Source organism: Tuberibacillus calidus DSM 17572 (assembly GCF_000430685.1).
Classification (GTDB): Bacteria; Bacillota; Bacilli; order Bacillales; family Sporolactobacillaceae; genus Tuberibacillus; species Tuberibacillus calidus.
The window spans coordinates 1-57,091 of the sequence record NZ_AUMM01000024.1; the positions used below are offsets into that span (position 1 = coordinate 1).

The window sequence follows — 57,091 nt, forward strand, 5'->3', positions numbered from 1 at the left end:
ATTCGCATGCCCGGTTACGCAATGTGTTGCGCGTGTCTATCAGATCTCCCAGGGTAAGCGCACATTCTTCCTCTCCATGTCCCCACTCCATTTACTCTGTATGCCCTTCGGCAGTACGGGCTTTGACTTGTATGGCAGCCTCACCCAAGCACACCTAGCCTTATATGGAGTTCGTGTTCCTTGGGGCGGAGATTTGCCGCCGACTTCCTTCAGATTCCAGGTCACCCTGGACACCCTTGTCTTAAGCTAACGACTACTACTGCCTTCGTCGTTCGGGACTTGAACCCTATAGAACGTGCGCATGCCTGGCGCACCATAAAAAAACGGATGGCGAAATTCGCCATCCGTTTTAATAAACAAAAATTAGGGTTTTATATAGCGCAAAACAGGATGTCGTGCGGCTTCCGTTTCATCAAGTCGTTTGACAGGTGTTGTATGCGGCGCTTCTTGAACGATTTCTGGGTTTTCTTCCGCTTCTTTCGCGATTTGGATCATGGCATCGGCAAAAGCGTCGAGCGTTTCCTTCGATTCCGTTTCGGTCGGTTCAATCATCAAGGCCTCGTCAACGATGAGCGGGAAGTAAACCGTTGGCGGATGATAGCCAAAATCAAGCAAGCGTTTTGCGATGTCAAGCGTGCGCACGCCAAGTTTTTTCTGGCGACGTCCGGAGAGAACAAACTCGTGCTTGCAATGGCGGTCATATGGCACGTCGAAATAAGGCGCTAAACGCCGGAATAAGTAGTTGGCATTAAGCACGGCGTCTTTCGAAACCTGCGCCAAGCCTTCCGGACCCATCGTCCGAATATACGTATAAGCGCGGACATTGATCCCGAAATTTCCATAGAAGGGTTTCACGCGGCCAATGGAGTCCGGCATGTCGTCATCGAAACGATAACCTTCCTCTGTTTTAATGATGCGCGGTTTAGGTAAAAACTTCACGAGATCTTTTTTCACGCCGACAGGACCTGAACCCGGTCCACCGCCGCCGTGCGGGCCCGTAAACGTTTTATGCAAGTTCAAATGGACGACGTCAAAGCCCATGTCGCCCGGGCGCGTGACGCCCATGATGGCATTCATGTTCGCCCCATCATAATAGAGTTTCCCGCCAGCATCGTGAACGATTTTTGCGAGTTCCACAATCTCTTCTTCAAAAAGGCCGAGCGTGTTCGGGTTTGTCAGCATGAGCGCAGCAGTATCTTCACCGACCACCCGTTTCAGGTCCTCCAAATCCACAAGCCCTTTTTCATTCGATTTAACCGTGATCGCTTCAAAGCCAGCTACCGTGGCTGAGGCCGGGTTGGTGCCGTGGGCTGAATCAGGGACGATCACTTTTGTCCGTTGAAAATCGCCATTCGCTTCGTGATAAGCGCGGATGATCATGAGGCCCGTCCATTCCCCATGGGCACCGGCTGCCGGTTGCAGCGTGACTTCATCCATACCAGTGATGGCCGCGAGATTCTGTTGCAGGCGATACATCAGTTCCAGAGCGCCTTGCACGGTTTCTTCATCTTGATAGGGATGAATATGGCTGAATCCGTTTAAACGCGCGATATCTTCATTAATTTTTGGGTTGTATTTCATCGTACACGACCCGAGTGGATAGAAACCGGAATCGACCCCGTGATTGCGTTTGGATAAGGCCGTGTAATGACGGACGAGGTCGAGTTCCGACACTTCCGGTAATTCCGCTGGCTGACTCCGGAGATAGTCCGCGGGAACGGCTTCAGTCAGATCGGTCTCCGGAACATCGAGCTCTGGCAAACTATAGGCGACCCGCCCCGGTTTTGTGATCTCAAATATCAACGGTTGATCGTGCTTAGTCATGGACGACACCTCCCAACGCATCGGCAAAGTCATCGATTTCTTGTTTCGTCCGCTGTTCGGTTACGGCAATCAGCATATGGTGCTTGTATGCTGGATTGACCATTTCCAGATCAAACCCACCGATAAACCCTTTCTCCAACAATTTCTTATTCACTTCACGCACCGGTTGGTTCACGTTCACGACAAATTCATTAAAGAAAGGTCCGGCAAATACAACGGACAGCCCTTTTTCCTTCAACTTATTCGCTGCATAATGCGCCTTTTGCATGTTTTGGTGAGCGATTTCTTGCAAGCCCTTTTTACCCAAAGCGCTCATCGCGATCGAGGAAGCTAGCGCGTTTAATGCTTGGTTGGAGCAAATATTCGATGTCGCTTTTTCTCGGCGAATATGTTGTTCGCGGGCTTGTAGCGTTAGAACAAAACCGCGGCGGCCCTCTTCATCAACGGTTTGGCCGACGAGCCGGCCCGGCACTTTTCGCATATACTTTTTGGTTGTTGCAAAATACCCGCAATGCGGTCCGCCAAATTGCGCCGGGATGCCGAGCGGTTGGCAATCACCAACGACGATATCGGCACCGAATGCTCCCGGCGGTGTCAAAAGGCCAAGCGAAAGCGGGTTGGCCGCTACGATGAACAACGCCTTTTTGCTAAGACGCACTGCAGCTTCCACATCTTTCAAAGGTTCGATTTGACCGAAAAAGTTCGGGTATTGGACGATGACGCAAGCGGACTCATCATCGACAACAGCTTTTAACTGTTCAAGATCCGTCAGCCCATTAACGGCAGGAACTTCGACGACTTCAAGATGTTGGCCTTTCGCATAAGTTCTCAATACGTCGCGGCCTTCGGGATGAACCGCTTCGGAAACAATGATTTTTTTGTTTCTGGTTGTCCCACAAGCAAGGAGTGCCGCTTCAGCGAGTGCCGTCAAACCATCGTACATAGATGAGTTGGCCACATCCATTCCCGTAAGCTCGCAAATCATGGATTGAAATTCAAAAATAGCCTGCAATTCCCCTTGTGAAATCTCAGGTTGGTATGGGGTGTAGGCGGTATAAAACTCAGAACGAAGAAGCATGTGGTTGACGACCGAAGGAATGTAATGGTCGTAGACGCCAGCCCCAAGGAAGGAAGGCGTTTCTTTCGTATTGACGTTTTTCGCCGCAAGGCTAGACATAAAACGGTACAATTCTTGTTCGGATAACGCTTTTTCAACGTCCAAAGTGCCTTTAAAGCGGACATCTTCCGGAACATCCTTGAAAAGGTCCTCGATGGACTCGACACCGATGGTCGAAAGCATCGCTTGACGATCTTCTTCTGTTACGGGTAAATACCTGAATTTGGACACGTCAGGCCCTCCTAACCTCTTTTATAAAATGGGGTTTTTACGACAACGGCTTTTTTTCGTTTGCCGCGAATCTCAACGTCCACTTCGGTTCCGATTTCGGTAAACGGTTTTTCCAAGAGTGCCAAGCCTAAATTTTTTCCAAGCGTTGGTGAAGGGGCACCCGTTGTCACTTCCCCGATTTTTCGGTCACCACTGTAAACAGGGTAATGCGCCCGGGGAATGCCTTTGTCCACCATTTCTATACCCACGATTTTGCGGGTTAATCCGTTTTCTTTTTGGGCTTTTAAGGCCGCTTTCCCGATAAAATCAGCCTCTTTATCAACTTTGACCGCAAAACCGATGCCAGCTTCAAGCGGTGAAATATCAGCCGTAAGTTCTTGCCCGTATAAAGGGAGTTTGGCTTCAAAGCGGAGCGTATCGCGTGCACCGAGTCCGCATGGCAAAAGCCCGTATTCACTTCCCGCTTCAATAATGGCCTCCCATACTTTTGGCGCCGCTTCCCATGGCATATACAGTTCAAACCCATCTTCTCCGGTATATCCGGTGCGTGATACAAGGGTAGGCACACCGGCGATGGAGACATCTTCTTTAAATTTAAAGAAGCCAATGGTACTTAAATCGGTATCCGTTAATTTCTGTAAAACCGCCTCGGCTTTCGGGCCTTGAACTGCTAGTTGAGCCACTTCGCCAGAAATATTTTTGACCGTAACGTTCTCGGGCGCGTGTGAGGTGATCCATTCAAAATCTTTATCCGTATTCGCGGCATTGACGACAAGAAGATAATCATGATCCCCCTTCTTGTAAATGATCAGGTCATCCACAGTGCCGCCGTTCTCATAGCACATCGCCGTATACTGTGCGCCGCCAGCTTCTAGTTTTCCGACATCATTGGTCACAAGCGACTGCAGGAAGCTTTCGGCCGCTTCTCCCTTGACTTCAATTTCCCCCATGTGGGAGACGTCAAACAAGCCTGCCCGCTCCCTGACGGCGGCATGTTCTTCCTTAATGCTCGTAAATTGGACGGGCAACTCCCAGCCGCCAAAATCAATCGTTTTGGCACCGTATTTCTTATAGGTTTCATAAAGCGGTGTGTGCTTTAATTCTGTCAAAAAGACCCCTCCTCTCGATTCTGAACACAAAAAAAGACAGAATGACACAATGGAATGTGCCTCTGTCCTTTGACCGGAAAGTTTAAACCGATCGACCTTTCCTCGCAAAATTCCGAAGTTTTACTCAAGGAAAGATGATGCGGGCCTCGTCGGTGGCTCCATTGAGCGCTCTCCAGAGGTGCGTCCGACAAGAGTCTTTTTGCCTGAGAGATTCACAAAAAGCGTTTTTTGCTTGCTCCTTCGGCGCCCAGCCGCGGGATGCGCGGCCCGTCGGGTCTCTCCCCTTGTCGTCATACGCGTCATTTTCGGTTTTCATAAAAACGTTCATGGATTGGCATACTAAGTGAGGTCAATGTTCGTAAATAACACAAACCTGACTACTCTTATCCTATCATTTATTCGGGTTTTTAGGCAAGAATACTTTTAAAAGTTCGCTTTACGAAAAATTTATGCGTTTTTTATCAAAAACTCACTTGGCATTCCGCTGAATCAGGAGGACTTCACGATGATGCGACCGAAAATTAGTTTTGATGACACATGGTATCCGGATTTTGCGGAACGGATGGAAAATGACGGTCCTTGGGGGGATTTTCAACTCTATAAATTGGCTTATCGGGCTGAAAAAGAGCTCCTCCTGCCCGACTTTTCCGATTTAGCGGCGCCGCGACACTTGCCGCATTTGGAGCTGTTTCCCCATCAAATTGAAACAGCTAAAACCGTCATAGAGAAAATGCATGGAAAAGCCATTCTCGCCGATGAAGTCGGTCTTGGCAAAACGATCGAAGCGGGCCTCATCATGAAAGAATACATGATCCGAGGTCTGGCGAAAAAAATTTTAATTCTCGTTCCCGCCTCCCTCGTCTTGCAATGGGCAAAAGAATTAAATGAAAAATTTTATATACCAGCGGTTCCGCAGCGGAAGGCGTACGTCTGGGAGCAATGCGATGTCGTCATCTCCTCCATCGATACAGCTAAGCGCAGCCCACATGCCGAGATTGTCCTGAAACAGGATTATGACTTGGTCATTATCGATGAAGCCCATAAGCTTAAAAACCATAAAACGAAGAATTATCAATTCGCCCGGCAAATCAAGAAAAAGTTTTGCTTGTTGCTCACGGCGACACCGATACAAAATCGATTGGATGAACTTTACTATCTCGTGACTTTGCTTAAACCCGGATATTTAGGTGATCCGGAATCGTTTTTCAGAGATTATCGTTCAGGGAAAAATAAGGTTAAAAATGAGGAAAGCTTGCGCCGGCTAGTGAACAAAGTGATGGTCCGCAATCGCCGCGTCGATACGGGTCTTAAGTGGCCGAAGCGCATCGTGGAATTTTTCGAAATTCCTTTGTCTAAAGAAGAACGCACGCTTTATGATTCCCTAAATACTTTAAGAAAAACTGAATTTGTGCAAGGCTTCTCCCTACTTACCCTCCAGCGCGAAGCGTGCTCAAGCCGGGAAGCCTTATATATGACGATCAAAAAAATGCTCGATGAACAAGCGAGTGAAAGAACGCGCCTCCATGAAATCATGGCGCCAATCCTCGCAAACATCCAAAACGCCACCCGCCATTCCAAAGCAGAGAAAGCGTTGGAAATTATTCAGGCGCTGAACGGCGAGAAAGTGATTATTTTTACCGAATATCGCGCCACCCAACTTTACTTGCAATGGTTTTTAAAACAGCATGGCATATCGTCAGTCCCCTTTCGCGGGGGATTTAAACGCAGTAAAAAGGATTGGATGCGCACGCTCTTTGAAAAAAATGCGCAAGTGTTCATCGCGACCGAAGCCGGCGGGGAAGGGATTAACTTGCAGTTTTGTCATCATGTCATCAACTACGATCTGCCTTGGAACCCGATGCGATTGGAACAGCGCATCGGCCGCATTCATCGACTGGGGCAAAAAGAAGATGTCCACATTTATAATTTCGCAACAAAGGGAACGGTTGAAGAACATATTTTAAAACTGCTGTATGAAAAAATCGATCTGTTTGAAAACGTCATCGGCGAGCTGGATGACATTCTCACACGGCTTGAGATCGTTTCCCTTGACAAGGAAATTGAGGATATTTTTGCGTCGTCAGAATCCGAAGGGGAAATGCGCATTAAGATGGATAACTTAACGAGTGTCATTAACGCCGAACTCGCCGCGCGTAAGGAGGGTGAAGCCGATGGAACAACTTGCGATTCATCAGTATTTGGTTGATTATTTTACCGCCGGGGGTTGTCAGATTCTGGAATGCCGCCCCGGTTTTCTCAAAGTGAAGCTGACGGTTGCGCTTGATAAACTATTGATGAATCGACCGTTCTATTGGCACTACATTGAAAAAATCGGCCGCGAGCCAGAAACACAAGTGCTCGCTTTAAAAACCGTTCAAACCGAGGAAGAAGGCGACTTTATTCATTTCGGCTCGCCACGGCTCCATCAAATCTTTGCCTCAACGAAAAACTTAGCCCGGTATGTCCGCTTATATGAAGAACGGCCGGCCAATGGCAAAACGCAAACCCCGCTTTATCCATGGCTTGGGATGAACGTTAAGGTGAGTTTCCAATGTGATTTAAAGAAGGATTTTCTCTTTTCTCTTGGATTAAATTTGTTTAATGGAACGATTTTGAATCATTTCCAAGAAAAACTTGAGTCGTTGCCATTAACCCCAAAAATTCCGGACTATTGTTATACCTTAACGCCGATGATTAAGCCACAAAGCGGCTTGAGGCGGCTTGAAGCCGTCATCGAACAAGTCATTGCACAAGAAGATTTTCACTGGGCGGAAGAAGCCCGCGAGCGGTTGCAAAACGACCTTGACCTACTCGAGCGTTTTTACGAAGATTTAGACCCCGAAACTTACGGCGCCGCTTATGAAAAGGAAAAGCAATCCTTAATCGATCTCTATGAACCGAAAATACAGACGCATATTATCAATGGCGGCTTGTTTTATCTGACGGAGCACGCTATGCACAATTTTTGAGATCATAAAAAAAGGAGCACTTGCCGTTTTCCAATTGGACGGCAGCGCTCCCATTTACTATCCGCCGATATAAGACATCTCGATTTTGTGCCGCGGGCCCTTTCTCCCCCGCTCTTCGGAATAGCGGTCAGCCCGATTTCCCCAAATGCTCTCGATTAAAGCTAGCAGTTCTTCATCCGTCGCCCCATTTCGCATAGGGTTTCTGAGACTATGCCCCTTTGAAGCAAAAAGGCAAGTATAAACGGAACCATCTGCCGACAACCGAGCACGCGTGCAACTCCCGCAGAAAGGATCCGTGACACTAGCGATGATGCCAAATTCATCTTTTGACCCTTTTATGCGGAAACGATTGGCGACTTCTCCATAATAGTTCGCTTCGACGGGTTCAATCTCATAGCGAGTTCTGATGGTCGTTAAAATATCTTGTTTCGTGACGACATCATCCATTCTCCAACCGTTCGCATTACCGACATCCATATATTCTATAAAACGCAAAATATGGCCTGTGCCTCTAAAGTGTTCCAGCATGGGAAGGATGTCTTCCTCATTCACACCTTTTCGAACCATCATATTGATTTTGATTTTAAAGCCCGCCTCTTCGGCGGCTTGAATGCCATCTAAAACGGTATCCGCCGTAACCCCTTGGCCGTTGATTTGGCCGAATCGTTCATTATCGAGTGAATCGAGGCTGACGGTCACCCTTTTTAAGCCAGCCTTTTTTAATTTCACGGCCATTTTTCTTAGCAACGAGCCATTGGTCGTCATTGCAATGTCTTCAATGCCATCCAATTCCGCAAGCATCCCGACAAGCCGGTCAATATCTTTACGCATGAGCGGCTCCCCGCCGGTTAAGCGGATTTTCCGAACACCGCATTGGGCAAATAAACGGGCGATGCGCGTGATTTCCTCAAAACTTAACAATTCAGCACGCTTCAAAAACATGTAATCCGGTCCGAACACTTCCTTTGGCATACAATAAGTGCAGCGGAAATTACAACGATCCGTCACCGAAATCCTTAAATCCCTAAGCGGCCTCCTCAGGCGGTCCAACATGGCTTCCACTTCCTCAGATTGTCATCACATTTTTATACTTATTTCATATTATAATAGATCAGCCGAGATATGCCCTTTAAAATTATGAAGATTTACCTACGTTTTTGGGAAACACTCATTTCCCGGGGAAGCGCATCATTTGACAAAATTCGATGAACATTTCTTTCCATGTTACGTGAGAAAGGTTTTGGCTGGGCAGTGGGTCGACTTTTTGAACACCGGCTTTTCTCTGACATATGATAATGTGAAGGGCTCTGAGAAGGGAAGAGGAACGGTGAGTAATAAAAAATATTTGGATTTTCTCGCTAAATTTGGTATATCGAGTGCCCATCCGGGCGGGCTCCCACTGACCAAAGCGCTTTTAGAACGCTTTCCGATTGATACCAACGATGAAGTGCTTGATGTCGGCTGCGGGACGGGCGAAACATCTGTCCTCATCGCTCAAACCTTTGGGGCAAAAGTGACAGCGATCGATATCCACCCAATGATGATCCAGCACGCAGAAAAGCGTATTGCCGAAAGCGGAGTGGATGTAACCTTGATGGAGGCAAATGCGGAATGTCTGCCGTTTTCGGATGAACGTTTTGATAAGATTATTGCTGAGTCCGTTACGGTCTTTACCGATATGGAAAAATCCATTGCGGAATATCGCAGGGTGCTCAAACCAGGTGGATTATTAATGGATATTGAGATGACGGCTGAACGTCCGCTTTCAGAAGCCGAGCAAAAGGAAGTCACCCAAGTTTACGAAATTAAACGGGTACCAACTAACTACGATTGGATCGATGCTTTCCATCGAGCAGGTTTTACAGACATCACAAGTTATGACGGGTTTGATTTAATCAAAGATTTATCGGATTTACCCAACGCATCCGCCTTCGCGTTTACCGATGCGATTGATATGGAAGCATTTGTAACTTGGTTCAGCCATATTACGACGATGGAAAAGTATCGCCATATCTTACGTTTTCGCATTTTTACTGCTAAAGCATGAAAAATGCCACAGTTCCTTTCACCGTGGCAGCTACAAAATGATCTTTGCTTAAAAAACTCGCGTGAAGCGGGTTTTTATTTTTCAGGTTAGAAAGTCTTTCATTTTTCGGGCAAATACGAACAATGAAGGCTTGCCTTTCCCAAGTCAGGTGTGTTTTAAGGTAAAACGAAGCCAATCGATGAAACCCTTTTTTAACCCATTCCCGTATGTGACAGGTTGCAAGTATCACGGGATAGGGACGCCTCTACGTTTATCAGGACAATTCATAGAGAGGCGCACCCTGATCATGCCTTACTGCGCGGCACCCGGAGTCATCATAAAAGCGGAATAGTATGTAAAACCGACAAAGAACAGCGTTAAGTACGCCCCGAAAATATAAATATACATGCGTTCCGACAAATTTAAAAAACTCACTGCTAAGAAAAAAGCTGTATTACCGAAGAATAAAAGCGCCATTGGTACAAGCCCACCGGCTAGCGCCATGATGGCAAAAGAGAAAGTAAAGAAGGCCAAAACCCGAAACATTCTAGGCATGTTAATCCCCCCTTGCATGGATACGTTTCATCAGTAATTATAATCAATGGTTGTTTTAATGTAAACATACAAAAAATTTCGTTTTGGCACATAAATGCCGATTGATGTCGAATTTTTTTGTTTCACATGTTTATAACCATTCCCATATTGGAAACAATCATATATAGAAGTTGACTTGAGGAGGGATGACGGATGGGTCGGCTCATCTTTTATACCTATCCAAGCTGTACCTCGTGTCGAAAAACAAAGGCTTGGTTAAAGCAACACCACATTGATTACGAGGAGCGTCATATTTTTAAAGAAACGCCGGAGATGGACGAATTGATGAACATCATTAAGTTAACCAAAGAAGGCGTTAAAGAAATTTTAGCAACCCGCAGTGAAACTTTTAAAAAATTAAATGTCAATATTGAGGATTTACGCGTCAGCGAAGTCTTGGAATTGTTACATAAGGAACCCCGCTTGCTCCGCCGCCCAATCCTAACGGACGGCGAAAAATTGATCGTTGGATATAATCGGACCGGCCTGCAAAAATTAAGCGAAGCGCATGCTAAAGTATCCGATAAACATGTTTCTTAATTTCGCAAAATGAGGTTGACACTAGTTGGGTCTCGCCCCTTTACAGCCTGTCCATCAGAACCACACATTTTCTGGTTTTAGTGGCTGCCCCGAACTTTTAGTCAACCTCATTAAATGATTAAACGGGCATACGAAAAGCGACTTCGATCGACCATCAAAGCCGCTTAGTGTGATGATGACGGAGGCTTACGCCATAGCCCCAACCATTTCTTGCTTCGCCATTTTTGTGTATAAAAAGATAAGGCATTCGGAATCAACCCAAACATTTCATTTTTGATCGGATAGCGTTGGCTCTTCCGCATTTGCCGTCGATCTTTCCGAACGGCTTTTGGTTGATTCATATAGAGCACAAATTGTTCCGTTAACCACCTGACATAGTCATCTGATTTCATAGTACATCACCTGTTTCCATTATGCCCAAAAACGCCGCTGCCTAAACAAAAATCCCGCAATCTCATCGACAATCGATTCAACAGATTTGCCTGTTGTATTGACGGCAAAATCCGCATCTAAGTAGTAAGGCATGCGCTCTTCCATCAAGGTGACGATGCGATTGGCTTTATCCTCCCGTAATAACGGCCGGCTATTATCCCGGGCCAAGCGGCGGAGCACTTCATTAGGGTCTGTATGTAAATAAATTACAATGCCGTTTTCGCGCATGAAACGGCGGTTTTCTTCATCGAGAACCACACCGCCGCCAGTCGTGACAATGACCCCTTTCCAGGCAATGGACCACAACACTTTTTTTTCATATTGCCGAAACGCTTCTTCCCCTTCTTCATCAAAAATGGCTCCGACCGATTTTTTACACAACTGTTCAATCATCTCATCGGTATCGAGAACCGCAACCGATAAACGCTTGCCCAATGCTTTACCGACGGTTGTTTTCCCCGCAGCCATAAAACCGGTTATAAATAACGTCTTCACGTTCAATCCACCCACTTTGTGATTGCTTTCGTATTTTCATTATATATAAAAAGGAAATCATCTTGGTGATTTTTGTAATGGAGGGTTGCAGACACTTGATGCACCCCTTCGCTCAACCGTGAAATGCGGTAGACGACTCTCCATTCGGCATCATGTAGTTCGCCGGTCGATTTCGGAGTGCCTTGGTTGATGAGTTGTATTAAATCAGCCGCCGCGCATTTCTTTTTCCAGTCCAACTGAACAGAAGCTTTTCGTTCTTGGAAAAAGTCGCGTTCGCTGTTTATCCGCTCAATCGCATTCAATGTGTAAAAAGTGAAAAGCATTGCCAGCATCATTGTTAAAGGAAGGATAAAACCGTCTTGGCGCCTCAGTCGGTTGATGAAGCATTGAGCATCTTTTTGATCTTCCACTTGTACACCCTCCCCCGGTCATCCCGGATGGTAATAGAAGCTATTGACGCATCACATTGAAAAATGAGGCTCGACACCTTTTGCAAAACAATTTCATACCCTTCGCCATCGACATTGCGGCGAACGGTTGAACCAATAAGTTTATAATTTATGATTTGATCATTTAATAGAAAACTCATGCCTCCTTCAAAGACCTCACAATTGGTACTCGAAGCGATTTCGCTTCCTGTTTGGGCAAAGAATAACCAAATATCCTTCCGATCGGCGGGTGTGCTTTGTGATGAGGAAAATATAGCGACAGCCATTTTACAGAGGACCGTACTGATGATGACAAAAGCGGATAAAGCCAGCATCATCGATAATAACGTGTAACCATTCGCATTCTGCATCAGCGTTTTATTTCCCCACATAGTTTCTGGGTTCTTCCGGTACGACTTTTCCATTGAACGCATAACCCCATTTTCCCAGGTTCTGCTTCCTGCCATAACAAATGATACGATGTCTGATTTTGTTCAATCACCGCAGGCCGAACCTCACGGCCTGCGGACCATTCGATTAAAGCATTATTCAACACACTCAGTGCCGTTTCGGCTTGACTTAGGGCTTCCCGCTCCATATAAACACGGGTTGCGATCGGCGCCATAACCGTCAGGCAAACCACAATGACAAATATGGCAGCCATCGTTTCTAAAAGCGTGAACCCGTCTTCTTTACGAGGCGTTTTCAACATAAAATCGCCCCTGCCCAAGCAAAAATACGAATTTTTTTGCAAAATGATGCGTTTTAACAAACAAAGTTCCAGCATTGTTTACCAACGTCCCATTAGGAGAAAACGATAGTGACAAACTATGGGTACCTTTTTCAAATTGAATTTTATTTCCGGCATCAATGCTTTTTATCAATTCCCCAGCCATCACAACATCGACGCGGTGCTCATCATTATGAAACTCGACATCAACGTATCGTTCCTCAGTGATCGCCGTCATCTGCGCATAAAAGATAATCTCGCGCAACTCAGCTACAAATCCGTCTAACTGCTGCCACTCGATGGCCCTCAGCCAGCCATTAACGGCAACAGGTATCATGATGGTCATCGCGGTCAATACAAGTACGATTTCAAGCAATGTATACCCTTTTGCATTTTTCAATTTGGAAGCACCGCCATTCTGCATGGGTTTATTATTCTTCCACGGTGACCTTGCCATTCTCTAAAACAAGCGGCCTTCCGTCCGGACATTGGAGTCTGTCGACATAAGTTTCTTGTAAAGGGTCAAGACTGGTTAATGTCACATCGTTCTCGGCTTCATACGCAGCAACTTGGCTTTGAACGAGGCGGATCGTCGCATCACAACTTTTTTGTTTGACAACCTCATTTGATTTCGTCATATTTGGCAGAGCTATCAAAAGCAACACAGAAATGATGAGTAAAACGATAGTCATCTCAATCAGAGTGAATGCGTGTTGATTTTTAAGTAAGCGGAAAAACGACACCATCATCCCCCCTTCATATTCCAGACACTATAAGCCATTAATAATTGTGAACATCGGTGACAGAATGGACAAAAAGAGACCGATGATGAGCCCGCCAAACAGCACAAAAAATATAGGTTGGATGGCTTGGAACGCTCGGGTGATTTTCTCCTCCAAATTTTTAAATAAGATTTGACTATAATCCTGAAGTGCTCGCCCCACCTGCCCTTCGGCCTCGCCGTTTAGAATCACAAGCGCCAAATCGCGAGTAAAATAAGGTCTTTCACTAATTATCTTCACTAGTGGATGACCATTCTCGAGGTATTTTTGAATGGCGTCGGCTTCTCGTTTGAAAAAATTGAGGTACGGCTGCTGTGCAATTAACTCTAAAGCGCGGCTTATTGAGAGTCCAGCTCTTAATAGGCTTCCGAGGTGAAAGGAAAAATAGTAGCTTAGGTACATTTTTAGAAATGATGAAAAATAGGGGATTTTAGAGAGAAGGGTATAGCGCTTTTGCGGCGTTGTTCTTTTTATAAAAAGAGTGATGATAAGAATCAGGCTAGCTAGGATCAGCAAAAGCAACGGAAAACTAGAACCTAAAAGTTTTGTGATATTCATAAAAAAGCGAAGACCAGCGGGCAATGGAATGGCCATCGTACGGTATAGCTGTTCAAAACTCGGAAGCAAGCGATCGATCACGATATACATCATCACAAAGAACAGCCACATGAGAAAGAGCGGATAACGCATTAAAGCGCGAAATTTCTTTTTCTGTTGTTCCTTCAGTTTAAGGTATTTGCCGCTTTCATGGAAACTTTCCACCAAGTCTCCAGTAAACAGGGCATAATAAAGAAAACTGCAACTTTCTTTCGAAAATCCCGCCCCGGCAAAAACAACCGCGATCTCCTCACCCGATTCTAGGCCTGTCAGGATATCCTGAATGCGCTGTTTGATCCACGGCTTTTGTTCATAAGCCTGAAGTTGAATCGCTTGGTAAAGCGTATATCCTTTTGCAAGGCAGTGGCTGACACGTATGAGAAATTCGGCTTGATCGAGTTTATTCCATTTACGATGGAACATGGTCCGCTCCCGGCGCGAGGCGTTGTGGATCAAGATAACCCAAAGCCGAAATCTGGCGGTAATAGTCTTCCAACCTCTTATACCTCCCAAGGCTCGGTTTCTTGTCTTGTAAAGCGTCAAGCAGAGGCAAACCGGTTAAAATCTCGAATATCGCCGTTCTGCGCCTTTTCATCTTCAACCGATTCGGGCAGTTTTCTTCACAGACATTTCCGCACCGAGGGCAATGAAGAGTGACCAAACGTTGGGCGACAACGCCGACGAGGGTTTCTTTTAAATCAAACTTCGATAGACCGAGTTCAATGAGGCGATGAATCGTAAGCACAGCATTGGTTGCATGGACCGTGCTCAGCACAAGGTGTCCGGTTAAAGCCGCGCGAACAGCAATTTTTGCTGTTTCTAAATCGCGGATTTCACCTACCATAATAATGTCGGGGTCGTGACGAAGAATCGCTTTAAATCCCGTTTGATAAGTGAGATCCGCTTTCTCATTAATCTCCATTTGGATAAAATTCTCATTGAGCTTCTCGATCGGGTCTTCGAGTGTCACAATCCGGCAATTGTAGCGGCGTTTGGCAGAATGGAGCATCGTATACATGGTCGTTGTTTTTCCCGAACCCGTCGGTCCAGAAAACAAGATCAATCCGTTTTCAAAGTTTAAAAGCTGTGATAGCTGTGCCGTCGATTCGGAAAAAATAGATAAATCGGAGAGCCGGGTATTCCAAATTTGGGGTAACAGGCGAATAACCAGACTTTCGTCGTAAGGGGTTGGTAAGGTGGAAAAACGGAGATTGATCTTATGTTCATGGATGACGATATCGTACGAGCCGGATTGCGGTCTTCTTCTTTCACCGATATCCATACCTGCGCGAAACTTATAATAGCTGATGAGCCGATCGGCAATGGGTTTAGCCATGAGGTCATATTCGTAGAGGTGGTCGTGGATGCGGAACTCAATGAGGGTATCGGATTTTCGAGGAATGAGATGAATGTCGGAAGCATCTAACTCGAAGGCGGTCCGGAGCATCTCCTCGCTTAGTTTCTCAACTTCATTCAAAGATTCACCCGCTTTCTTCTGTATTTGGTTTGCCGATTAATATATTCGACATCAACCGATAAAATCCTTCTTTTTTCTTAATTTTTTTGCTTAAAAGTTAACCTTTTTATCCGGCGGCTGTTTAAGGAAATCTTTGCTCCGCCAAGCCTTTATGGCGATGGTCGAGCCAACGCTACCTTATGTGCGCCTTCTTGCTCGTATAATAGAGACAAGCCCCGAATGCCGAAGACAAAAGCGTTGCGGGCTTAACGGGGCGCTTTTTCGTCAAACCAAAAACGGGTTCGTCCGTTTTTCGGTACCAATGGTTGTTTCCAAGCCGTGCCCTGGGAGAACGGTCGTGTCATCCGGAAGGACAAGCAACTTGGTATGGATACTTTCTAATAAAAGGTCAAGGTCTCCTCCATATAAATCCGTCCGCCCAATGCTCCCATAAAATAAAGCATCACCAGAAAAAACGACTTGGCTGTCTTTACAATAAAAAGAAATGCTCCCCGGAGAATGGCCGGGTGTCTCGATGACTTCAAAAGAAAAATTGGATATCGTTAATACACCTGGACCGTCAATCCGTTTATCGGCGGGTTCAAGGACTAATTCTTTTATCATGGGAAAATGACGCGATCCGTTTTTATCCGGGTCGGTCAACCAATCGGCTTCATTTTTATGGATATACGCTGGAATATCCCAAGCCTTTCTTACATCATCCAGCGCCCCAATATGATCAAAATGGGCATGCGTCAATAATACCGCAATCGGTTTAAGCTGCTTTTGATTGATAAAAGCTTGAATTTGACTGAATTCATCTCCCGGGTCAATAATGATCGCTTCCTGACGTTCATTTTCGAGTATGTAAGCATTCGCCTGGACTGGCCCAAGCGGCATGCGCGTCCATTTCATGTCGCAACCCCCTAGCCTGTTTTCTTTTATTTTAAATGGTTTTTTCAACTTGAACAAATGGATGAACCGGACGTCCAATTAGGACTCGACAAACAAAGTGGAAATGGTTAAAATAAATTTGAATACATAGTCAATGAACCGCTATTCTCAAAGCAAGGAGGCGCAAAACGTGGTTATTGGTGTCATCTTTCTGATTATTTCCATATTATGTCTGATTTCAATATTCCGTTCATTTAAAGCCCGTAACATCCTTGCCGCCATTTATTCTCTCATTGCTTTTCTCGTCCTCGGTTGGTTTTCGGTCATGACCATCTGGGATGTGTTATTCGGAACCGGCGGTGTCCCTGTAGGAAGCTGAACAGCTTGTAAGTCAAAATTTCTCGGCGTCCCATATGCGTCCCTGATGAGCAATGGGGCGTTTATTTTTTTATCAAAAAAAGAAAGCCGCCGCACAGGCGCCGGTTTTCATCATGTATTATTAAGGTATAGGATTTTCTTCTGCCGCTATAACACACCGTTCGGTATTTCAAAAGGAGCCACTTCGTTTAGCATTTCTTTTACTTTTTCGTATTCCCGCTTTCGGATAAAAAAAGTGAACCGTTTCATTTCAAAGGGAATGTCCTTTTCTTCAAGGAATTTTTTCATTTTCAAGGAATCCTCCCGGCCGGTAAGCACGGTCAACTTCACCATCTTCATGTCTTCCGGCAAATGCCGCCGGCACCAATCCTTAATTTTTTCCCGCAAAGCGGCTGGGTCTTCCACCTCAAACAACGGCGGCTCCTCCGGTCCATTCGTCCCAAGCCGGTACACTTGATAGCATCCGCTATGGTCGTTGACGGCCAACATCATCACATCATACCCCGTATCCGTCCGCATAAAACAATAATCCAACGCCCAACGCCCTCCCGAAAGTCTTTACGTTATTTTATCACTTTAAAGTGAATAAAGTAAGCGTTTTCAAGGATTTGTCACAAAAAAGATAGCGAATCGCTCTTTTGAACAGTTAAAGGCACAATGAGACCCCCGCGCATCAGGAAAATCCAAGTCAAAACCTTAATCACCAGCACTGGCGCGTTATGCGTTTTTCCTCAATTTCCAACAAAATTATAAGGCTTGGAGCAACACCAAGCCTTTGATCGTTAAGCCTCACTATTTATCCGGATCTTTTGTCAAAAGAATGGGCGGACGATGACTCTTTAGCGGAATCGGCACGCGGAATAAAATGTCAGCCATTTCTCTAAAGTTGAACGGGATAAACGGCCAAAGATAAGGGATTTGAAACGACCGCATGCGAGTCATAAAAATAAGCGCTAAGGTCGAGCCAATCGTATAACCCGGCACACCGAAGAAAAACGAAAATAATATCAGCATGACGCGCATCAGTCGGTTAGCCAAACTCAACTCATATAAAGGTGTCGCAAACGTGCCGATCGCAGCAACTGCCATATACAAGATCAATTCTGGCGAGTAAAGGCCCACGCTGACAGCAATTTGTCCGATCATAAGGGTGGCAACAAGCCCCAAAGCTGTTGCCAAGGCTGACGGTGTATGGATGGTTGCCATCCGCACGGCATCCATGCCGATTTCAATGCTGATGAGTTGGACAACGATCGGCACTTCTGGTGTTTTATTTAAGGTGATAAAATTATACGGTGTCGGCAGCATGTCAGGATGGGTGGTAAAAATATACCAGAGTGGCAACAGGAAGATGGATGCCCAGACGGCAAAATAACGGACGAGCCGCAAATAACTGCCGACGATCGGCTTTTGCCGGTATTCCTCAACATGCTGCAGCTGGTTCCAGAAGGTTGACGGCATGATCAACACAACCGGTGACCCATCGACAAACACGAGGACATGCCCTTCTAAAAGATGGACGGCCGCGGTGTCCGGCCGCTCGGTATACCTTACAAAAGGAAACGGGTTAAAATGGCGGCCGCCGATAAATTCTTCGAGTGTTTTTTCCGCCATCGGCAAGCCATCAACATCGATTTTGGATATGGAATCTTTTATTCTTTTGACAACATCAGGGTTGGCAATGTCTTCAATATAGGCAACGCAGACATCCGTTTTTGATCGCCTGCCAACGGACATATAAACCATGCGTAATGATGGATCGCGAACGCGCCTTCTCGTTAAGGCGGTATTAAAGACCATGGTTTCGACAAAACCGTCCCGGGCGCCCCGAATCACTCGCTCCACATCAGGCTCGGCGGGGCTGCGCGTCGGGTATTGCCGTGCATCGATGATAATGGCTTGGCTGATGCCATCAACGATTAAGACAACCGCCCCACAAGTCACCCAAAAGACGGCTTTATCCAAATTATCATCCGTACTGATATCGGCATATGTCAAATCGGTTTTCATCAATTTCGTGAGCGGATCAACATCCAAGTCTCCTGGTTTTAATTTCGCCAAAAATTTCATCAATAAATGGACTTGACGGTCATCAATCAAACCGTCAATCATAAACAGCGTCATATCCCGGCCTGCATACCTCAATTCGGTCGCCAAAACATCAAAACTTTTGCCAACGCCAAGCTCATCCTTTAGGTATTGAATGTTTTGTTTGTAATTCCGCGTGACCTTATGCCCGTTTTGGTCGACCAAAACAAACACATCCTTCCTATTGTTAAACCTCGCATAAAACGTCGATCCCCTGGCATATGTATGAAATGAAAGGCTTGTCTTGGGGGGTGGGAGAGTGATCAAAGCGAATAAATCATCACATCAGAAAAACCGTTGGCAGTTTTTTCTTTTCATCCTGACCGTTTCATTTTTAACCGCTTTGTTAATGTTTTTATACCACCGTGATGACCAAACGGAACAAAGCTTAACGTATTTTCCCGATGACCCGTTGTTGGCATTTAAAAGCCACGAAACGCATTTAACGTTTTTACCGGATTCCCCTTATACCCTTCAATGGCAAGTCCGTTCAGTACTTAATACCAAGAGTTATCTGCGGCAGGACGTGTCGTTCTTATTTAAAGATCAACAATTAATCGGCATTTTATCTAATTGGAGAGAAAATACAGATGTATTAGAACAGCAAAAAACGATGGCACAACACACATCAGGATATTATGAGGCGATCAGCGTCCATCACGCCGAAAGCCACTACCCGAACGGTGAGATCAGAGGAAAGGAAACGATGTCTTTCGATCGCTTAGCCGTGATGAAGACCTCGAGCGGCTGGGAGGATTTCAAAATACCAGAGACCGATCAACAAGAACGGTGGATAAAAGAAAAATTTCATACATTTTCACTCAAACAGCAAGCGCTCTTATCGCAAGCAGCGCACAAATATCACATTGACCTAAATCAATATATCGCTTTTCCGCTTTCGCACATACACATTTATGATCACGAACCACTTCCCGGACTCAGTCAAGAAGCAACCCATAAGACGATCAGTCGTCTTTGGGAAGGCCTTTATAAAGACTATGCGCTGGGGGTTCACATCACGAGTGATGACATTCGAACACCGATTGGTAGCACCGTTCCCATTCTGCTATTTGATAAAAACGAAAGCCATTTGCTTGTCATCATTCAGCTATCATCCGGGGAGATCGTTCTGTTAAAACAAAAGATCGAGCCGTGATGGACTTTTTCTGCGCACGATTAAACCTTCTTCCCCATGTCTCATCAGGCGGGGTCGGTTTCAACTTCCCGCTTTCGATTTGTAAAGACTTCGTGAAAATCAAAGCGAACGGACTCACACAGGCGGTTTAATACAAAGACGGCCATGATGAGTTTTATGAAATAATGGCGGTTGCGGTATAAAAAGAGTCCTAAAAGCACGCATACCGCAAGCTTCCCAAGGCTCCATTTCATAAAAAAAGCCTCCTTCACATATAGTAACGCTTTTTTCTAATATGTGAAGATAGGCATGAAATTATCCGTTGGCGTTTAGATCATTCGGTGTATTGATATTGGCAAAGGTTTTCTCCGAAAAAAGGCCATCGACTTGAGCAATTTCGATCTCCGCTTTTTCCAATATATTCGACACTTTCAGCGCGCCATCCGATAAAAGTGTTTCAAGGAGTGGCATAAGACGCCGGGAGTATATAGCAAGCAACATTTCAGGCTTGCCCGATCGGACGGGGACGACGCCGTCTTTCTCAGACGAATAACATTTCTCCCATAAAAATGAATACAATGCGCTCGTTGAAAACGGCGTGTCACAAGGTGTGATCAAATACCATGCGCCTTCAGCCTTTTTCATGGCTGTATAGATGCCTGCAAGCGGCCCAAGCCCTTGGAAAGGCTCAACGTCTTCATAAATGGGTAAATCCGTCTCCGCTTTAAACCGTTCCGTTAATGTTGGATGGCTGATGATGACCACTTCATCCGCGTGCGGCCGAACAGCTTCCAAAGCCCATTGATACATCGGTTTTCCTTGATAGTGGAAAAAGGCTTTTGGATGCCCGAAGCGGCGCGATAACCCTCCGGATAAAATCACTCCGATGCGTTTTTCTTTCACGGCATTTCCTCCCGCATCCGCATTAAGCAGTTTATCGACCGCGGCAATAGTGAACAGCTTCCGGCGTAATGATGATATCGACCGGAATGTCGTGTACCTCGTGAGGTATATCGGAAGCAATTTGAACATCCAATGCTTGAGAAAGTTTGACCGCACTGACATCCACTAAGAAGCGGTCATAATACCCACCGCCAAAGCCAATCCGATACCCCTTCCTGTCAAATAAAAGGCCGGGAACGATGATCAGATCCATGTCTTTTTTTTCGACAGGCCGGGTCTCCTCAAGTTTCGGTTCGAGCAGCCCATAATATACCGATTCTAATTGGGAAAAATCATCGATCGCCCGAAAAATCAACGTTTTTGTTTCTGGTAAACATTTTGGCACAGCAATGGTTTTCTTCTCCAGCCATCCCTGTCGGATGATTTCGTGGGTGTCGATTTCTGTACCTTGTGAAACCGTCACGGCAACGGTGCGCGCTTTGCGCCAAACATCTGTGGCAAATAATCGCTCATGGATTTTCTGCACTTTCCGTTCTTTTTCGGCTTGATCCATTTTTTTCAACGATGTTAGCACCATTTTTCTCAGAGCTTTTTTATCTTCCATGGTCTCCCCCTGTTAAAGAAAAAACAGCAGGCACCTATACCCGCTGTTATTTCGTTTCGCGATAGATTGTATGTCTCCGTAAACGCGGATTATATTTTCTTAATTCCAAGCGTTCCGGATTATTTCGCTTATTTTTCATGGTCAAATAAGTGCGATCTTTCGTTTCCGTGCATTCCAAAATAACGATTTGGCGCATGACTTTCCCTCCAATCTGTCGTGCATTAACATACTTAAACATCATATCAAAAAAACCGCCGATATTCAAGATGTCCGGAATGGCCTGCGGACATCGGTTTCCTAAAACCGTTTTCTTATCCCCCTTGTATTAATTTTTTTTCGATGAAACATTACAATTTCCTTTCTTTTTCACCAAATCTCTTTTTCACACAAAGCATCTATGTTATAAGTAAATAGTAGCCTTCTTTATGGCGCAAACCTACATAACTCAAGGATCGCATGAAGGCTGGACCAAATTAGGAGGATGGTTATGGGATATTTATTGCTCGTTTTGATTGTGATCGGTCTGGTTCTTCTCGCCGTCTCCTTCTTTAAGGAAGACAGCATTAAACAATTGGAAGACCAAATCGAAGGTACATCCGTGACCGTTATGCAAGAACTATATAAAGTGAAAAAGAAAATTCGCGTTCTCGAGGAAGAATTAATGATCAATGAACGCGATCGATGAAGGTGATTAACCCATGACGAAACACGGCATGCGCGGTTTTGCCTCGGGAATCATCGCGGCAAGTGCTGTGATCAGCCTGTTTTATTTTCAATTATCACCAAAAACCGAGGCTGAACCCGTGTCCAAATCGCAGATTACCGAAGAAGATGTTCAAAGTTATCTCAATCGTCACGGCGAAATCGCCGTCGACAAAAAGACGTTTGACGAATGGCAAAAATCAGAGCAAAGCACTTCTGCGGAAAATAACAACCCATCGAAGAGTGCCTCTAATGATTCTGGTAAAAAAGAGGTTACCGATAACAAAGCTGAAAATGCCCCGAAAGTGTATAAAGTGACGGTCACCGTCAAAGAGGGCATGACAACCTCTGACATCGCGAAGACTCTCGCTGAGAAGCATGTCATTAAAAATAAATATGACTTGATTAACTATGTCATCGACCACAAGCTTGAACCTTATCTCCAACTCGGTACCTTTACGCTTTCAAGCGATATGTCCGTCGCACAAATAGCTGATAAGCTTACGAAACATTAAAGAAAACGTGGCTCCCCTTAAGTCTTTTCGGCGAAGGCGGAGCCTTCGTTGTAGTTATCCTAGACGGAAAATTTATATACGAGCTTACCCGTTTAAACGAAACCCCCTAGGCCAAAGCCTTGGGGGTTTTTTCTGTACCAATCATTTTAATTGTCCAGGATATAATTTGTTGTAGACATCAAAAATATCTTGCGCGATATATAAGTTCGCATGGTTATCGTGAGTTTCCGGCACAATTAAGGCGACCGCCACTTTCGGATTGTCATATGGCGCATAACCAATAAAGGCCAAGTTATCTAGCCCTCTGTCCGTATTCACCTGAGCCGTACCGGTCTTCCCGGCAATTTTATAGGAACGGTTATGGGCATTGAGCGCTCCAAGCATGCGCGCCGTCCCATGTGGCCCCTGTGTGACGAGGTAAAAACCTTTATGCACCATATCGATTTGTTCCTTGGTATTGGCAATCGTATTTAAGATTTTCGGTTCATAGCGGTATTTGACCGGGCCGACTTGGGTCGGATCACCACTCGGTTCATTCACGGTTTTTAACAGATGTGGGGCGAGGCGTTTCCCGCCATTGGCGATTGTTGAAACGTATTGCGCCATTTGCAGCGGCGTATACGTATCATATTGCCCGATCGCAAATTGCATGATTATACCAGGTGAATCCAAAGGAAGTGGTCCCTCATAACCAATGGATTCAAACGGTAGATCAATACCTGTTGAAACGCCTAAACCGAATTGGCTATATCCTTCACGCAGGGCATTGAAAGCGTGGACAAACCGTGGACCATTAAAAACCTGAACACTATAATAACTCCCGTGGTCATAAAATCGAAAACCAGCCATGTTGCCAACAACACGACCCATATAGACGTTTGAAGAATATTCCAGCGCTTCAGCCGGTCCGACAGTCGGTATGGCTTCCAAGGATTTAAAAGGCTTGCCGTCTTTTGAAAATTTGATAGGTTTATCGTCAAAAAGCCCAGGTATGGCATGATTTTGGTAACCCGTCAAAATGGTTGCCCCTTTAATCGATGAACCAATCTGAAAAGCTTTTAACACCGTGCCGGAAGAGTCGTCAACAATTTTTCCTGTGCTCGGGTCGAATGCCCGGCCAACCATCGCCAAAATTTCTCCAGTATTTGGATCAATGATTACCGCATAAGCACTGTTGGCGTGTGTACTATGAAACTTCCTCAAGTTTTTCTCGATGACAGTCCCAACCGCTTTTTGAAGTCGGCTGTCAATCGTCAAAACGAGATCATCACCCCGGCGGCCTTCTTCTTTTATCGGATTGCCAACAGGTTTACCATTTTTTGTCATAAAAGTATAGGTCGTCGGCACACCGCGTAGAATGTTTTCATATTGTTGCTCGAGATTGCTCGTTCCAACAATATCATTCCGATTATAGCCTTCTGCCAAATAGTTATTAACTTCATGCCTTGGAATTTCTTTAACATTACCTAAAAAGAACATTTCCCCTTCAGGATAACTTCTTGTTGCGGCAACGGCCGTATCGATGGACCCATCAAATTCTTTTAAATGCTCACCAACTGTCGCTAATTCTTTATCCGTTAGTCCGATTTTCACATAAGTCGGTGTCAGATTGGATGCGGTCACCAATTTTCGCCAAATGGCGGCGACTTTTAGATCTGCCGTCGTCAAAGTCGCTAAATCCCGATCTGTGATGCGATCGAGCATGAGGTTGTAAGCTTTTTTGCTGTTTTGTTCCTTTGCTGACAACATCGCTTTCGCCTTATCGGGATGAAGTGCCAACCAGAAATCTTTTTTGTCGCGCTCCGTCACCTGCTCGGTGGACAGCGCTCCGTCCGGCACCTTCTTATTCGTCGAAACCGTGATATACTGGCTCAGTTTTTTGGCAATATCCAGCAAGTCTTGCGTATCCTGGTCCGGTTTTCGCGTAAATACAATGGCTTGCTCCGCCTTGTTGCCAACAAGAAGGGTACCATTTCGGTCACGAATCAGGCCTCTTACGGATTCCACCTTGGTGACCACTTTATTCGTCGCTTCAAGCTTCCTTTCATAATCTTCCCCGTGAACAATTTGGACAACACCTAAGCGTAGTATTAAAGCCGAAAATGCCAGGAAAATGATCAAAAAAAGGATATTTAACCGAAACGGAATATGGTTTTTCTTCTTTTTACGCTTTTTCTTTTCTTCCATCTCCCGTTCACTCCTTTAAACACACACTAAAAAGAGGCTGCCCATCAGGGATCGCCAAACGATTGGGTCAACCTCCTCTATTTTACTATAAAATCCCCCTCTGTGCCCGCTCGTTTTCGTTTTTTTTTTACTCATTTTAAACCGGAGAGCCGCTTTCCCCGTCTCGCAAAGGGTGACGAGCGTCATTCTTCATACTCCGCTTTTCCCTCTTCAACGGCAAACCGCTCAGACAGAAGTATATCGCCAGGTGCCCAGCGCCGATGACCAGCATTAAGTAGCGGATCCCCGTTTCATCGTTTTTAAAGAGCATGACGACGGCTAGAAATAAGAGAATAGAGACAATGCGCCCAAGATTATAATATAATTCTCTGACGACGATATATTCGATGCGCATTTCTTTAGCTTTCCATCCTTTACCAATCGTGTCAAAAGTTAAAGATGTAAAAGGGACCGTCAGCAGAGGATAAGCGATGGATGTCACAACGGCGTAGATCAAAAGGAGCGGATAATTTAATTTAAAAGTAATGAGAAAAACGGACCCATAAAGCAGAAGACCACCGATTAAAATCGCTTTTTTGCGCATATCTGTTTTGACCCATTTCGAAACGGCATAGTAGGATAAAAACATTATGGCGGATTCGATCAGGGTAAACTTCCCTAATGCCCATTCGCTTTTAGTCGTTAAAAATACCCAAATACCGATGATGAAAAAAAAGGTCCCTTCCCGTATGCCTTGTACGAAATGAGCATCTAAAATATCGTCCCAATTGGGGTTGTTTTTTTTCTCCATTAAAATTCGGCGCAAATAAAAGCGACCCTCTGCGAGGCGACTATTAATAAAAAAACTGATGAAAATGGCTAGGGCAAACAGCGCGAGTGAAAGCGCAAAAATCCATTTATATCCGAGATCATTCGGAAGCTCGGAAATCAGCCAGCCGGCAAATGCTGGACCAATCATCCCCCCGACGGAAGAAAGAATGCCTTCAAAGCCATTGAAAAAATCACGCGTGTCGGGCTCAGTAATCTCAAACGTCAAAATGTTAAAAGCGCACCAGAAAAATCCGTAACCGATTCCTAATAAAATCCCGAATAGCAGTAAAAAATCACGCGCCAAATTTCCTAAAAACAACACGCTGATGAAAAACAGGGCCAAAAAAGAAATGCCAAAACGAAGGACGATCACCCGGTCAATTTTTTTGGCCAGTCGGCCGCTTACGAGAAACGTCAGTGGTTGAAAAATGACAATCATTAAATTATATAATCCGATATCGATAAAGCTCTTCGTATGTTTCCATAGAAAGACGTTGACAAAGGTGTTGGAAAGAGCGACGCCTAAAAAGTATAAACCGCTGATCACAAGTAACAATAGCAAATCCTTCGGGATCTTTTTCTCATCCAAGACGTTTTGCAGAAACTTCATCCGTCTCGACTCCCCTGTTCGAATTCCTTCTTTATTGTGCATCAAACAGAGGGAGATATACTGGAAAATCGGTAATGGCACGACCTTTTTCGGGGCGAAATTCCTTTTTAAGAAAAATAACGAAACCATCACTCTTTAAAATATATTTGACGCTACGAAACGGTTTGTAAAGCCTTATTGGTCCTTATGCTGACCCGAAAAACGATATCCTTTTTTACGAATATAAAAAAGGTTGACACATTTTGGAGAATCCATTGTGTCAACCTTTTGAGTGTCTGACTATTTAGCCGCTTCGTAGCGTTTATTGACTTCGTCCCAATTGATCACATTAAAGAACGCTTCAATGTATTCTGGACGACGGTTTTGGTATTTCAAATAATAAGCATGTTCCCAAACATCCAGGCCGAGAATCGGTGTTTTGCCTTCCATGTAAGGCGAATCTTGGTTCGGCGTGCTTGTAACTTCGAGTTCGCCGTTATTGACGACGAGCCACGCCCAGCCGGAACCAAAGCGGTTAGCCGCAGCATCAGAAAATGCCTTCTTGAAGTTTTCAAAGCTGCCGAATTTGGCATTGATCGCTTCGGCAATAGCGCCAGTCGGTTCACCGCCACCATTCGGGCTTAAAATTTGCCAGAAGAGGCTATGGTTGGCATGTCCACCACCATTGTTGCGAACAGCTGTGCGAATGTTTTCCGGCACGCTGTTAATGTCTTTAAGGAGATCTTCGATTGACTTACTGGCCAAATCAGCATGGCCTTCCAGCGCAGCATTGACTTTGGAAACATATGTCCCGTGGTGTTTGTCGTGATGTATCCGCATCGTTTGTTCATCGATGTGCGGCTCAAGCGCGTTATAAGCATAAGGTAAATCAGGAAGCTGATAACCCATGTAAATCTCCTCCTTAATATGTAGAATGGGTTCGCAGAGTTTTTCTGCTTTTTCCACTATTTACATTATCAAATTTAAGGCGACCCTTCAATAAATATGCCCGCTCAAAAGTTTTTCTAAAACAAAAAAATGCCCTTTACGGACATTTGCGATAAAATCATTATTTGGTTGCGGGGACAGGATTTGAACCTGCGACCTTCGGGTTATGAGCCCGACGAGCTACCACTGCTCCACCCCGCGATGTTAAATAGAAAGCTTATTCACTTGCAACTAGTGTGCCACTGTCCCTTCCTCTTCTAGCTTTTTCAGAGAGGCTGATGCGTCGGGACAACTCGCAGCGGATTCAACGATGTTTATCCTCGTTGCTCCACCCCGCGACGATATATAGAAAGCATATTCACTTGCAACTAGTGTGCCACTGTCCCTTCCTCTCCCAGCCCATTCAGAGTAGCCTGATGCGTCGGGACAACTCGCAGCGGATTCAACGAAGTTTATGATCGCTCTCCCCCCGCGATGATATGTGCTTTACAAATAATAACATAACCTGGCTGCTGATGCAAGTCCCAGGTGCGATAGTGGTGGACCCTGTAGGACTCGAACCTACGACCGGACGGTTATGAGCCGTCTGCTCTAACCAGCTGAGCTAAGGGTCCATGGGGCGGTTGATGGGTTTCGAACCCACGAATGCCGGAACCACAATCCGGTGCGTTAGACCACTTCGCCACAACCGCCATGAAAGTTTCCGAAAAAAGTAAAAGAGAGGTCTAAATCGACAACCTCAATATTTGTAATATATGGTAGCGGTGGAGGGGATCGAACCCCCGACCTCACGGGTATGAACCGTACGCTCTAGCCAGCTGAGCTACACCGCCATGTTTGCTTTCAAATCGTAACGACAGGATATATAATAACATGTCTTTAAAAATGTGTCAACACATTTTTTAAACTTTTTTCGACCGAATAACTTGGCCGATGTTTAATATATCACGCGCCAAGACATATTTCAATAGCTTTTTTAGATATTTTTGTTCTAAAAATGGAAGAGACACATATATATAGATGATGAAACATGACACCTTCTTTTAGAAAAGGGTGAACGCCATGAAGAAAATGTTCATCATCGCCATTTTTGCCGTTGTCGGTTGGACAAGTTATTACGATATGACGAAAGGGACGTTAGCTTTTCTCGGTAGTAATGAAACAAAGGCCAGTGAACCCGCCATTCCCTTTCAAACCGTTCACGTCCAACCTGGTGACACTGTGCTGTCATTATACGAGAAACTTAACCCATCTTCGACGTACGACATTGATCAAGTTTTGCGCGACTTTAAAAAATTAAATCATGGCGTTGACCCAAACCATATACAAATTGGTAAAACCTATCGCATACCGTTGGACGAAAGCCATCCGTAACTTGGCCATCACATCCGTAACTTGGCCATCAAATCCGATTGGTTGCTTTCCGTCAAAATAAATGTCTTGCCCATTGTCTCCGCTTACTGGTACAATGAGGAATGGTAAACGTATCTTGCCTTGACAATCATGCATTGTCTGGTTGAGAAAAAGGAGCGAATGGGGAATGAATCAAATCACCCATCGAACAAAAACCCGCCAAGTCAAAGTTGGCGATTTAACCATTGGCGGGTCAAATAACCTGATCATACAGAGCATGACGACAACAAAAACGCACGATGTGGAAGCGACCGTGGCAGAAATCCTTCGGTTAGAAGAAGCCGGTTGCCAAATGGTGCGCGTTGCTTGCCCGGACATGCGGGCCGCAGAAGCCATTCCTGAAATTAAAAAGCGGATTCACATCCCTCTCGTTGCGGACATTCATTTTAACTATAAATTGGCACTAAAAGCCATTGAAGGCGGCATCGATAAAATTCGCATCAACCCAGGTAATATCGGTGGACGCGAAAAAGTCGAAGCCGTTGTGAAAGCCGCTAAAGAAAGAGGCGTGCCGATTCGCATCGGTGTCAATGCCGGATCATTGGAAAAACATATCCTTGAAAAATATGGCTATCCGACAGCTGACGGCATGGTCGAAAGCGCCCTCCATCATATTAAAATTTTGGAAGATCTCGACTTCCATGATATCATCGTGTCCTTAAAGGCCTCCGATGTCCATTTGGCCATCGAAGCTTATGAAAAAGCAGCAGCCGCTTTTGATTATCCGCTTCACCTTGGCATCACGGAATCGGGCACGAAATTTTCCGGTACGGTAAAAAGTGCTGCGGGACTTGGCGTTCTTTTGCATAAGGGCATCGGCAACACACTGCGAATTTCTTTATCGACAGACCCTGTTGAGGAAGTTAAAGTAGCCCGCGAACTTTTGAAGACTTTCGGGTTATTATCAGATGCCGCCACGTTAATTTCATGCCCAACATGTGGCCGCATCCAATTTAATTTATTTGGCGTCATTGATGAGATCGAAGCCTATTTACAAACCGTCAAGGCCCCGATTAAAGTGTCCGTCCTCGGGTGTGCGGTTAACGGGCCCGGTGAAGCGCGCGAAGCCGATATCGGCATCGCCGGTGGGAAAGGCGAAGGCCTTCTCTTTAAACATGGGAAAGTCATTCGTAAAGTTCCCGAAGACCAACTCGTCGCCGAACTGAAAAAAGAAGTCGATATTCTCGCGAAAGAATACGCAGAAAAGAAAGCAGCGGAAAAATTATAAAAGAACCTGGCTCCACCATTGCCTAAAAAGCTTGGCGGAGCCTTCGTTTTTGACCAATATAAAAACGCGCTCAGGATGGGGCGTGTTTTATTTTTCGGCATGCTCTACCCATTTGGCAACAGAATCAAGCGGGCGTTTTTTCGGCGGATGTTTCACGTAACCTTCTTGCGGATAACCGAGGTAAACAAACCCTAAGACGAACCCCTCTCCGGTCATGCCAAATGTTTCTTTCATAATCGGATGATAGGCGGGGTTGCCCGATCGCCACATCGCCCCCAAACCGAGCGCATGGGAAGCAAGCAGCATATTTTGGACGGCACAGGCTGCTGCTGCCACTTCCTCAACAAAAATGACATTTTTCTGGTCTGAAGGATGCACTTTAACAACAATGACGACTGGTGCCCGACGTGCCTTAGCCAATCCTTGTTCATACGCCTTCTTTTTATCCTCATTGGATGCATCTGGATCCAACGCTTCCTGGTTGATTCGTCCATAAGCTTGTCCGAGTTTATTACGTCCGTCACCGATGAGCACCTCAAAAGAATACGGTTCCGTCAAGTAATGGTTCGGTGCCCATAAAGATGCTTCCAGCACTTTATGAATCAATGCCTTATCCGGCACCTTTTCTTGCACTTTGGATACAGAACGTCGAGTATGTATGGCTTCTAATACATCCATATCCCCTTCTCCTCTCGCCATAGACCTCCATTCCATTATCCGACCGAAACGGAGGAAAATCAATGAATTAGCCAAAGACAAATGAAAGAGGCTGACGTTTATCAATGTCAACCTCCTTCAATAAACTAGAAAAAAGGGGCGGTAAATAAGCGGATGACGATTGCGAAAATCCCAATGCCAATCGCCCAACCACCGAGCGCGCGGGCTCCTTGTCTGCGAGCGATGATACCGATAATGATTCCGGCGGCTCCCATAATCACTGGTAAAAAGAATAGTCCGACAATCGATAGCACGAGTGCCAACCAACCAATGCCTGTCCCGGAGTCCACAACATCGTCATCTTCATCTCTGACATTTCCAAGAGCGCGCCGATCTAAAACAGCCTCTTCTGCAACTTCTTCATCATAATGATCTTCATCATCTAGGCTGTTGTTTCTGTATGTTTCGCGGATGCCTAAATGGCCATCAAAGGCATGGTCGTCCACTTTTTCATTTATCGCCCCGTTTTCTTTATATTGAGGATGATCCTTATCCGCCAATGGCGATCCCTCGCTTTCATTTATAGGATCGTTTATATTTTGGCGTAAGTTCTCCTCAAATATAGATGAAATTGTTGGTATTCAGTTATAGGGCAAGTGAAAACAAATCGTCGTGCCCTTACCTTTTTCACTTTGAATCGTCATCTTCCCTCCATGTTCGGAAATAATCTTTTGCGATAATGGCAAACCCACTCCCGTTCCATTTTCTTTTGTTGTAAAAAAGGGCTTGCCAATTTGTCGAAGCACCGCTTCGTCCATTCCAGAACCATTATCTTGTATCACCACTGTATATTGTGATCCGTCATCACGGCCTTCCATCGAAAAAAATTTTTCCTTCTGGTCCTCAGAAATGGCTTCAACCGCATTTCGGAACAGATTTAGCACAACTTGAATCATCATGGATTTATCAATCAATACATAACGAGCGGTTTTTGTTATTTGCAAACGAAGGTCAATATTACGAAGCAGACATTCCGATTGAATGATTTCTGCGACGGTTGTAAAAAAGCCGCCTGGCTCACACCGTTCTTTGTTTTCTTTTTTTCTTGACAATGACAAAAAATCATCTATGATGCGGTTCATTCTGTTCAACTCAGAGAGGATCGTACCGTAATATTTGTCAATATTTCCAGTCATTCTTGACAATTGAATAAAACCGCGAATAATCGATAGCGGATTCCGCAGTTCATGGGCAAAACCGGCGGCCAAATGCGAGACGGTTTCCATTTGTTTTTTTGTTTTGAGCAAACGTTCATATTCGCTGGCAGCTTCGCGTTCATCAAACATGTAAATCACTTCATCAGTCCGCGCATCATAGAGCCCGAAAACCCTGTATAAGCGATCTCCGTAGACATGATAGCGCCGCACCGTTTGCCCTGAAGCCCGAAGATCCGGTGCCATTTCTTGGGCTTTTTTAACAAAAAATTCGCTCTCGCCTTGTTGTGAAAGCCGTTTTTCCATTGCCAGCAACACACCGTTTTTATAGACGACTTTGTTTTTGCCATCTAGAATGATCAAACCAACCTCTAATATATCCAGTATATTTCCGATCAAACTCTGGCAAAAAAAGAGATTTCGATCCGTTACCGACATAGGCGATTTAATGATCCCACCTCCCAATTTCGTCATACCGCACCATTATTCCCCAAATGCACCTACTGATTTTATTATATCGAATCTTTTTTCATAATAATATAATATTTCCATCATATTTATTGACAAAAATCGTAAACTTTGTCGCTATACTTAAAAAATATGACGAGACTTGCGTTTTATGACGATAAACGGCAATTTTTTTACGCGCCGATTCACGAAAAACCCATCGGCACATACCTTACAAGTGATGCTGGTTAAAGGGGGCTATTCATTGAATGCGTTGATCAAACATTTAGTGAACCAAAAAATTAACGGTTTAACCTCCGAAGAACTCATGAAATTTGGGAAAAAATATGGCTTTAAAATAAGCCGGAAAGATGCCGAAACCATCATAAACCTCCTTCATGCCCGAGGTGGATTTGATGTCTTTCAGGAAAAGGAAAGAAGAGCGCTATTAAAGGAGATCGCTCAAAAAACAAACGCTGGCCTGTCGCAATCCATGGAAGGCTTATTCCAGAGGCTCATAAAATGGATGGGTAATTAAATGTGAAGATTTGACTTTGATGGGGGCACCATTTTCAGGGGCTATAGGTAAAAAGCGCTGAAAATGCTTAGCCAATTAAGACTTAGCAAAAACCGCTTCTATTATTGTATGGAAAACAGTTATTTCTGTCTTTTCAGTTTTTCTCCGATTTTGCTTTGTAAACATGCCTTCGCGCCATAAAATAATTCAATTAAAAATAAAAAAGCCGGTTTTTTAACCGGCCATAATGTCTTCTTTAAGGTGTTCGTTAAACCGCCCTTCCCTTAACATGGCAATTTCAAACTTATAGGGGGGCTTTTTGTCATTTTTATCTTCACCGACAAATGGTGTTTCCAAAATTTTTGGAAGCCCTTCGAATTGCGGGTGGCGGACAATGGCGTTTAACGCTTCAAAGCCAATATACCCGTATCCAATGTTTTCATGACGGTCCTTGCGGGCACCGCACGGATTTTTGCTATCGTTAACGTGAACGACTTTAATGCGATCTAAACCGACGATGCGGTCAAATTCTTCCAAGACATCATCAAAACGATTGACGATGTCATATCCGGCATCATGCGTGTGACAGGTGTCAAAGCAAACGGAAAGTTTCTCATTATGTGTCACGCCTGATATGATTTCAGCCAAGTGTTCAAAACGATACCCGCATTCGGAACCTTTCCCCGCCATCGTCTCAAGCGCGATTTGCACTTGGTCATCTCGAGTCAGAACCTCGTTTAACCCTTCGATGATTTTAGCAAGACCCGCTTCAACGCCTTCACCGACATGAGCACCGGGATGAAGCACGATTTGCTTGGCTCCGAGGGCCTGTGTCCGGTCGATTTCTTTTCTTAAAAATTCAACGCCTATCCGGAATGTGGCCGGTTTTACGGGATTACCGATATTGATAATATACGGAGCGTGGACAACAATTTCCTCAATGCCGTTTTCCTTTGCATGTTTTAAACCCGCTTCAATGTTCAGTTCTTCAATCGGTTTACGGCGGGTGTTTTGCGGGGCACCCGTATAGATCATAAATGTATTTGCACCATAAGATACCGCTTCTTTACTCGCACCAAGCAGCATCTCCTTGCCGCTCATCGAAACATGAGAGCCGATTTTTAACACGTCCATTCCCTCCTTCCTATTCATTTTAGCATTTTTCTCGCGGTTTTTCGTCATATTTGGTCATCGGATGAGCCGATGCTTTCCCATTTGCCTTCTTCATCGAAGCGAATACCGGACGAACACCGTCATGACAATGGTGGTGATTATTCTGACTCTAGGCGTTTGCCGAGACGAACATTTCAAAACATCCAAAAGATGAGCCGAAAGCCCATATTTACAGGCATAACGGGTGTTTACCATAGGTACACTGCTTCTTTCACACGCATACGATAACAATAGCCATTCGGACCGAAAAAAAGGAGGATCACTAATGTTTCCATTGAGACAGGCAACACCTGGGATGAACCCCGGCGCCGGGCTTTTCGGTGCGGGCTCTCCAGCAGGCGGATTTCCCCCGATGAGCGGACCTGGTTTGTTTGGGCCTGGGATGGCCTCACCGTTTGGCACAAGTGGTTTGGGAACAAGAGGTGCCGGGGGACTTAGCCGACTGCTTGGTGGATTATTTAATAGCGGTTCAGGGGCACAAACAGGCGGTATGCCATTTGGCGGCATGGCACCGGGCTTCGGCACCCCCGGATTTGGCGGGTTAGCGACGGGTGGCGCAGGTGGATTGGCGAATCCAGGTTTAACCGGTACAGGTTCAAGCGGAGGTCTGCTCGGTATTTTTCAAAATCTGCAAAAAATGGTCGGTGTCGCTCAACAAGTGATGCCCGTTATTCAACAAATCAGTCCTATGATTAAAAATTTGCCAGGATTGATTAATATGGCTCGGACAATGATGGAACTGAGGAAATCTGGTGATCAATCGGCGGCAACCGATGATTCATCCAATGAAAACACGGGAACAAAAGCGGAAGAACGCGCATCAAGAGTGGAAATCGAGGAATTTTCTAAAGGCGAGGAAAAAGAGGATACACCGAAAACAAGAGGCCCTAGCCGCTCTCACAAACAAAAAAGGCGGCCGATTCCTACGCAATCGCAGACGACAGCACGATCGACAGTGCGATTATCACCCAACTCATCCATGGGCTACCAACCCGTCCCCAAAATAACTTCGCAGCCGACACTCTATGTCTGACTGTTTGTCACCAGCCTGCATGAAATTTCTTTGAATCTGATGTCTCCGCATGTTGGAGGTCTTAAAATTAACAAATGGGGCGCCTTTTTGTTGGCGTCCCATTGAACATTGTTGCTATATAGTATGGGTTGGTTATCTGCTTAAAGACCAATTTGTCCCTATTCTTTGTCAAGCCTTTGCCGGTGTGTTTTCATTTTTGACAACCACTTTCGGCAAGATCGATTTCTTGTTTTCTCTTGACGGCTTGACCCATGTTGCTGGGTCATTCGGATCGAATTGGTCAATAAAAAGGATGACTTCTTTTGTTAATTGCGTGGGCGTTGAGGCACCTGAGGTCACAGCCACTTTTTTCACGCCATTTAACAGCCAATTAATATCCAATTCGGATATGTCGGCAATCCGGTGGGCTGGTGTGCCCGCAATTTCTTCCGAGACTTGGGCGAGCCGATTGGAGTTATTGCTGCGCGGGTCACCGACGACAATGGTTAAATCGGCATCTTTGGCCTGTTCAGCGACCGCCTCCTGCCTGGTTTGCGTCGCATGGCAAATTTCATTGTGGATTTCCGCTTGCGGATATTTTCCTTTAATATAACGCATGATTTCCTCAACATCCCATTGCGACATCGTCGTTTGGTTGGTGATGACGATTTTTTCGTTTTTCAGTTGAAGGCTGTCTACATCTTCAAAAGTCTGAACAAGGTGCACACGCCCTGGTGCCATGCCGAGAGCGCCTTCCGGTTCGGGATGGCCTTTTTTCCCGATATAAATAATATCATAGCCTGCCTTTGTCTTCTCTTTTATTAGGTCATGCGTTTTTGTGACATCCGGGCAAGTCGCATCGATGACGGTCAGCCCTTTTTCCTCTGCCAGCTTGCGAACCTCAGGGGATACGCCATGAGCTGTGAAGATCACTGTGCCTTTATCAATCTGCTTTAACAACTCCAGGCGGCTGTTGCCGTCAAGAGTGATAATGCCTTCCTTTTCAAAGGCTTCTGTCACATGTTGATTATGCACCAACATGCCGAGGATATATATCGGGCGCGGCAGATTCTTGTTCATCGCTGCCTTGCGTGCAATGACCATCGCATCGACAACTCCGAAGCAATAGCCGCGCGGGGACACTTTTATAACTTCCAAAATCAACGCCTCCCTTGGCTTCTCTTTCCATTATAAAGCCAAAAGCAAACGCTGACAACGAAAGTCCTTAATGAAAACGAGCTTCAACAAAAGTTCGGGGTCTACCCCACCTAAAGCTACATAATACTGAACGATTTTAAGAAACCCGTGGTGAAAGTCAAACCCCTTATTGGTTAACCTCATGCGGGATGACGAGATGGAACGGATTTGTATTCGTGGTGGATTCCATCACCGTCGTCCCTGTGTATCCATTGGTATTTAAAAAATCACGGAAGAAGGCGGCAACACCTTGAATCATGATTTTTTCAATATGGTGCCCGGCATCAATCACCATGAGACCAGCCGCTTTCGCATCGTGCGCATTGTGGTATTTCGTGTCCCCGGTCACGAGCACATCCGCGCCGCGATCAATGGCTTCCGGAATAAAATCATTGCCGCTACCGCCGATGACCGCAACGGTTTGGACTTTTGCGTTTAAATCACCGACGGCGTTTACCCCAGGTAAACCGAAAACCTTAATGACATGTTGGGCCAATTGGGCTAAAGTCATCGGTGCCGAAAGTTGCCCGACTCTTCCCAAACCTATTTTGTCCTCTTTGTTTTTCAAAGGATAAAGATCATAGGCGACTTCCTCATAAGGATGGCTATCAAGCATTTTTTTGACGACTCGGCTCAAATCCGCCTCGCGCACAATCGTTTCAATTTTGATTTCATCGACAACCTCTAACTTTCCTGTTTCCCCAATGTAGGGCGTTGTTCCTTCCCCTGGTAAAAATGTGCCTTTTCCGCTTGTATTAAATGTGCAGTGACTGTATTGGCCGATCGCCCCCGCACCTGCATCACCTAGCGCCGCACGAACTTGAACCGCATGTGTCACTGGTACAAAGACAGCCAGTTTCACGAGCGAGTCCGACTGAGCGGGCACAAGAACCGCTGTATTTTGCAAGCCGATGGCGGAGGCGAGCCAATCATTCATCCCGCCTTGAGCGACATCGAGGTTGGTATGTGCCACATACACCGCCAAGTCATTTTTTAGGCATTTTTCGATGATTTTTCCAGAACCGCTATCCGTTAAAATGTTATCCAATGGACGGAAAATAAGCGGATGATGGGCAAAAATCAAATCCGCCCCTTGAGCGATCGCCTCATCCACAACTTCTTCTGTGACGTCCAAAGTCACGATCATTTTTTGGATGTCCTTATTCAGCGTCCCTATTTGCAGACCGACCTTATCCCATTTCTCAGCTAATCGGGGTGGTGCCCATGCTTCAAAAGCGTTGATTAGCGTTTTGCCGTCAATCGTCATGTCGTCACCTCGTTAATCCACTGGATTTCCTTTTCGATCGCGAAACGGCGTTTTGCAATCTCTGGACTCGGGACAGCTTGACCGAGTGATTGCCAAACGCGTTCCCTCTTCTTTAATTCCGCACGCCACTTCTTTAAAAAGATATCGCTTTTCTCTTGAAGCAGAATTGGTCCGAACATGAGCTCTTTTGCGGAATATGTTTTGGGCTGGTCATTTTTTTGTGCCTGAATGATTTCATAGATATGGCCGTCTTCTTCAAGAATCATTTCTTGGTCAATGGTAAAATCGTTCGCCATCAACCAAAGACGGACTTGATGCTCGCCGACATTCGGCTGCAAAATGAGGCGCGTGGCATCCGTCAAACGATCTTTACCTGCCTCCAGAATGCGCCGGATTAATTCTCCGCCCATTCCCGCAATCGTAATACAATCCGCTTCATCTTTTTCGATCACGGAAAGACCGTCGCCCAGGCGAGCAGTAATATGTTCGGAGAGTCCGTATTTTTCGATCGTCGAAAGCGCCGAGCGGTACGGTCCGACATTGATTTCACCGGCTATTCCCTTCTTTATTCGTCCTTCTAAAAATGCGTAACAAGGTAGATAAGCATGGTCAGAGCCGATATCCGCTAATGTATGGGTTGGAGTAATCAAAGATGCCACGGCTTTTAACCGCTCCGAAATCGGTATGTCGTTCATGTCATCACCACACTAAAGTTTCTCATTTTATGATACAAAGCGAATGCGGTGATGGCAAATATCAACATGGCAATGTAAACCGCTAGCATTTGACGATGGGGTGGGTCGCAAAGAAGTTGTCGGTCAATCGCGGATTTTAAGCGAAACGAAAGCTTGCACGATGTAGGTCGGCTTTTCATTGCTCCTCGCCAATCCGTTTAAAATAGCAAAATGGCCACCCCAAAAATGGGATGACCGCGCGTTCAACTTATTTTTTCTTAGCAAGCCACTCGGCGACCTTAGCGGCATCGTCCCCTTGAAGTAAACCGCCAGGCATACCTCCGCCACCTTCGTTAATCTGTTTTAAAATGGCGTCCTTTGAAAGTTTTCCTCCAATATGTTGCAAATTCGGGCCGGCACCGCCTTCTAGGTTTTGACCGTGGCAGGCTGCGCAATTGTCTTGAAAGAGTTTCTCAGGCGTGGCTGTGGCCACGGCGCCTTTATGTTTTGCGGCTTCCCGTTCTTGAGCAGCATGAGCCCCCCACAAACCGACCACCACCATGAGCAGGATTCCGCATGCGGCAATAACGGCAAACGGAATGAGTGGATTCCGTTTCATTTCACGTGCCCTCCTTATGTATCAATTCCTTGTGCAAAAAAACTGCAAATTCTTTTAAATAGACCATTTTTATTTTACTTTATAATACCATTCAAGAAAAGGGAAAACGAATTTGTCACAAATTCGTCACTTTTTATGCCCTCATTATAGATTTTGGTTACAGAAAACGAAATCACAATCTTCATTTAAGCAGGCGATCGGTTCAAACCAAAAGCAAATGGAACGCAAGGCGGCGTTCCATTCACAAAAAAATTTCCGATACAAAAGCCTTTGAGAAGCATATTTTTCCGTAGACAAAGATCAGCAGCCGATTTCGCGCGAGATGACCATTCGCTGTACCTCAGACGTTCCTTCACCGATTTCGAGGAGTTTGGCATCACGCATATACCGCTCCACTTCATATTCTTGCATGTAACCGTTGCCGCCATGAATTTGAATGGCATCCCGGCAAATTTCCATGCAGACTTCAGATGCGTATAATTTGCACATCGCGGCTTCTTTGGTGAATTTCTTGCCTTGGTCTTTTAACCATGCCGCTTTATAAACCATCATTCGAGCAAGTTCAATTTTCATCGCCATATCGGCCAATTTAAACTGAATGACTTGGAATTTGGATAATGGACTTCCGAACTGTTTGCGTTCTTTCGCATAGGCTAGCGCTTTTTCATAGGCGGCTTGGGCAATACCCACCGCCATGGCGCCAATGCCTATTCTTCCGCCATCAAGCGTAATCAAAAATTGTTTAAAGCCTTCCCCGCGTTTGCCGAGAATGTTTTCTTTCGGGACGCGCACGTCTTCGAAAAAGAGCTGCGTGGTGTTGGAGGCATTCAAACCCATTTTGTCATAAGGTTCATCAATCGAAAAACCCGGTGAATCCGTCGGCACAATGATGGCGGTGATTTCTTTTTTACCATCCTTTTTCCCGGTAACGGCCGTAATCGGGACTACCTTGGCATAAGAGGCATTGGTAATAAAACATTTGCTGCCGTTAATGACCCATTCATCTCCATCCTCCCGGGCTTCGGTTTCCGTACCGCCGGCGTCCGACCCGGCTCCGGGCTCGGTCAGCCCAAAGGCACCAAGCGCCTCCCCAGTGCAAATGGGAATGAGATATTTTTGTTTTTGCTCTTCCGTGCCGAATAAATTTAACGGTGCCCCTCCGAGAGATACATGAGCGGAATACGTAATGCCTGTTGATCCACACGCGCGGCTTAGCTCTTCCACCACAATCGCAAAGCTGATGGTGTCGGCCCCGCCGCCACCGTATTTTTCCGGAAAAGGCAAACCGAGAATCCCGAGTTCACCCAGCTTTTTAAATATTTCTTTTGGGAAAGTTTTTGTTCGATCTCGCTCAATCGCTCCTGGTGCGACTTCTTCCTCCGCAAATTCACGAATCATTTTCTGTAAAATTTTTTGTTCATCGGTTAATTCAAAATGCATTGGTTTTTCCTCCCCACCCATTTTTTTAAAAATATAAAATGTATCCGCTTACATAATATTTTAAAGTAAGTCAAACAATGTGGCAAATGGCGTTTACAAAAATATAATCAGAACATTTTTGTAATTCGGTTTGCATCTTTTAGCTGGAAACTGTAAAATAAAAATCAAGATAAAAATAAAAAGTTTACTTCTCACACCGAAGTAAACTTTTACACAAATGGATGCAATTAGAGCGTTGACGTTCGCCTGATGCATGGAATGTTGTTTCGGCCACGCTTTATTCCAAGAAATCTTTAAGCTGTTTGCTGCGGCTCGGATGGCGCAGTTTGCGAAGCGCTTTAGCTTCAATTTGGCGGATGCGTTCTCTCGTCACGCCAAAAACTTTACCCACTTCTTCTAAAGTGCGCGTGCGGCCATCATCTAAGCCAAACCGTAAACGAAGCACGTTTTCTTCGCGGTCGGTTAGCGTGTCGAGCACATCTTCCAATTGTTCTTTCAGTAACTCATAAGCGGCAGCATCGGACGGAGCGGTGGCATCGTGATCCTCAATAAAATCGCCAAGATGGGAATCGTCTTCTTCACCAATCGGCGTTTCGAGGGAAACGGGTTCTTGTGCGATTTTTTGAATCTCACGAACTTTATCGGCGGGTAAATCCATTTCTTTGCCAATTTCTTCTGGTGTTGGCTCACGTCCTAGATCCTGTAACATTTGCCGCTGGACGCGGATGAGTTTGTTGATGGTTTCAACCATATGGACTGGGATGCGAATCGTTCGGGCTTGATCGGCAATGGCGCGGGTAATTGCCTGGCGAATCCACCACGTGGCATACGTGCTGAATTTATAGCCTTTTCGGTAGTCAAATTTTTCAACCGCTTTGATTAAGCCCATGTTCCCTTCTTGAATCAAATCAAGGAATAACATGCCCCGGCCGACATAACGCTTGGCAATACTAACGACAAGGCGCAAATTCGCTTCGGCAAGGCGGCGCTTTGCTTCTTCATCGCCTTTTTCAATCCGTTTGGCTAGTTCAATTTCTTCTTCCGCTGACAGGAGATCCACGCGCCCGATTTCTTTCAAATACATTCGGACGGGGTCATTAATTTTAATGCCCGGGGGGACACTTAAATCATTGAGGTCGAATTCTTCATCTTTGTCCTCATCGTCTAGATCATCCACATCCAAGTCCGCATTATCCTCTAAAACATCGATGCCTAGGTCACCCAGCACCTCGTAAAATTCATCCATTTGTTCTGAATCTTGATCAAATGGCGCTAACTTTTCGGCGATTTCACCATATGTCAACACACCGCGTTTTTTACCTAATTCAATCAATTGTTCTTTCACTTGTTCAAGGCTATTTTCTTGTTCAACTTGTTGTTCACTTGATTTCTCTGCCATTTGATCCCCCTCCTTCCATAACCTAATTCCTTCCCAGCCCTTTTTTTAAGGAAATGATTTCGGCGAGAATTTTGGTTGCTTTTTCAAAGTCATTCGCGCGCTCGGCTTCCTTTCTCTCTCTTTCCTTTTGCCGAATGCGCTCTTCTAAACCATGTTGTCGAATGACCTTAATGCAATCGTCAATGACCTTATCCGTTGCTTGGTCTGTTATCTCCATCATCGCGATTTCGGATGCAACGGATTGCAGTTGTGGATCATTTAGTTTTTGTAAAAATGATGCAATATCTGGAGGCCACCCGTCTTCGTAATAGGCATACAAATGAGCGGCAAGCGCTCCGTACAAGTCCGTATAAAATTCGGCGCCGATCTTCTCGCGGATCGCAAACGCCAGCTCACTGTCATGCATCATGTATGCCAGCAGCTCTCTTTCCGCCATTTGATAAGCAGGTAAAAGCGGACGCGTTTGAGTGACGGGGCGGATTTCGGTTGTTTCTTTTCCGAGTTCCCCCTTACTTTTCCTTTGTCTATAAATTTGATATTGTTGCTGTTTGAGGGCATCCAAAGATATGGAAAATTCCTCAGCCAATTGCCTTAAGTAATGGTCCCTTTCAACCGCTTGCGGAAGCTCGCTTATCTCATGTAATATGGTTTCGATATACTTAAGGCGATCTCCTTCATCATTCATATTTCTTTTTTGACGAAAATATTGCATCTTAAAAGCCATTACCGTCGCGCTTGCCCCTAATACATTGTGACGAAAGGCGTCATCGCCGTACCGTTCAATGTACTCATCGGGGTCTAGCCCCTTCGGCATTCGGGCAATTCTGACGGAACGGTGATACGGCTTTAGCATATCGATCGCCCGAAAGGTGGCTTCCACACCAGCATCATCTGAGTCATAACAGACGATGATTTTTTCTGCATTTCGCGTTAAAAGACCAGCTTGTTCCTCGGTTAATGAAGTGCCCATGGATGCCACACCGTTATCCACACCTGCCTGATAGGCCTTAATGACATCCGCGTAGCCTTCAAATAACACCACCTCGTTTTTTTTCTTAATGGCGGGGCGGGCAACCGGATAGCCGAAAAGCAGTTTCCCTTTATGAAATATATTTGATTCGGGGCTGTTTAAATACTTCGGTTTGGAATCATCCAGCACGCGGCCGCCGAAGGCTACGGTACGCCCTTTCATGTCCGTAATCGGGAACATGACGCGATTTCTGAAGCAATCAAAGATTTTACCATCAAAACCGCGGGTGGCAAGGATCCCGATAGAGACAAATGGTTCTAGCGGAAGTCCGCGCCGTTTTAAAAATCGCGTGGCCGTATCCCACGAATCCGGCGCATACCCGATCTGGTATTTTTCGATGGTCTGAGCTGTAAACCCTCGTTTATCTAAATATTCCCGCGCCGCTTTCCCATAAGACGTTTTCATTAAAAGATAATGGTATAATTTCGTTAATAATTCCATCCCGCGATATAAAGGCTCTGCCTTAGCCTCCCGCCGGATGTTTTCCTGTTCGGTTCTCGGGACATGTATGCCGATTTTTTCGCCAAGATGGCTGACAGCTTCCGGGAAGGTATAGCCTTCCATTTCCATGAGGAAGGTATACACATTCCCACCGATCCCACAACCGAAACAATGGAAAATTTGCTTTTCGGGTGAAACGGAAAATGACGGGGTTTTTTCGCTATGAAACGGGCACAGGCCAAAATAATTTCGCCCTTGTTTCTTAAGTTGAACGTATTCGCTAATGACGTCGACGATATCAACGGACGCTTTCACTTTTTCGATCAACGCTTCATCGACCCGCATGCCAATCCCCTCCCCCGTCCAACCAAAATGGGCGCTTAAGCCAGCAGATCGGTTAAAACCCGACGGAAAAGCCTGCGGTCTTCTTCGGTAAATGGTTTTGGTCCTTTCGTCCGATGACCTTCGGCTCTTTCTTTTTTCCCTATATAACGATTGTATAAAATAAGCGGGATGTCTTTATCGTTTACGATTATTCCCGTTGGGGTTAAAACCAACACCGCCTTTGCTGTCAGAAGCGCTGAAAGCCCCATATCTGAGGTGATGACGATATCGTTGGCTGCGGCATGACTTGCGATATAAAAATCCGCAGCATCCGGATCTGGATCCACGTAAACCCATTCGCCGGGATAATGATCGGTTATGTGCCGATAGGATGCGACATAAATCACTGGAATTCGATGCCGTTCCGTCAATTCATAAATGTCCTTTTTGACGGGACAGCTGTCGGCATCGACAAAGACTCTCTTCTTTATCAATAATTCGATATCCTCCAGTCAAAATCCTTTTAACCGATGCATATTTAAATTTTTTGACTTTTAACGAATGGATGTTCGAAACCTTTACTGGTTATTTTTATCACAAAAATGTATTATAATACATAGGAATTTTACATGGCAACCTATTCGCTTATAAATATCTACACTTATATTTATTCAAACCTTGTGTATAAATGAAACAATATGCACGGTGATCATTAAAAGTTCCGCTTGTTTTTATAATACTGCTCAATGATTATATTGGCTGTCTCTTCCACCGCCCGCTTGGAGACATCAATCACCGGGCAGCCAATTTTTTGGACGATGCTCTCGAAATAGTTGAGTTCCTCCTGTATGCGATCCAACTGAGCATAGTTAGCATCTGCTGCGAGTCCCAAAGATTTTAACCGTTCTTTGCGGATATGGTTCAACTGCTCTGGGCTAATGCGCAAGCCAAAACATTTTTTCGGATTGACTTGAAAAAGCTCTTCTGGAGGTTCGACTTCCGGCACGATTGGCACGTTAGCCACTCTTAGCCGTTTTAAGGCTAAATATTGGGACAAAGGGGTTTTAGACGTTCTCGAGACGCCGATCAGAACGATATCCGCCCGCAAAATGCCTCTTGGGTCGCGCCCATCATCGTATTTTACCGCAAATTCAATGGCTTCCACACGTTTGAAATAGTCTTCATCCAGTTTATGCACAAGTCCGGGTTCATAAACAGGACTGGATTGAAAAACATCTTCCATTCTGGTTAAGACAGGTCCCATGATGTCGACATACGGTACGCCCTCTGTTTCCAACAATCGGACGGCCGTCTCACGGATTTCCGGTACAACTAACGTAAAGACGACCATTGCTTGATTTTCTTTGGCAGCCGTGATAATTTCCTCAACGCTTTTTATGTCATTGACATATGGAAACCGTTCAACATCTACCGTGACATTTTTAAATTGGCTTACGGCTGCTTTTATAACAAGTTCGGCTGTTTCGCCGACTGAATCAGATATGACATAAATGCGTTGCTCATTAATCCGTTCCATCTTGCTCCTCCGTTTTATTCGATTTCACCTTCGGCCAATTCCAAAAAGGCCTTTGTAATATTCGTTTTCGTAATTCTGCCGATGACTTCCAACCCTTTGTCGGTCTCCCTCACAACCGGCAAACCATCGATTTGCCGTTGAATGAGGAGTTTTGCCACGTCGATCACTAAATCCGTGCTCTTACATGTGGTAATGTTTGGCATCCGCGACATGATGACGCTGACTGGTATCGCGTTTAAGTTTTGATTGCCGATCGATGCCCGCAAGAGATCCTTCCGCGAGAGCACCCCCGTTAAAACCGCATCCTTATTAACGACAAACAATGTTCCGACATCTTCAAGAAACATGGTACAGATGGCATCGTAGGCAGAGGCGCCTTCTTGAATGACCACCGGTATCGATTGATATGCCTTTACCGTCATCCGTTTAAGGCGATCCGTCAAAAGTTTTGAAGGTGTTTTGCCAGTATAAAAATATCCCACGCGGGGTCTGGCATCTAAAAAACCACTCATGGTGAGGATGGCTAGATCAGGCCTCAATGTCGCACGGGTGACATGCAACTGATCCGCGATTTGTTCCCCTGTGATCGGCCCGTTTTCCTTTACGATTTCCAATATCTTCTTTTGCCGTTCGCTTAAGTCCAAGGTTCTGTTCACCGCCCTTACAACTCATCATGCCCTATATTTTTTATACATGATCGCTAAAAAGTCCTGCTTTTTTTATAAAATTTTTGTTGAAAAACATAGGAAAATCCTCGCCAACCGGCGAGGAAGGTCGATTCTCTACCATCTAGGGATTGGGTCGAACTAAAAGGCATCGGCTGCTTCGATTTGCTCGATAAATCGTTTAGTCTTTAATCTCATGCCGGAATTAGCATCATAATACATGGTCAGGATGCGCTTGAATTCATCCAAGGTTTCCGGCTTTAGATTAATTTTTCCTAACCGTGCGACATTGATTTGTCTAAACAGTTTAAACAACTTAATAAAGGTTTCAGAAACCGGCACGGCATGGGGGTCTTCCTGTGTGCAGCGGAAACAGAGCAACCCGCCGCCGGAAACGGAGAACTTAAACGGCCCATCCGTTCTCCCACAATGGATACAACCGCTCATGACAGGTTCGATTCCTAAAACCGCAAGCATCTTGACTTCAAAAATAAACATCAACACCTGTGGCTCAAGGCCATTGTTCATCTCATTTAACAAAGTCAGGACGAGTTGAAACAACGGCGGACTCAACGTATCCGCTGCGGGCATTTTGTCGATAAAATCGACGATATAAGCAGCATAGGCCATTTTGTAAATATCTGCTTTTAAGTAGCGAAAAGGGTTTTCGACTTCGCCCTGATGAAGCGTACCAAGCCCTTTTCCAATGGAATAGATATAAACCCCATGGGTAAGGATTTGACTGCTTGCAGAAAGCTTGCTTCGGGGTTTTTTTGCCCCCCTCGCCATGAGGCCAACTTTACCGTATTCTCTCGTAAATAAAGTGATGATCTTGTTCGATTCCCCATAATCTGTTGCCCGAAGGACAATACCTTCCGCCTTGGTGTTCATACTCTTCCCGCCGTTTCCCTATATTCCAAGAATGTATTAAACCGTCGGCTGTTCTTCAGCGGCGTATTCTTCCGCCGAAGACGCCTCCGCCTCAAATTCCCTTTCCATCTCTTTCATGAGCAAATAGGTGTCAATACTTCCGGTCTTACAAAAGACTTTCCAAACAAAGTCTATCATGTTTAAAACCACCTTTCATGTTTTAACACCTTGTTTTTTTAGTTTCTCACGAATCGGTGCAAAACATGAAATGGAAAAAATGACAATAATGGTGACAAATTCGGTTATATTGCCGGGACTTCCCGGCTCGCTCGCCCCAACTCACCAATTTTTTCCTACAGCTCATTTGCCATCAGTAGTCGTCTTCATTAAATCCGAAATCATGGAGCAACTGCGTTTTATCGCGCCAATTTTTTTGGACTTTTACCCATAATTCCAGATAAACCTTTGAACCGAGAAGTGCCTCAATATCTCGGCGTGCTCGCGTGCCAATTTCTTTTAACATGCGGCCGTTTTTTCCGATAATGATTCCTTTTTGCGAATCCCTTTCCACAATTATCGCGGCTAACACATCAATCATGGATCCGTTTTTCCGCGTTTCAATGTTTTCAATCATGACGGCAATCGAATGCGGCACTTCTTCTTCCGTTAAGTGAAGAATTTTTTCCCGAATGATTTCGGATATGATAAACCGCTCCGGATGGTTAGTCACTTGGTCATCGGGGTAATATTTCGGCCCCTCTTCAAGGACATTGATGATTTCCGCCATCATCGTTTGCGTATTTTGCCCGTTCTTTGCCGAAATCGGTATGACTTCTTGGAAAGGAAACGCTTGACGATATTCATCAATGAGCGGCAAAAGATCATCAGGATGAACCTTGTCAATTTTATTCACAATCAAAAAAACGGGGGAATGACATTTTTTCAATTGCTCGATGATAAATTCATCGCCGCGTCCCTTACCGCTTTCCGCATCAACCATGAAAAGGACGAGATCCACTTCATTTAACGTGTTGATGGCGATTTTGGTCATGTATTCCCCAAGTTTATGTTTTGGTTTATGTATACCAGGCGTGTCGATAAAAATGACTTGAGCCTCATCTGTTGTATAAACACCTTGTATTTTATTCCGAGTTGTTTGCGGTTTATTACTCATGATCGCAATTTTTTGGCCGATGATATGATTCAACAATGTGGATTTTCCAACATTCGGCCTGCCGATGAGTGCGACAAAACCTGATTTAAAATCCATATTTCGTCAAATCCTTTGTCAGTAATGTTCCCAAGTGCAACGCCACAACCAAACTTTTTTTACTCATAAAGAACACCAACCTTATTTTAAAAAAGATATCTACTAAAAATGATCACTCCGATGATGGCGCTCGCCACCGCCACGACAAGAACGGCACCTGCCGCGACATCTTTTGCTTGCTTCGCTATTGGATGGTCGTTTTGGGTGTATAGATCTACCGTTCGTTCCACAGCCGTATTCATCAACTCAAAAGCAAAGACTAAAAAAATGAGCAATAATAGTATAACCCAATCCGAGCGGCTGACATGGAACCATGCCGCAAAAAGAATGACCAAAATGGCGCAAACACCATGGATTTTCATGTTTTTTTCACTGCGGAAAGCATGTATAAGACCCGCCCAAGCCGCCCGAACACTCGTTAAAAACCGCTTTTTCTTTGCCACATTTATGACCTCGTTAAGCCGAACTTATTTAAAATGTCTTCTTGGAGCGCAAACATTTCTTGTTCGTCTGCTTTCTCCATATGGTCATACCCTAATAAATGTAAAAAACCATGAACGACGAGAAATCCGATTTCCCGTTCAAAGGAATGACCGTATTCTTCTGCTTGAGAGACGGCTTTCGGAACGGAGACGATGATATCCCCTAAAACCCTCGGGACATCTTCGCCGATAATCGGAACTTCCTCTTCGGTTATTTCTTCAAGGGCAAATGAAATGACGTCGGTCGGATAATCTTTCCCGCGATATTCCAAATTGATTTTATGTATGGTCGGGTTATCCACGAAAGTTAAAGACAGTTCAGCGTTACCGACTTTCATTTGATCCGCGGCAAACTGCAACAAATCCTTAACTTGTTGCAGTTGTTTTTCGTTTAAATAATCATGGTCATCTTGGACCGCAATATGAAGTGCCATTTACTACCCTCCGCTTTCTGTCAATAAGAAGGCATAGATCTGTTGTTTTGAGCAAAGACAAACCTAAACGCCCTTTATGATACCTGTTTAATGCGTCATTTTCTTACCGTTAAGAAAAAGGCTGGCTGAAGTCCGCGTTATCAAAATACGTGGATTCAGCCGCTCTTTATTTTTCTGGCCGGCAAATCTTCCGGATATTCAATGCGAGAATGAAAAACGCCTTGAAGCGTTTCAATTAATGAGGCGCGGACGGTATATAATTCTTTCATTGTCAAGTCGCATTCGTCAAACTGCCCATCTTCCAACCGATCGTTGAAAATCGATTGCACGAGCGCTTCGATTTTTTCTGGTGTCGGATGTTTCATGGATCGAACAGCGGCTTCGACACTGTCTGCCAGCTCAACAACCGCGGCCTCTTTCGTCTGCGCTTTCGGACCGGGATAGCGAAAATCGCTTTCCAGAACCTCTCCGCCTTCTTCCTTTGCCTTGTGGTAAAAATATTTGATCAGAGTTGTGCCATGATGTTGCTCTGCGATATCAATGATTTCCTTCGGGATTTTTGCTTCCTTCAGCATCTTTGCCCCGTCATATGGATGGGCCATGATGATGGTTTTGCTTAAATGCGGCGAGATTTTATCATGAGGGTTTTCCCCGTTCATTTGATTTTCCACGAAAAAGCGCGAGCGCTTGGTTTTCCCTACATCATGATAATAGGCGGCGACGCGGGCAAGCAAGCCGTTCGCACCGATGGCTTCGCAGGCGCGTTCGGCAAGATTGGCAACCATGATGCTGTGATGATACGTGCCCGGGGCTTCGATGAGGATTTTCCTCAAAAGCGGATGGTTTGGGTTGGCCAATTCGATGAGTTTCATGGGTGACAGAATGTTAAAGACCGCCTCAAAGAACGGCATTAATCCAATGGTTAAAACGGTCGCCAAAAAGGCGGACAGAAATGCCAAGCCGATTTCCATCCCCAATTCCAAAATATGAATGGAACCACCTTTAATAAAATGAAGCGAACAAGCCGCGAGAACATTGACCGTTGCAATCATTAAACCAGCTGGTAAATACCGCAAACGCCCCCGACTTTCCCGCCATACCAAGGCACCGGCCATGGCGGAGCATAACACATAAATAGCCATTGTCGCATTGAAAGCCCCGCTGTTTCCGCCAAAGATATAACCGCTCGAAACAGCTGCCACAATACTGTAAACCACAGCCAAGCGCTTACTTAATAAAATGGTCATCAGTAACGGGCCACAGGCGACAGGCACTACGAATTCAATATGATTCACATGGACGTTTTTTAAAAGGTTGGCGAGTTCCAAGAGAACAACAATTAACACATGTATGCATAAAAACATCAGCAAGTTGCTTGTATCTGGTTCGCCTTGCTTTTGTTTTAACTGTTTTAACTCTAAAACCAGTAACATGGTACAAAAAGCAACAAGAATGGCGAGGCTGATGAAAGGCAAGATTTTATAATGATTGTCCAACAAACCGACAACCTTGAGTTTATGAAGGACATCCCGCGTGATGAGATCCCCTTTTTTGACGATGACTTCCCCTTGGTGAATGACAACCGGTTCAATGGCCTTTACAGCATCTTCCTTGTTCTTTTTCGTCGCCTGTGCATCAAAGACATAGTTCGGAACAATCGCATAGCGCAAAATATCAGAAAGAGCTGCCGTTAAATCGTCATTGACGACCGATTTCGGGATCGACCGTATCGCTTTATTTTGCGCATCTTCTAGATCCGCCCATTTGATTTTATCCATCATCGTATCATAAATGGTGGAATTGGCAATTTCTTGGGCAAGAGCAAAATCGCGGTCAGAAACCGAAAGCAACGTCCGCAATGTGTCGTCCGACAGTTTTCCGCCTGTCGTATTTTTCAGTTTCTCCCGCGCGTCTTTTACGGCGTCTTCCAATTTCGCTGCTTGTTGCGCTTTAAGTTGATTGCCCTCAGCGTGAGCGTCGTTTGCTGCATCATTTGCCGTTTGCTTTTTCTCCCGCAAGTCCGCTAATACATTAAAAATATCACCGGTTTTTTCCACTTGGAGCATGGCGGTATCTTTGTTAAAGACATAAGTGGTTGGAGTATTGGCCGATGCCTGTCTGCGCAAATTGTTTGTCGTTTCCTGATCAACAATTTCTACAGGGGATTGAATGTCATAACGAGCAATGTCGTGAAGTTTGACATGGACGGTATCAGGCAGCGCGGCATTTATCATGGCCAAGTATAAAATCACACCAATCAAAACATAAATCACATAAGTTAACCACGCGCGCTTGACCACCCGCTGCCAAATCGCTTTCCATTCCCACGGCATCATCCTTAACCCCCCTTCAAACAGAGCGATGCTATTTTGCCTCATACGCTTGGATGATTTTTTGTACAAGCGGATGACGGACGACATCGAGGCGTTTTAGCTCGATAAAGGCAATCCCTTTGATATCTTTTAACGTTTCACACGCCTCTGCGAGCCCTGAAGTCTTGCCTTTGGGTAAATCCACTTGTGTGATGTCGCCGGTAATGATCATTTTTGAACCAAAACCGAGCCGGGTTAAAAACATCTTCATTTGCTCTGGCGTTGTGTTTTGCGCTTCATCTAAAATGACATAGGCATCTTCTAACGTTCGCCCGCGCATATACGCAAGAGGGGCGACTTCAATGGTCCCGCGTTCTAAAAGCCGGGCGGTATGTTCAGTACCGAGTATATCATGGAGCGCGTCATACAAAGGCCGTAAATACGGGTCGACTTTTTCTTTCAAATCACCCGGCAAGTAACCTAGTGATTCCCCCGCTTCAACAGCTGGTCGAGTGAGAACGATGCGTTTGATCCACCCTTTTTTTAAAGCAGTCACCGCCATCACGACGGCCAAATAAGTTTTTCCTGTACCAGCAGGCCCAATCGCAAACACCAAATCGTGTTTCCGCATTGCTTGGACATATCGGCGTTGGCCAAGCGTTTTCACGCGAATTGGTTTTCCTTTAGAGTTAATCGTAATTTCTTCATCATATAAGTCCACAAGTGCGTCAATCATACCTTCTTCAGCCAATTGGACGGCGTAGACGACATCTCTTTCCGATATGGCGATCCCTCGCTTAACCAATTTTATTAAGCCTTTTAAGACATCCTCAACGGTTTGCACTTTGTTTGGGTCACCGGAAACGGATACTTGACCGCCTCGGGTGACAAGGGATACGTCTAATTTTTCTTCGATGATTTTTAAAAAGCTATCACTCGGGCCAAAGAGCGTGATCGCATCCCCGGCATGCTCAAGATGTAAGTGTATCGTATGCAAAAGGTTTTCGGACAATATTGCTCAGTCTCCTTAACTCCATCGTAGTCCTTTTCTTTTTCTTAGTCTACCATAGGAATAACACAAAATTCCATTAAATATCGAAAAACTCACCGCTATTTCCAAACGGTGAGCGGACTGAGCGCTTTTAAGAAGCTGGTGCTTTTTTCTCTTTTTCTTTGCGAATGTGTTTTATTCGTTCACTAGGGATGATCACCCGTGGTTTTGTAATGTCTTCTTCGACGGTCATGAGCAAGTTTAAATGCAGTTCCCCGTTTTCTACAAACCTTTTTCGTATATCGATCGCCAACACTCTGGCATCCTCCGATAATTTTTGCAGCAACTGATTAGCGGCGGTTTCTTTCCCAATAGCCAGCGCTTCATCCATAGTCAACTGTCGGTGAGTGGTATCGGTTTTCCGATACGTTATTCTTTCATAAGAAACAGGCAAGTCCCAAAAAAGAAAATGAAAAGGCTTGATTTCTCTATCGACGTGGGCTTCCTTGTAAGGATGACTTTTAAAGCCCCAAATGGGTAGCGACCAGCCAAACACTTTCAACTGATGTTTGCGGTAAATGTCGCCTGTCATCGTTGTGTAGGCCGTCTTTAAGGGCACGCTTACGTCCGAGCGATACCACGTTTCCCCCATCACTTTTCCTTTAGCAGCGACGAACTTCGGATTATCTTCATTCCCGATGCTTCCGGAAACGAGTAATTGCCCAGGTTCTACGACTTGATCCGGTTCAACAACAGCGACTCCCTTTTCAACAAAGATCCGACGAATTTTCGCTTCTTTTGTGGCAATCAAATCCCGCGGTCCGGTTTCTTTTTCCCTTGGCGGTAGCTCCTTTTGGACGATATCCACATGATAGGTTGTCCCGTCTTTGGAGACACCTATCCATGTCGCTTTTTTAATTTGCCCTAATAATTCATCCTCAATGGTTTCAAGCGAGGGAAGGAAAAAAGTCAGCGACCCGACATGAACATTCATTTTTTTCAAGGCGCTGCGGATTTGTTTTTCCACTACGGGGTCAGCCCCGCTCACATCAATCCGCCAGACCATATTTGATAAAATAAAAATCAGTGCGAAGGCAAACAAGATGCCGATTAAAATACCCGTTCTGGACAAAAGACGGCGGATGAGAAATGGCAAGCCGCTCCGTCCTTCAAAATGAATGCGGCAGTCCGTGGCTTTTAAAATCGGTTTGATTCTCCTGATATCTTTTAACATCAGCGAACAAACAATTTCTCGATCCCCAACCCGTTCGATATCCCAAATGGCTATGGATTCCTTTACGCATCGGTTGATAAAGGCTTCGGGAATTCTTCCGCGAACGGTGACCCTGACATGGCCGAACAGCATTTCATTCCAGTTTTTTTTCACTTTGGTCACTCCTAGCCATCAATAAATTCGATACTTTTAATCGTCCCCTCCAACAAGATTTCTTCCGGTAAAATGGTTTTTAAGATAAAATTTTGCCCCTTTATCAGGAGTTGTCCCTGTTTCATGGACAGCCTTAATTCTTCTTTGGAGAAGGCTATAACCCCTTTATGGTTTTCTATGTATATATGCAGCCGCCCGATCATTGTGATCCGCGGCAAATCCATGATCACATCGGCCGGCATGTCGGTATGGTCAACGAACCACTGTTGGACTTTGTTTTGCCATTTCCGGGCCACCCTTCACCACCTCTTTATCATCTTTATGTTATAGAAAGCCTGGCTATCACCATTTATCTCGCCTTAAGCCTGCTAACCACCGAACCTATTTTGAATGCTTCGAGAAAAAAATTAGCTCCGCCAAACCTTTTAGGTGAAGGCAGAGCCATAGTTCCTCTTTTACCGGCCGGATAATTGAACAGTCCGTGTGCGCCTTTTTCGTGCGTTCAGAGCTTTCATTCCGCTTATACCAGCTTGATCAAGGATATTCCTATATTGAATTTATTTTATAATACTTCGCTGAGTTTGCCATTCTCCGGTCGGGGATATGTACGATATCCAACGTAAAAAAGGTCTATCCCTACAAGGAGATAGACCTTTCGTTGGTTCATTTATGATAAGCGTTGTTGAACGAGGCGATTGACTTTAGCCCCGTCTGCTTTACCTTTCACTTTCGGCATGATGCGCTGCATGACTTTACCCATGTCAGCTTTCGTTTTCGCGCCGCTTTCTGCGATCGCTTCATCGATAAGCTTCTCAAGTTCTTCATCCGAAAGCGGTTTGGGCATATAAGATTGGATGATGTCGATTTCGCCCTTAACTTGCTCTTCTAAATCTTCTCGACCGGCGTTTTTAAACTCTTGGAGGGAATCTTTCCTCTGCTTGAGTTCCCGGGATAACACGGTTAACGCTTCGTCTTCCGATAATTCTTTATTCAAATGAATGGCTTCATTTTGAAGGGATGCCTTTAACATCCGGATCACCGATAGGCGCGTTTTATCCTTCTGTTTCATGGCTTCCTTCATGTCCCGGGTTAGTTGATCCAACAAACCCATGAAGACAACTCCTTCTAGTATCTGCGTTTTTTGCGCGCAGCCTCTGATTTATGTTTGCGACGGACACTCGGTTTTTCGTAGTGTCTGCGCTTTTTAATTTCCGCTAGCGTTCCGGATTTTGCGACTGAACGCTTAAAACGGCGCAGCGCGTCTTCAATCGATTCATTTTTACGAACCTTTGTTTCTACTGCCATACCGTGTTTCCCTCCCTCCGAAAAGCGAACGCTTATGAAGGGCGTGGTCAAAAAAGGGACTCGCCCTGAGTCATTTTCGCCGTTACACTTTTACATGTATAAAAAATCCATGTCGTTTGTATTATATATGAATTAACGCCCGCGGTCAACTTAAGATTCGCTAGCGTCCTTTAAGCGATGCGCTTCCAGCTTTTTGATGAAGTCATCATCCAAAGGGATGGCTTTGTTCTTTTCCCCGTTTAACCATACGACCACCGATTCCCCTCGAGCAATCAGCGTTTGACTTTCCTTATCGCGAATATCATGCACGAGTGTAAAACTTTTGCGCCCGATTTTAGCTACAGCCGTTTCCACCTGAATCACCTGATCGAAATAGGCTTGGGCAATAAAATCGCAGTGCAAGGATACGACCGCCATCGTCACATCTTTAGTTTCCAACGATAGCCCGATTTGTTTCGTAAAATCAACACGCGCTTCCTCCAAATAGATGAAATAACTGACGTTGTTGACGTGTCCTACTGCATCCGTTTCACAAAAGCGCACGCGAATGTCAGTTACCGTTGCCATTTTTTTCACTCCAGACGCTTGCAGTCATGTTTATAAGCCTTGTCCAATAGAATGATATGGGTGAGATAAATGTTTACGCTTATAAGCACATTTATTATTTATATTACGATATTCTTTTTCGGAATGACAGTGATGCGCATCGGGATGCTGAACGCGTCCGAGGACCGTTTAAAAATGTATTTATATCGGGTGACGGACAAGCCCATCAAAGGTCTTTTTTTCGGGATGATTCTGACGGCGGCAATGCAAAGCAGCTCAGCCGTTACGGTTATCGCCATTGGTCTGGTATCTGCGAAATTGATCTCATTTCAGCAAACCATCGGCGTCATTCTCGGCTCGAATATCGGGACGACGGTGACCGGTGAAATCGCTACCATTGATCTAGGATCCCATTTTTGGGTTCTTCTCGTCCTTGGTGTCGTCCTCATGTTCCTGCCTTATCAAAAAGCGTTCGTGGCCGGGACATTCAGTTTTGGGCTCGGCTCGCTGTTCTGTGCAATGAACGGCTTTCAATCACTAGCCGGGCCCGTTGAAAACTTGGCATCGATGCGAACTATCCTTGATGCCGTCAATCATTCATTAGCTTTAGCCATTATTGTGGGCTGTGTTTTTACGGCGATCATCCAATCCAGTGCTGCCACCCAGCTCCTCGTCATGGGGCTTGCCACCGCGGATCTCTTAACGCTTCCTGCGAGCTTCGCCATCGTTCTCGGTGCGAATATCGGGACATGTATGACGGCGCTTCTTGCCGCCCTTCCGTCCGGTAAACCGGCACGCTACACGGCTTATACGCATACCTTATTCAATTTCCTCGGCGTTTTATTGTTTTACCCCATTCTCCCAATTTTTGCGGATGGAGTGGCGAAAGTGTCGCGAGCGCCGGATCAAGCGATTGCCCATATGTCCGTCCTATTCAACGTCATCACGGCTTTTCTTGCCCTTCCTTTCGCCAATAGTTATGGCAGATGGGTGGACAAGATCTTAAATCGCTGAGAATATAAAGAAAACTCCACCTAGCCATTAAGGTGAAGATGGGGACTTTGTTCCCCTTATGCTAGCCCGAAAAAAGTTTATGCTTTCTGACCTATAAAAAAACTCGGCTCTGCCAAGCCTATTAGGCAAAGGCAGAGCTATAGTTGATCGGACATTTACCCTCCGCACATAACGGACTTCATTACCCTTACACAGCGGTTTGGTCCGCATCCGAGTGCAAATCATTAAGATCGACATGATCGTCCAAAACGCGGACGAATTGCCCGTCACAGTACGGATAGCCGGCTTTCACGATTTTTACGCGCACAAGTTTGCCTTCCATATCCGGTGTGGCTGGAAAGCGGACCTTTAGATAATTATCCGTATAGCCAACCCATTGGCCGGTTGAAGCATCTTTGTTATAAGGTTCTTCCGGTATGACCTCCAACACTTCGTTTTCGTATGCTTTGGCATATTCCAATGCCAGCTGATCGTTCAAGGCGATCAAACGGCGCACACGGTCGTGTTTGATGTCCTCTGGGACTTGATCCGGCATGCGACTTGCCGGCGTCCCCGTCCGCTTCGAATACGGAAACACATGGAGTTCGGCGAATTTTAACCGGCTGATGAAATCATACGTCTCTTGAAACTCGGCTTCGGTTTCACCCGGGAAGCCGACAATGACATCCGAAGTCAAGGCAAAATCCGGAAGCGCCTCGCGAAGACGGGCGATTTTTTCGGCATAAAAGTCAGTTGTATATTTCCGACGCATTCTTTTAAGAACGGTGTCCGAACCTGATTGCAGCGGAATATGCAAGTGACGGGCGATGACCTTGGAGCGATCAATCGTTTCAATAACCTCTTCGGTAATTTGACTTGCTTCGATTGATGATATACGGAGCCGCTTCAGGCCTTTGACGTTGGCCTCGAGATCGCGTAAAAGACGGGCAAAATTATAATCCTTCATGTCTTCGCCGTAACCAGCCGTATGAATGCCTGTCAAGACGATTTCTTTATAGCCGGCATCCACTAATTTTTGCGCTTGTTCCAAGACTGCCTGAGGTTCACGCGAGCGCAGAAGTCCCCGTGCCCACGGAATGATGCAGAAGGTGCAGAAATTATTGCATCCCTCTTGAATTTTTAAGGAAGCTCGCGTACGGTCCG

The 57,091-nt window shown here is 45.3% G+C and carries 64 protein-coding genes, 4 tRNA genes and 1 riboswitch (1 of these 69 cut by a window edge); of the genes, 13 read left to right on the forward strand and 55 right to left on the reverse strand.

Going from position 1 to position 57,091, the window contains the following annotated elements:
- Positions 1–363: 363 nt before the first annotated feature.
- From gcvPB to gcvT, 3 genes are read right to left on the reverse strand one after another with little or no spacing between them, the layout of a single operon-like run.
- Positions 364–1,824, reverse strand: coding sequence for an aminomethyl-transferring glycine dehydrogenase subunit GcvPB (gene gcvPB, locus H532_RS0107540; RefSeq protein WP_027724984.1), 1,461 nt, complete (start codon positions 1,822–1,824; stop codon positions 364–366).
- Positions 1,817–3,124 carry an aminomethyl-transferring glycine dehydrogenase subunit GcvPA gene (gcvPA, locus tag H532_RS0107545; RefSeq protein ID WP_051263215.1) on the reverse strand — a complete coding sequence of 436 codons (1,308 nt, stop codon included), beginning with the start codon at positions 3,122–3,124 and terminating at the stop codon, positions 1,817–1,819. The genes gcvPB and gcvPA overlap by 8 nt, the downstream gene beginning before the upstream one ends.
- A gap of 59 nt (positions 3,125–3,183) precedes the next feature.
- On the reverse strand, positions 3,184–4,281 hold the full coding sequence (gene gcvT / locus H532_RS0107550; RefSeq protein ID WP_027724986.1) for a glycine cleavage system aminomethyltransferase GcvT: 1,098 nt from the start codon (positions 4,279–4,281) through the stop codon (positions 3,184–3,186).
- Between the two features lie 181 nt (positions 4,282–4,462).
- A riboswitch (glycine riboswitch) is annotated at positions 4,463–4,575 on the reverse strand.
- Positions 4,576–4,789: 214 nt separating this feature from the next.
- Here gcvT and H532_RS0107560 point away from each other — a divergent pair.
- On the forward strand, positions 4,790–6,487 hold the full coding sequence (locus H532_RS0107560) for a DEAD/DEAH box helicase (RefSeq protein WP_027724988.1): 1,698 nt from the start codon (positions 4,790–4,792) through the stop codon (positions 6,485–6,487).
- On the forward strand, positions 6,453–7,250 hold the full coding sequence (locus tag H532_RS0107565) for a YqhG family protein (protein ID WP_027724989.1): 798 nt from the start codon (positions 6,453–6,455) through the stop codon (positions 7,248–7,250). The genes H532_RS0107560 and H532_RS0107565 overlap by 35 nt, the downstream gene beginning before the upstream one ends.
- Positions 7,251–7,307: 57 nt before the next feature.
- On the opposite strand, the gene moaA is transcribed toward H532_RS0107565, so the two are convergent.
- On the reverse strand, positions 7,308–8,303 hold the full coding sequence (gene moaA / locus H532_RS0107570; RefSeq protein WP_027724990.1) for a GTP 3',8-cyclase MoaA: 996 nt from the start codon (positions 8,301–8,303) through the stop codon (positions 7,308–7,310).
- A gap of 274 nt (positions 8,304–8,577) precedes the next feature.
- Between moaA and H532_RS18220 the strand changes: the two genes are divergently transcribed.
- Positions 8,578–9,297, forward strand: coding sequence for a class I SAM-dependent methyltransferase (locus H532_RS18220; protein ID WP_162142917.1), 720 nt, complete (start codon positions 8,578–8,580; stop codon positions 9,295–9,297).
- 291 nt (positions 9,298–9,588) lie between these two features.
- Here the strand turns inward: H532_RS18220 and H532_RS0107585 are convergent, their stop codons facing one another.
- The gene (locus H532_RS0107585) at positions 9,589–9,831 is read right to left on the reverse strand and encodes a DUF2626 family protein (protein WP_027724992.1); all 243 of its coding nucleotides are present in this window, start codon (positions 9,829–9,831) and stop codon (positions 9,589–9,591) included.
- Positions 9,832–10,023: 192 nt separating this feature from the next.
- On the opposite strand from H532_RS0107585, the gene H532_RS18225 reads away from it, so the two are divergent.
- A complete protein-coding gene (locus H532_RS18225) occupies positions 10,024–10,410 on the forward strand; it encodes a Spx/MgsR family RNA polymerase-binding regulatory protein (protein WP_051263209.1) in 387 nt (128 codons plus the stop codon).
- 164 nt (positions 10,411–10,574) lie between these two features.
- Here H532_RS18225 and H532_RS18230 read toward each other — a convergent pair whose 3' ends face one another.
- From H532_RS18230 to H532_RS0107640, 10 genes are all read right to left on the reverse strand, one after another.
- Positions 10,575–10,802 carry a YqzE family protein gene (locus H532_RS18230; protein WP_051263210.1) on the reverse strand — a complete coding sequence of 76 codons (228 nt, stop codon included), beginning with the start codon at positions 10,800–10,802 and terminating at the stop codon, positions 10,575–10,577.
- Between the two features lie 19 nt (positions 10,803–10,821).
- Positions 10,822–11,337: a shikimate kinase gene (locus tag H532_RS0107600; RefSeq protein ID WP_027724993.1), complete on the reverse strand. Its 516-nt coding sequence runs from the start codon at positions 11,335–11,337 to the stop codon at positions 10,822–10,824.
- Positions 11,338–11,339: 2 nt separating this feature from the next.
- Complete coding sequence (gene comGG, locus H532_RS0107605; protein ID WP_027724994.1) at positions 11,340–11,747, reverse strand: competence type IV pilus minor pilin ComGG; 408 nt, start codon at positions 11,745–11,747, stop codon at positions 11,340–11,342.
- Positions 11,705–12,136 carry a competence type IV pilus minor pilin ComGF gene (locus H532_RS0107610; protein WP_027724995.1) on the reverse strand — a complete coding sequence of 144 codons (432 nt, stop codon included), beginning with the start codon at positions 12,134–12,136 and terminating at the stop codon, positions 11,705–11,707. The genes comGG and H532_RS0107610 overlap by 43 nt, the downstream gene beginning before the upstream one ends.
- Complete coding sequence (locus tag H532_RS20285; protein WP_027724996.1) at positions 12,136–12,477, reverse strand: type II secretion system protein; 342 nt, start codon at positions 12,475–12,477, stop codon at positions 12,136–12,138. The genes H532_RS0107610 and H532_RS20285 overlap by 1 nt, the downstream gene beginning before the upstream one ends.
- Positions 12,458–12,919 (reverse strand): competence type IV pilus minor pilin ComGD, encoded by a 462-nt coding sequence (gene comGD / locus H532_RS0107620; protein ID WP_027724997.1) that lies wholly within the window; start codon positions 12,917–12,919, stop codon positions 12,458–12,460. Before comGD ends, H532_RS20285 begins: the two co-directional genes overlap by 20 nt.
- A 7-nt stretch (positions 12,920–12,926) precedes the next feature.
- Positions 12,927–13,241 (reverse strand): competence type IV pilus major pilin ComGC, encoded by a 315-nt coding sequence (comGC, locus tag H532_RS0107625; RefSeq protein ID WP_342662295.1) that lies wholly within the window; start codon positions 13,239–13,241, stop codon positions 12,927–12,929.
- A gap of 24 nt (positions 13,242–13,265) precedes the next feature.
- A complete protein-coding gene (gene comGB, locus H532_RS0107630) occupies positions 13,266–14,297 on the reverse strand; it encodes a competence type IV pilus assembly protein ComGB (protein WP_027724999.1) in 1,032 nt (343 codons plus the stop codon).
- On the reverse strand, positions 14,284–15,351 hold the full coding sequence (gene comGA, locus H532_RS0107635) for a competence type IV pilus ATPase ComGA (protein WP_027725000.1): 1,068 nt from the start codon (positions 15,349–15,351) through the stop codon (positions 14,284–14,286). Before comGA ends, comGB begins: the two co-directional genes overlap by 14 nt.
- Positions 15,352–15,615: 264 nt before the next feature.
- Positions 15,616–16,245 carry an MBL fold metallo-hydrolase gene (locus H532_RS0107640; protein WP_027725001.1) on the reverse strand — a complete coding sequence of 210 codons (630 nt, stop codon included), beginning with the start codon at positions 16,243–16,245 and terminating at the stop codon, positions 15,616–15,618.
- A 169-nt stretch (positions 16,246–16,414) separates the two neighbouring features.
- Between H532_RS0107640 and H532_RS0107645 the strand changes: the two genes are divergently transcribed.
- Complete coding sequence (locus H532_RS0107645) at positions 16,415–16,603, forward strand: DUF2759 family protein (protein ID WP_027725002.1); 189 nt, start codon at positions 16,415–16,417, stop codon at positions 16,601–16,603.
- 146 nt (positions 16,604–16,749) lie between these two features.
- On the opposite strand, the gene H532_RS0107650 is transcribed toward H532_RS0107645, so the two are convergent.
- Positions 16,750–17,136, reverse strand: coding sequence for a hypothetical protein (locus H532_RS0107650; protein WP_027725003.1), 387 nt, complete (start codon positions 17,134–17,136; stop codon positions 16,750–16,752).
- A gap of 258 nt (positions 17,137–17,394) precedes the next feature.
- Positions 17,395–18,855 (reverse strand): spore germination protein, encoded by a 1,461-nt coding sequence (locus tag H532_RS0107655; RefSeq protein ID WP_027725004.1) that lies wholly within the window; start codon positions 18,853–18,855, stop codon positions 17,395–17,397.
- A 94-nt stretch (positions 18,856–18,949) separates the two neighbouring features.
- On the opposite strand from H532_RS0107655, the gene H532_RS0107660 reads away from it, so the two are divergent.
- On the forward strand, positions 18,950–19,846 hold the full coding sequence (locus tag H532_RS0107660) for a hypothetical protein (protein WP_027725005.1): 897 nt from the start codon (positions 18,950–18,952) through the stop codon (positions 19,844–19,846).
- Positions 19,847–19,890: 44 nt separating this feature from the next.
- Here the strand turns inward: H532_RS0107660 and H532_RS0107665 are convergent, their stop codons facing one another.
- From H532_RS0107665 to rpmG, 4 genes are all read right to left on the reverse strand, one after another.
- Positions 19,891–20,079 (reverse strand): hypothetical protein, encoded by a 189-nt coding sequence (locus H532_RS0107665; RefSeq protein WP_027725006.1) that lies wholly within the window; start codon positions 20,077–20,079, stop codon positions 19,891–19,893.
- 61 nt (positions 20,080–20,140) lie between these two features.
- On the reverse strand, positions 20,141–20,728 hold the full coding sequence (mobA, locus tag H532_RS0107670) for a molybdenum cofactor guanylyltransferase (protein ID WP_027725007.1): 588 nt from the start codon (positions 20,726–20,728) through the stop codon (positions 20,141–20,143).
- Between the two features lie 31 nt (positions 20,729–20,759).
- The gene (locus H532_RS0107675) at positions 20,760–21,332 is read right to left on the reverse strand and encodes a 5-formyltetrahydrofolate cyclo-ligase (protein ID WP_027725008.1); all 573 of its coding nucleotides are present in this window, start codon (positions 21,330–21,332) and stop codon (positions 20,760–20,762) included.
- Positions 21,333–21,378: 46 nt separating this feature from the next.
- Positions 21,379–21,528, reverse strand: coding sequence for a 50S ribosomal protein L33 (gene rpmG, locus H532_RS0107680; RefSeq protein WP_027725009.1), 150 nt, complete (start codon positions 21,526–21,528; stop codon positions 21,379–21,381).
- A 291-nt stretch (positions 21,529–21,819) separates the two neighbouring features.
- Here rpmG and H532_RS0107685 point away from each other — a divergent pair, with 291 nt between their 5' ends.
- Both H532_RS0107685 and H532_RS0107690 read left to right on the forward strand, forming a co-directional pair.
- Positions 21,820–22,017 (forward strand): hypothetical protein, encoded by a 198-nt coding sequence (locus H532_RS0107685; RefSeq protein ID WP_027725010.1) that lies wholly within the window; start codon positions 21,820–21,822, stop codon positions 22,015–22,017.
- Positions 22,018–22,030: 13 nt separating this feature from the next.
- On the forward strand, positions 22,031–22,549 hold the full coding sequence (locus H532_RS0107690; RefSeq protein ID WP_027725011.1) for an endolytic transglycosylase MltG: 519 nt from the start codon (positions 22,031–22,033) through the stop codon (positions 22,547–22,549).
- 141 nt (positions 22,550–22,690) lie between these two features.
- On the opposite strand, the gene H532_RS0107695 is transcribed toward H532_RS0107690, so the two are convergent.
- The 7 genes from H532_RS0107695 to H532_RS0107725 form a co-directional block, all read right to left on the reverse strand.
- A complete protein-coding gene (locus tag H532_RS0107695) occupies positions 22,691–24,736 on the reverse strand; it encodes a peptidoglycan D,D-transpeptidase FtsI family protein (RefSeq protein WP_027725012.1) in 2,046 nt (681 codons plus the stop codon).
- A gap of 136 nt (positions 24,737–24,872) precedes the next feature.
- Positions 24,873–26,156, reverse strand: coding sequence for an MFS transporter (locus H532_RS0107700; RefSeq protein WP_027725013.1), 1,284 nt, complete (start codon positions 26,154–26,156; stop codon positions 24,873–24,875).
- Between the two features lie 279 nt (positions 26,157–26,435).
- Positions 26,436–27,044: a superoxide dismutase gene (locus H532_RS0107705; protein WP_027725014.1), complete on the reverse strand. Its 609-nt coding sequence runs from the start codon at positions 27,042–27,044 to the stop codon at positions 26,436–26,438.
- Positions 27,045–27,209: 165 nt separating this feature from the next.
- Positions 27,210–27,284 (reverse strand) — tRNA-Met (locus tag H532_RS0107710).
- 336 nt (positions 27,285–27,620) lie between these two features.
- A tRNA-Ile gene (locus H532_RS0107715) sits at positions 27,621–27,697 on the reverse strand.
- Position 27,698: 1 nt separating this feature from the next.
- Positions 27,699–27,775 (reverse strand) — tRNA-His (locus H532_RS0107720).
- 64 nt (positions 27,776–27,839) lie between these two features.
- Positions 27,840–27,916: transfer RNA gene (locus H532_RS0107725), tRNA-Met, on the reverse strand.
- Positions 27,917–28,145: 229 nt separating this feature from the next.
- Here H532_RS0107725 and H532_RS18235 point away from each other — a divergent pair.
- Complete coding sequence (locus H532_RS18235) at positions 28,146–28,457, forward strand: LysM peptidoglycan-binding domain-containing protein (protein WP_051263211.1); 312 nt, start codon at positions 28,146–28,148, stop codon at positions 28,455–28,457.
- Positions 28,458–28,623: 166 nt separating this feature from the next.
- Positions 28,624–29,724, forward strand: coding sequence for a flavodoxin-dependent (E)-4-hydroxy-3-methylbut-2-enyl-diphosphate synthase (ispG, locus tag H532_RS0107735; protein WP_027725015.1), 1,101 nt, complete (start codon positions 28,624–28,626; stop codon positions 29,722–29,724).
- Positions 29,725–29,811: 87 nt separating this feature from the next.
- On the opposite strand, the gene H532_RS0107740 is transcribed toward ispG, so the two are convergent.
- The 3 genes from H532_RS0107740 to H532_RS18240 all read right to left on the reverse strand — a co-directional run bounded on the left by H532_RS0107740 (position 29,812) and on the right by H532_RS18240 (position 32,069).
- Positions 29,812–30,402, reverse strand: a complete 591-nt coding sequence (locus H532_RS0107740) for a nitroreductase family protein (RefSeq protein WP_027725016.1) — start codon at positions 30,400–30,402, stop codon at positions 29,812–29,814.
- Between the two features lie 125 nt (positions 30,403–30,527).
- On the reverse strand, positions 30,528–30,941 hold the full coding sequence (locus tag H532_RS0107745; RefSeq protein WP_155995006.1) for a DUF308 domain-containing protein: 414 nt from the start codon (positions 30,939–30,941) through the stop codon (positions 30,528–30,530).
- 81 nt (positions 30,942–31,022) lie between these two features.
- Positions 31,023–32,069, reverse strand: a complete 1,047-nt coding sequence (locus tag H532_RS18240) for a two-component system sensor histidine kinase NtrB (protein WP_051263212.1) — start codon at positions 32,067–32,069, stop codon at positions 31,023–31,025.
- Between the two features lie 238 nt (positions 32,070–32,307).
- Between H532_RS18240 and H532_RS0107755 the strand changes: the two genes are divergently transcribed.
- Positions 32,308–32,580, forward strand: coding sequence for a DUF2624 family protein (locus tag H532_RS0107755; protein WP_162142918.1), 273 nt, complete (start codon positions 32,308–32,310; stop codon positions 32,578–32,580).
- 213 nt (positions 32,581–32,793) lie between these two features.
- Here the strand turns inward: H532_RS0107755 and H532_RS0107760 are convergent, their stop codons facing one another.
- Complete coding sequence (locus H532_RS0107760; RefSeq protein ID WP_027725019.1) at positions 32,794–33,687, reverse strand: deoxyribonuclease IV; 894 nt, start codon at positions 33,685–33,687, stop codon at positions 32,794–32,796.
- Between the two features lie 310 nt (positions 33,688–33,997).
- On the opposite strand from H532_RS0107760, the gene vrrA reads away from it, so the two are divergent.
- Positions 33,998–34,765: a VrrA/YqfQ family protein gene (gene vrrA / locus H532_RS19560; protein WP_027725020.1), complete on the forward strand. Its 768-nt coding sequence runs from the start codon at positions 33,998–34,000 to the stop codon at positions 34,763–34,765.
- Positions 34,766–34,933: 168 nt separating this feature from the next.
- Here vrrA and H532_RS0107770 read toward each other — a convergent pair whose 3' ends face one another.
- From H532_RS0107770 to H532_RS0107880, 22 genes are all read right to left on the reverse strand, one after another.
- Positions 34,934–35,902: a 4-hydroxy-3-methylbut-2-enyl diphosphate reductase gene (locus H532_RS0107770; protein WP_027725021.1), complete on the reverse strand. Its 969-nt coding sequence runs from the start codon at positions 35,900–35,902 to the stop codon at positions 34,934–34,936.
- Between the two features lie 166 nt (positions 35,903–36,068).
- Positions 36,069–37,208, reverse strand: a complete 1,140-nt coding sequence (locus H532_RS0107775) for a Nif3-like dinuclear metal center hexameric protein (protein WP_038111819.1) — start codon at positions 37,206–37,208, stop codon at positions 36,069–36,071.
- Complete coding sequence (locus H532_RS0107780; protein ID WP_027725023.1) at positions 37,205–37,903, reverse strand: tRNA (adenine(22)-N(1))-methyltransferase; 699 nt, start codon at positions 37,901–37,903, stop codon at positions 37,205–37,207. The genes H532_RS0107775 and H532_RS0107780 overlap by 4 nt, the downstream gene beginning before the upstream one ends.
- Positions 37,904–38,150: 247 nt before the next feature.
- Positions 38,151–38,501: a cytochrome c550 gene (cccA, locus tag H532_RS0107790; RefSeq protein WP_027725024.1), complete on the reverse strand. Its 351-nt coding sequence runs from the start codon at positions 38,499–38,501 to the stop codon at positions 38,151–38,153.
- A gap of 300 nt (positions 38,502–38,801) precedes the next feature.
- Positions 38,802–39,941 carry an acyl-CoA dehydrogenase gene (locus H532_RS0107795; RefSeq protein WP_027725025.1) on the reverse strand — a complete coding sequence of 380 codons (1,140 nt, stop codon included), beginning with the start codon at positions 39,939–39,941 and terminating at the stop codon, positions 38,802–38,804.
- Positions 39,942–40,218: 277 nt separating this feature from the next.
- The gene (gene rpoD / locus H532_RS0107800) at positions 40,219–41,340 is read right to left on the reverse strand and encodes an RNA polymerase sigma factor RpoD (RefSeq protein WP_027725026.1); all 1,122 of its coding nucleotides are present in this window, start codon (positions 41,338–41,340) and stop codon (positions 40,219–40,221) included.
- Between the two features lie 22 nt (positions 41,341–41,362).
- Positions 41,363–43,156 (reverse strand): DNA primase, encoded by a 1,794-nt coding sequence (gene dnaG, locus H532_RS0107805; RefSeq protein ID WP_027725027.1) that lies wholly within the window; start codon positions 43,154–43,156, stop codon positions 41,363–41,365.
- Between the two features lie 35 nt (positions 43,157–43,191).
- Entirely contained in the window at positions 43,192–43,629 is a 438-nt protein-coding gene (locus tag H532_RS0107810) for a YaiI/YqxD family protein (RefSeq protein ID WP_051263213.1), read from the reverse strand.
- A gap of 218 nt (positions 43,630–43,847) precedes the next feature.
- Positions 43,848–44,663, reverse strand: coding sequence for a pyruvate, water dikinase regulatory protein (locus tag H532_RS0107815; RefSeq protein WP_027725029.1), 816 nt, complete (start codon positions 44,661–44,663; stop codon positions 43,848–43,850).
- Positions 44,664–44,686: 23 nt separating this feature from the next.
- Complete coding sequence (ccpN, locus tag H532_RS0107820) at positions 44,687–45,328, reverse strand: transcriptional regulator CcpN (protein WP_038111823.1); 642 nt, start codon at positions 45,326–45,328, stop codon at positions 44,687–44,689.
- Between the two features lie 150 nt (positions 45,329–45,478).
- The gene (gene recO / locus H532_RS0107825) at positions 45,479–46,228 is read right to left on the reverse strand and encodes a DNA repair protein RecO (protein ID WP_027725031.1); all 750 of its coding nucleotides are present in this window, start codon (positions 46,226–46,228) and stop codon (positions 45,479–45,481) included.
- A 36-nt stretch (positions 46,229–46,264) separates the two neighbouring features.
- Positions 46,265–46,405: a YqzL family protein gene (locus H532_RS19870; protein ID WP_081412381.1), complete on the reverse strand. Its 141-nt coding sequence runs from the start codon at positions 46,403–46,405 to the stop codon at positions 46,265–46,267.
- Positions 46,406–46,577: 172 nt separating this feature from the next.
- Positions 46,578–47,477, reverse strand: a complete 900-nt coding sequence (gene era, locus H532_RS0107835) for a GTPase Era (RefSeq protein ID WP_027725032.1) — start codon at positions 47,475–47,477, stop codon at positions 46,578–46,580.
- A gap of 86 nt (positions 47,478–47,563) precedes the next feature.
- Positions 47,564–47,920 carry a diacylglycerol kinase family protein gene (locus H532_RS0107840; protein WP_245566433.1) on the reverse strand — a complete coding sequence of 119 codons (357 nt, stop codon included), beginning with the start codon at positions 47,918–47,920 and terminating at the stop codon, positions 47,564–47,566.
- A 2-nt stretch (positions 47,921–47,922) separates the two neighbouring features.
- Positions 47,923–48,393, reverse strand: a complete 471-nt coding sequence (gene ybeY / locus H532_RS0107845) for an rRNA maturation RNase YbeY (protein WP_027725034.1) — start codon at positions 48,391–48,393, stop codon at positions 47,923–47,925.
- A 155-nt stretch (positions 48,394–48,548) separates the two neighbouring features.
- On the reverse strand, positions 48,549–50,729 hold the full coding sequence (locus H532_RS0107850) for an HD family phosphohydrolase (RefSeq protein ID WP_245566434.1): 2,181 nt from the start codon (positions 50,727–50,729) through the stop codon (positions 48,549–48,551).
- Between the two features lie 28 nt (positions 50,730–50,757).
- The gene (locus tag H532_RS0107855) at positions 50,758–51,717 is read right to left on the reverse strand and encodes a PhoH family protein (protein WP_027725036.1); all 960 of its coding nucleotides are present in this window, start codon (positions 51,715–51,717) and stop codon (positions 50,758–50,760) included.
- A gap of 130 nt (positions 51,718–51,847) precedes the next feature.
- Complete coding sequence (yqfD, locus tag H532_RS18250) at positions 51,848–53,083, reverse strand: sporulation protein YqfD (protein WP_051263214.1); 1,236 nt, start codon at positions 53,081–53,083, stop codon at positions 51,848–51,850.
- An 11-nt stretch (positions 53,084–53,094) separates the two neighbouring features.
- On the reverse strand, positions 53,095–53,379 hold the full coding sequence (gene yqfC, locus H532_RS0107865) for a sporulation protein YqfC (protein ID WP_027725037.1): 285 nt from the start codon (positions 53,377–53,379) through the stop codon (positions 53,095–53,097).
- A gap of 371 nt (positions 53,380–53,750) precedes the next feature.
- Positions 53,751–54,194 (reverse strand): GatB/YqeY domain-containing protein, encoded by a 444-nt coding sequence (locus H532_RS0107870; protein ID WP_027725038.1) that lies wholly within the window; start codon positions 54,192–54,194, stop codon positions 53,751–53,753.
- A gap of 14 nt (positions 54,195–54,208) precedes the next feature.
- The gene (gene rpsU, locus H532_RS0107875) at positions 54,209–54,388 is read right to left on the reverse strand and encodes a 30S ribosomal protein S21 (protein WP_027725039.1); all 180 of its coding nucleotides are present in this window, start codon (positions 54,386–54,388) and stop codon (positions 54,209–54,211) included.
- A gap of 150 nt (positions 54,389–54,538) precedes the next feature.
- On the reverse strand, positions 54,539–54,955 hold the full coding sequence (locus H532_RS0107880) for an acyl-CoA thioesterase (protein ID WP_027725040.1): 417 nt from the start codon (positions 54,953–54,955) through the stop codon (positions 54,539–54,541).
- Between the two features lie 69 nt (positions 54,956–55,024).
- Here H532_RS0107880 and H532_RS0107885 point away from each other — a divergent pair, with 69 nt between their 5' ends.
- A complete protein-coding gene (locus H532_RS0107885; RefSeq protein ID WP_027725041.1) occupies positions 55,025–55,948 on the forward strand; it encodes a Na/Pi symporter in 924 nt (307 codons plus the stop codon).
- A gap of 187 nt (positions 55,949–56,135) precedes the next feature.
- On the opposite strand, the gene mtaB is transcribed toward H532_RS0107885, so the two are convergent.
- On the reverse strand, positions 56,136–57,091 hold the 3' portion of the coding sequence (gene mtaB, locus H532_RS20290) for a tRNA (N(6)-L-threonylcarbamoyladenosine(37)-C(2))-methylthiotransferase MtaB (RefSeq protein ID WP_027725042.1). The gene runs 418 nt beyond the window's last position; 956 of the gene's 1,374 nt are visible here — the last part of the coding sequence; its start codon lies off the right edge, out of view; the stop codon is at positions 56,136–56,138.

Bases quoted from the DNA above. Each gene is read 5' to 3' on its own strand.
- gcvPB (WP_027724984.1), bottom strand. From the start codon at position 1,824: ATGACTAAGCACGATCAACCGTTGATATTTGAGATCACAAAACCGGGG.
- H532_RS0107870 (WP_027725038.1), bottom strand. From the start codon at position 54,194: ATGGGTTTGTTGGATCAACTAACCCGGGACATGAAGGAAGCCATGAAA.
- vrrA (WP_027725020.1), top strand. From the start codon at position 33,998: ATGTTTCCATTGAGACAGGCAACACCTGGGATGAACCCCGGCGCCGGG.
- H532_RS18225 (WP_051263209.1), top strand. From the start codon at position 10,024: ATGGGTCGGCTCATCTTTTATACCTATCCAAGCTGTACCTCGTGTCGA.
- gcvPA (WP_051263215.1), bottom strand. From the start codon at position 3,124: ATGCTTTCGACCATCGGTGTCGAGTCCATCGAGGACCTTTTCAAGGAT.
- H532_RS0107705 (WP_027725014.1), bottom strand. From the start codon at position 27,044: ATGGGTTATCAGCTTCCTGATTTACCTTATGCTTATAACGCGCTTGAG.
- H532_RS20285 (WP_027724996.1), bottom strand. From the start codon at position 12,477: ATGTTGAAAACGCCTCGTAAAGAAGACGGGTTCACGCTTTTAGAAACG.
- H532_RS0107740 (WP_027725016.1), bottom strand. From the start codon at position 30,402: ATGGATGTATTAGAAGCCATACATACTCGACGTTCTGTATCCAAAGTG.
- rpmG (WP_027725009.1), bottom strand. From the start codon at position 21,528: ATGCGCCAAATCGTTATTTTGGAATGCACGGAAACGAAAGATCGCACT.
- H532_RS19870 (WP_081412381.1), bottom strand. From the start codon at position 46,405: ATGATAGACTTTGTTTGGAAAGTCTTTTGTAAGACCGGAAGTATTGAC.
- moaA (WP_027724990.1), bottom strand. From the start codon at position 8,303: ATGTTGGACCGCCTGAGGAGGCCGCTTAGGGATTTAAGGATTTCGGTG.
- H532_RS0107885 (WP_027725041.1), top strand. From the start codon at position 55,025: ATGTTTACGCTTATAAGCACATTTATTATTTATATTACGATATTCTTT.
- H532_RS0107795 (WP_027725025.1), bottom strand. From the start codon at position 39,941: ATGCATTTTGAATTAACCGATGAACAAAAAATTTTACAGAAAATGATT.
- cccA (WP_027725024.1), bottom strand. From the start codon at position 38,501: ATGAAACGGAATCCACTCATTCCGTTTGCCGTTATTGCCGCATGCGGA.
- H532_RS18230 (WP_051263210.1), bottom strand. From the start codon at position 10,802: ATGAAATCAGATGACTATGTCAGGTGGTTAACGGAACAATTTGTGCTC.
- H532_RS0107880 (WP_027725040.1), bottom strand. From the start codon at position 54,955: ATGGCAACGGTAACTGACATTCGCGTGCGCTTTTGTGAAACGGATGCA.
- H532_RS0107685 (WP_027725010.1), top strand. From the start codon at position 21,820: ATGGGATATTTATTGCTCGTTTTGATTGTGATCGGTCTGGTTCTTCTC.
- ybeY (WP_027725034.1), bottom strand. From the start codon at position 48,393: ATGGCACTTCATATTGCGGTCCAAGATGACCATGATTATTTAAACGAA.
- H532_RS0107640 (WP_027725001.1), bottom strand. From the start codon at position 16,245: ATGAAATGGACGCGCATGCCGCTTGGGCCAGTCCAGGCGAATGCTTAC.
- rpoD (WP_027725026.1), bottom strand. From the start codon at position 41,340: ATGGCAGAGAAATCAAGTGAACAACAAGTTGAACAAGAAAATAGCCTT.
- H532_RS0107850 (WP_245566434.1), bottom strand. From the start codon at position 50,729: ATGATGCCGTGGGAATGGAAAGCGATTTGGCAGCGGGTGGTCAAGCGC.
- H532_RS0107695 (WP_027725012.1), bottom strand. From the start codon at position 24,736: ATGGAAGAAAAGAAAAAGCGTAAAAAGAAGAAAAACCATATTCCGTTT.
- comGB (WP_027724999.1), bottom strand. From the start codon at position 14,297: ATGTTCCATCGTAAATGGAATAAACTCGATCAAGCCGAATTTCTCATA.
- comGD (WP_027724997.1), bottom strand. From the start codon at position 12,919: ATGCAGAATGGCGGTGCTTCCAAATTGAAAAATGCAAAAGGGTATACA.
- H532_RS0107585 (WP_027724992.1), bottom strand. From the start codon at position 9,831: ATGCCTAGAATGTTTCGGGTTTTGGCCTTCTTTACTTTCTCTTTTGCC.
- H532_RS18235 (WP_051263211.1), top strand. From the start codon at position 28,146: ATGAAGAAAATGTTCATCATCGCCATTTTTGCCGTTGTCGGTTGGACA.
- H532_RS18240 (WP_051263212.1), bottom strand. From the start codon at position 32,069: ATGACGAAATTGGGAGGTGGGATCATTAAATCGCCTATGTCGGTAACG.
- dnaG (WP_027725027.1), bottom strand. From the start codon at position 43,156: ATGCGGGTCGATGAAGCGTTGATCGAAAAAGTGAAAGCGTCCGTTGAT.
- rpsU (WP_027725039.1), bottom strand. From the start codon at position 54,388: ATGGCAGTAGAAACAAAGGTTCGTAAAAATGAATCGATTGAAGACGCG.
- H532_RS0107665 (WP_027725006.1), bottom strand. From the start codon at position 20,079: ATGAAATGGAGCCTTGGGAAGCTTGCGGTATGCGTGCTTTTAGGACTC.
- era (WP_027725032.1), bottom strand. From the start codon at position 47,477: ATGGATTTTAAATCAGGTTTTGTCGCACTCATCGGCAGGCCGAATGTT.
- H532_RS0107610 (WP_027724995.1), bottom strand. From the start codon at position 12,136: ATGCAGAATGCGAATGGTTACACGTTATTATCGATGATGCTGGCTTTA.
- recO (WP_027725031.1), bottom strand. From the start codon at position 46,228: ATGAACACCAAGGCGGAAGGTATTGTCCTTCGGGCAACAGATTATGGG.
- H532_RS0107565 (WP_027724989.1), top strand. From the start codon at position 6,453: ATGGAACAACTTGCGATTCATCAGTATTTGGTTGATTATTTTACCGCC.
- ispG (WP_027725015.1), top strand. From the start codon at position 28,624: ATGAATCAAATCACCCATCGAACAAAAACCCGCCAAGTCAAAGTTGGC.
- H532_RS0107700 (WP_027725013.1), bottom strand. From the start codon at position 26,156: ATGAAGTTTCTGCAAAACGTCTTGGATGAGAAAAAGATCCCGAAGGAT.
- H532_RS0107675 (WP_027725008.1), bottom strand. From the start codon at position 21,332: ATGGAAGATAAAAAAGCTCTGAGAAAAATGGTGCTAACATCGTTGAAA.
- H532_RS0107775 (WP_038111819.1), bottom strand. From the start codon at position 37,208: ATGACGATTGACGGCAAAACGCTAATCAACGCTTTTGAAGCATGGGCA.
- H532_RS0107560 (WP_027724988.1), top strand. From the start codon at position 4,790: ATGCGACCGAAAATTAGTTTTGATGACACATGGTATCCGGATTTTGCG.
- H532_RS0107780 (WP_027725023.1), bottom strand. From the start codon at position 37,903: ATGAACGACATACCGATTTCGGAGCGGTTAAAAGCCGTGGCATCTTTG.
- H532_RS0107690 (WP_027725011.1), top strand. From the start codon at position 22,031: ATGACGAAACACGGCATGCGCGGTTTTGCCTCGGGAATCATCGCGGCA.
- comGC (WP_342662295.1), bottom strand. From the start codon at position 13,241: ATGGTGTCGTTTTTCCGCTTACTTAAAAATCAACACGCATTCACTCTG.